This window comes from Nitrospira sp. T9 (assembly GCF_052156535.1).
GTDB lineage: Bacteria > Nitrospirota > Nitrospiria > Nitrospirales > UBA8639 > Nitrospira_E.
The window spans coordinates 173,015-230,685 of sequence record NZ_JBQKUP010000034.1; the positions used below are offsets into that span (position 1 = coordinate 173,015).

The 57,671-nt window shown below is 50.8% G+C and carries 47 protein-coding genes and 1 tRNA gene (2 of these 48 running past the window's edge); 40 read left to right on the forward strand and 8 right to left on the reverse strand.

Going from position 1 to position 57,671, the window contains the following annotated elements; all coding sequences use genetic code 11:
• The 3 genes in view from ACTRXD_RS09405 to ACTRXD_RS09415 are tightly spaced (at most 18 nt apart) and all read left to right on the forward strand, a layout consistent with a single transcriptional unit that may run on beyond the window.
• Positions 1-1,037, forward strand: partial view of a carbamoyltransferase family protein gene (locus ACTRXD_RS09405; protein WP_442431553.1) — the 3' portion only. Its footprint begins 832 nt before the window's first position; the window shows 1,037 of its 1,869 coding nt (coding positions 833-1,869); its start codon lies off the left edge, out of view; it ends in the stop codon at positions 1,035-1,037.
• 18 nt (positions 1,038-1,055) lie between these two features.
• The gene (locus ACTRXD_RS09410; RefSeq protein WP_442431554.1) at positions 1,056-1,460 is read left to right on the forward strand and encodes an SxtJ family membrane protein; all 405 of its coding nucleotides are present in this window, start codon (positions 1,056-1,058) and stop codon (positions 1,458-1,460) included.
• A gap of 14 nt (positions 1,461-1,474) precedes the next feature.
• Positions 1,475-1,627 (forward strand): DUF5989 family protein, encoded by a 153-nt coding sequence (locus ACTRXD_RS09415; RefSeq protein ID WP_312645580.1) that lies wholly within the window; start codon positions 1,475-1,477, stop codon positions 1,625-1,627.
• 135 nt (positions 1,628-1,762) lie between these two features.
• On the opposite strand, the gene ACTRXD_RS09420 is transcribed toward ACTRXD_RS09415, so the two are convergent.
• Positions 1,763-2,071 (reverse strand): hypothetical protein, encoded by a 309-nt coding sequence (locus tag ACTRXD_RS09420; protein ID WP_442431555.1) that lies wholly within the window; start codon positions 2,069-2,071, stop codon positions 1,763-1,765.
• Between the two features lie 1,161 nt (positions 2,072-3,232).
• Here ACTRXD_RS09420 and ACTRXD_RS09425 point away from each other — a divergent pair.
• The 10 genes from ACTRXD_RS09425 to ACTRXD_RS09470 all read left to right on the forward strand — a co-directional run bounded on the left by ACTRXD_RS09425 (position 3,233) and on the right by ACTRXD_RS09470 (position 15,629).
• Positions 3,233-4,207, forward strand: coding sequence for an AAA family ATPase (locus ACTRXD_RS09425; protein WP_442431556.1), 975 nt, complete (start codon positions 3,233-3,235; stop codon positions 4,205-4,207).
• Entirely contained in the window at positions 4,191-5,198 is a 1,008-nt protein-coding gene (locus ACTRXD_RS09430) for a DUF58 domain-containing protein (RefSeq protein WP_442431557.1), read from the forward strand. The genes ACTRXD_RS09425 and ACTRXD_RS09430 overlap by 17 nt, the downstream gene beginning before the upstream one ends.
• A 15-nt stretch (positions 5,199-5,213) precedes the next feature.
• On the forward strand, positions 5,214-5,711 hold the full coding sequence (locus tag ACTRXD_RS09435) for a DUF4381 domain-containing protein (protein ID WP_442431558.1): 498 nt from the start codon (positions 5,214-5,216) through the stop codon (positions 5,709-5,711).
• Positions 5,708-6,763 (forward strand): vWA domain-containing protein, encoded by a 1,056-nt coding sequence (locus ACTRXD_RS09440; protein ID WP_442431559.1) that lies wholly within the window; start codon positions 5,708-5,710, stop codon positions 6,761-6,763. The genes ACTRXD_RS09435 and ACTRXD_RS09440 overlap by 4 nt, the downstream gene beginning before the upstream one ends.
• A 7-nt stretch (positions 6,764-6,770) precedes the next feature.
• A complete protein-coding gene (locus tag ACTRXD_RS09445) occupies positions 6,771-8,666 on the forward strand; it encodes a VWA domain-containing protein (RefSeq protein WP_442431560.1) in 1,896 nt (631 codons plus the stop codon).
• Positions 8,663-10,459 carry a BatD family protein gene (locus ACTRXD_RS09450; protein WP_442431561.1) on the forward strand — a complete coding sequence of 599 codons (1,797 nt, stop codon included), beginning with the start codon at positions 8,663-8,665 and terminating at the stop codon, positions 10,457-10,459. The genes ACTRXD_RS09445 and ACTRXD_RS09450 overlap by 4 nt, the downstream gene beginning before the upstream one ends.
• Before the next feature lie 96 nt (positions 10,460-10,555).
• Positions 10,556-11,503, forward strand: a complete 948-nt coding sequence (locus tag ACTRXD_RS09455) for an ABC transporter ATP-binding protein (protein WP_442431734.1) — start codon at positions 10,556-10,558, stop codon at positions 11,501-11,503.
• 157 nt (positions 11,504-11,660) lie between these two features.
• On the forward strand, positions 11,661-12,398 hold the full coding sequence (locus ACTRXD_RS09460) for an ABC transporter permease subunit (RefSeq protein WP_442431562.1): 738 nt from the start codon (positions 11,661-11,663) through the stop codon (positions 12,396-12,398).
• A gap of 47 nt (positions 12,399-12,445) precedes the next feature.
• A complete protein-coding gene (locus ACTRXD_RS09465; RefSeq protein WP_442431563.1) occupies positions 12,446-14,380 on the forward strand; it encodes a Gldg family protein in 1,935 nt (644 codons plus the stop codon).
• Positions 14,381-14,438: 58 nt separating this feature from the next.
• Positions 14,439-15,629 carry a DUF4340 domain-containing protein gene (locus ACTRXD_RS09470; RefSeq protein WP_442431564.1) on the forward strand — a complete coding sequence of 397 codons (1,191 nt, stop codon included), beginning with the start codon at positions 14,439-14,441 and terminating at the stop codon, positions 15,627-15,629.
• A 59-nt stretch (positions 15,630-15,688) separates the two neighbouring features.
• On the opposite strand, the gene ACTRXD_RS09475 is transcribed toward ACTRXD_RS09470, so the two are convergent.
• Positions 15,689-16,324 (reverse strand): hypothetical protein, encoded by a 636-nt coding sequence (locus ACTRXD_RS09475; RefSeq protein WP_442431565.1) that lies wholly within the window; start codon positions 16,322-16,324, stop codon positions 15,689-15,691.
• A gap of 87 nt (positions 16,325-16,411) precedes the next feature.
• On the opposite strand from ACTRXD_RS09475, the gene ACTRXD_RS09480 reads away from it, so the two are divergent.
• The 24 genes from ACTRXD_RS09480 (at position 16,412) to ACTRXD_RS09595 (ending at position 44,560) form a co-directional block, all read left to right on the forward strand.
• Positions 16,412-16,488 (forward strand) — tRNA-Met (locus tag ACTRXD_RS09480).
• Positions 16,489-16,919: 431 nt separating this feature from the next.
• Positions 16,920-18,035, forward strand: a complete 1,116-nt coding sequence (locus ACTRXD_RS09485) for a glycosyltransferase (RefSeq protein WP_442431566.1) — start codon at positions 16,920-16,922, stop codon at positions 18,033-18,035.
• Positions 18,035-19,873 (forward strand): NAD(P)/FAD-dependent oxidoreductase, encoded by a 1,839-nt coding sequence (locus ACTRXD_RS09490; protein ID WP_442431567.1) that lies wholly within the window; start codon positions 18,035-18,037, stop codon positions 19,871-19,873. The genes ACTRXD_RS09485 and ACTRXD_RS09490 overlap by 1 nt, the downstream gene beginning before the upstream one ends.
• Before the next feature lie 34 nt (positions 19,874-19,907).
• Positions 19,908-20,216 carry a hypothetical protein gene (locus tag ACTRXD_RS09495; RefSeq protein ID WP_442431568.1) on the forward strand — a complete coding sequence of 103 codons (309 nt, stop codon included), beginning with the start codon at positions 19,908-19,910 and terminating at the stop codon, positions 20,214-20,216.
• 64 nt (positions 20,217-20,280) lie between these two features.
• A complete protein-coding gene (locus ACTRXD_RS09500) occupies positions 20,281-21,258 on the forward strand; it encodes an NAD-dependent epimerase/dehydratase family protein (protein WP_442431569.1) in 978 nt (325 codons plus the stop codon).
• 31 nt (positions 21,259-21,289) lie between these two features.
• Positions 21,290-22,504 carry a glycosyltransferase family 4 protein gene (locus tag ACTRXD_RS09505; RefSeq protein WP_442431570.1) on the forward strand — a complete coding sequence of 405 codons (1,215 nt, stop codon included), beginning with the start codon at positions 21,290-21,292 and terminating at the stop codon, positions 22,502-22,504.
• A gap of 28 nt (positions 22,505-22,532) precedes the next feature.
• Entirely contained in the window at positions 22,533-23,534 is a 1,002-nt protein-coding gene (locus ACTRXD_RS09510) for a glycosyltransferase family 2 protein (RefSeq protein ID WP_442431571.1), read from the forward strand.
• A 133-nt stretch (positions 23,535-23,667) separates the two neighbouring features.
• Entirely contained in the window at positions 23,668-24,561 is an 894-nt protein-coding gene (locus ACTRXD_RS09515; RefSeq protein WP_442431572.1) for a glycosyltransferase, read from the forward strand.
• A gap of 303 nt (positions 24,562-24,864) precedes the next feature.
• Positions 24,865-25,653, forward strand: coding sequence for a methyltransferase domain-containing protein (locus ACTRXD_RS09520; RefSeq protein WP_442431573.1), 789 nt, complete (start codon positions 24,865-24,867; stop codon positions 25,651-25,653).
• A 172-nt stretch (positions 25,654-25,825) separates the two neighbouring features.
• Complete coding sequence (locus tag ACTRXD_RS09525) at positions 25,826-27,118, forward strand: phenylacetate--CoA ligase family protein (RefSeq protein WP_442431574.1); 1,293 nt, start codon at positions 25,826-25,828, stop codon at positions 27,116-27,118.
• Positions 27,119-27,148: 30 nt separating this feature from the next.
• Complete coding sequence (locus ACTRXD_RS09530) at positions 27,149-28,459, forward strand: phenylacetate--CoA ligase family protein (protein WP_442431575.1); 1,311 nt, start codon at positions 27,149-27,151, stop codon at positions 28,457-28,459.
• Between the two features lie 103 nt (positions 28,460-28,562).
• Positions 28,563-29,726 (forward strand): hypothetical protein, encoded by a 1,164-nt coding sequence (locus tag ACTRXD_RS09535; RefSeq protein WP_442431576.1) that lies wholly within the window; start codon positions 28,563-28,565, stop codon positions 29,724-29,726.
• 240 nt (positions 29,727-29,966) lie between these two features.
• The gene (asnB, locus tag ACTRXD_RS09540; protein WP_442431577.1) at positions 29,967-31,856 is read left to right on the forward strand and encodes an asparagine synthase (glutamine-hydrolyzing); all 1,890 of its coding nucleotides are present in this window, start codon (positions 29,967-29,969) and stop codon (positions 31,854-31,856) included.
• On the forward strand, positions 31,853-32,596 hold the full coding sequence (locus tag ACTRXD_RS09545) for a hypothetical protein (protein WP_442431578.1): 744 nt from the start codon (positions 31,853-31,855) through the stop codon (positions 32,594-32,596). Before asnB ends, ACTRXD_RS09545 begins: the two co-directional genes overlap by 4 nt.
• Entirely contained in the window at positions 32,553-33,218 is a 666-nt protein-coding gene (locus ACTRXD_RS09550; protein WP_442431579.1) for a hypothetical protein, read from the forward strand. Before ACTRXD_RS09545 ends, ACTRXD_RS09550 begins: the two co-directional genes overlap by 44 nt.
• A gap of 587 nt (positions 33,219-33,805) precedes the next feature.
• Positions 33,806-35,017: a hypothetical protein gene (locus tag ACTRXD_RS09555; protein WP_442431580.1), complete on the forward strand. Its 1,212-nt coding sequence runs from the start codon at positions 33,806-33,808 to the stop codon at positions 35,015-35,017.
• Positions 35,018-35,108: 91 nt separating this feature from the next.
• Complete coding sequence (locus ACTRXD_RS09560; RefSeq protein WP_442431581.1) at positions 35,109-35,855, forward strand: class I SAM-dependent methyltransferase; 747 nt, start codon at positions 35,109-35,111, stop codon at positions 35,853-35,855.
• A gap of 279 nt (positions 35,856-36,134) precedes the next feature.
• Entirely contained in the window at positions 36,135-37,379 is a 1,245-nt protein-coding gene (locus ACTRXD_RS09565) for a Glu/Leu/Phe/Val family dehydrogenase (RefSeq protein WP_442431582.1), read from the forward strand.
• A gap of 214 nt (positions 37,380-37,593) precedes the next feature.
• Positions 37,594-38,607, forward strand: coding sequence for a glycosyltransferase (locus ACTRXD_RS09570; protein WP_442431583.1), 1,014 nt, complete (start codon positions 37,594-37,596; stop codon positions 38,605-38,607).
• 17 nt (positions 38,608-38,624) lie between these two features.
• A complete protein-coding gene (locus ACTRXD_RS09575; protein ID WP_442431584.1) occupies positions 38,625-39,689 on the forward strand; it encodes a Gfo/Idh/MocA family oxidoreductase in 1,065 nt (354 codons plus the stop codon).
• Between the two features lie 261 nt (positions 39,690-39,950).
• Positions 39,951-41,015: a glycosyltransferase gene (locus ACTRXD_RS09580; RefSeq protein WP_442431585.1), complete on the forward strand. Its 1,065-nt coding sequence runs from the start codon at positions 39,951-39,953 to the stop codon at positions 41,013-41,015.
• Positions 41,012-41,911, forward strand: coding sequence for a glycosyltransferase (locus tag ACTRXD_RS09585; protein WP_442431586.1), 900 nt, complete (start codon positions 41,012-41,014; stop codon positions 41,909-41,911). The genes ACTRXD_RS09580 and ACTRXD_RS09585 overlap by 4 nt, the downstream gene beginning before the upstream one ends.
• 181 nt (positions 41,912-42,092) lie before the next feature.
• Complete coding sequence (locus ACTRXD_RS09590; protein WP_442431587.1) at positions 42,093-43,088, forward strand: SGNH/GDSL hydrolase family protein; 996 nt, start codon at positions 42,093-42,095, stop codon at positions 43,086-43,088.
• Positions 43,089-43,093: 5 nt separating this feature from the next.
• Entirely contained in the window at positions 43,094-44,560 is a 1,467-nt protein-coding gene (locus ACTRXD_RS09595; RefSeq protein ID WP_442431588.1) for a lipopolysaccharide biosynthesis protein, read from the forward strand.
• A gap of 282 nt (positions 44,561-44,842) precedes the next feature.
• Here the strand turns inward: ACTRXD_RS09595 and ACTRXD_RS09600 are convergent, their stop codons facing one another.
• The 5 genes from ACTRXD_RS09600 to ACTRXD_RS09620 all read right to left on the reverse strand — a co-directional run bounded on the left by ACTRXD_RS09600 (position 44,843) and on the right by ACTRXD_RS09620 (position 51,689).
• Positions 44,843-45,955, reverse strand: coding sequence for a glycosyltransferase (locus ACTRXD_RS09600; RefSeq protein ID WP_442431589.1), 1,113 nt, complete (start codon positions 45,953-45,955; stop codon positions 44,843-44,845).
• A gap of 5 nt (positions 45,956-45,960) precedes the next feature.
• On the reverse strand, positions 45,961-46,929 hold the full coding sequence (locus ACTRXD_RS09605; protein ID WP_442431590.1) for a glycosyltransferase: 969 nt from the start codon (positions 46,927-46,929) through the stop codon (positions 45,961-45,963).
• A gap of 112 nt (positions 46,930-47,041) precedes the next feature.
• Positions 47,042-48,187, reverse strand: coding sequence for a glycosyltransferase family 4 protein (locus tag ACTRXD_RS09610; protein ID WP_442431591.1), 1,146 nt, complete (start codon positions 48,185-48,187; stop codon positions 47,042-47,044).
• 632 nt (positions 48,188-48,819) lie between these two features.
• On the reverse strand, positions 48,820-50,010 hold the full coding sequence (locus ACTRXD_RS09615) for a glycosyltransferase (protein WP_442431592.1): 1,191 nt from the start codon (positions 50,008-50,010) through the stop codon (positions 48,820-48,822).
• Between the two features lie 173 nt (positions 50,011-50,183).
• A complete protein-coding gene (locus tag ACTRXD_RS09620; RefSeq protein WP_442431593.1) occupies positions 50,184-51,689 on the reverse strand; it encodes an alkaline phosphatase family protein in 1,506 nt (501 codons plus the stop codon).
• Between the two features lie 1,300 nt (positions 51,690-52,989).
• Here ACTRXD_RS09620 and ACTRXD_RS09625 point away from each other — a divergent pair.
• From ACTRXD_RS09625 to ACTRXD_RS09635, 3 genes are all read left to right on the forward strand, one after another.
• On the forward strand, positions 52,990-53,718 hold the full coding sequence (locus ACTRXD_RS09625; protein WP_442431594.1) for an HAD family hydrolase: 729 nt from the start codon (positions 52,990-52,992) through the stop codon (positions 53,716-53,718).
• Positions 53,696-54,685 (forward strand): UbiA prenyltransferase family protein, encoded by a 990-nt coding sequence (locus ACTRXD_RS09630; RefSeq protein ID WP_442431595.1) that lies wholly within the window; start codon positions 53,696-53,698, stop codon positions 54,683-54,685. Before ACTRXD_RS09625 ends, ACTRXD_RS09630 begins: the two co-directional genes overlap by 23 nt.
• A gap of 557 nt (positions 54,686-55,242) precedes the next feature.
• Complete coding sequence (locus tag ACTRXD_RS09635; RefSeq protein WP_442431596.1) at positions 55,243-56,835, forward strand: hypothetical protein; 1,593 nt, start codon at positions 55,243-55,245, stop codon at positions 56,833-56,835.
• A 170-nt stretch (positions 56,836-57,005) separates the two neighbouring features.
• On the opposite strand, the gene ACTRXD_RS09640 is transcribed toward ACTRXD_RS09635, so the two are convergent.
• Positions 57,006-57,671: the 3' portion of a hypothetical protein gene (locus ACTRXD_RS09640; RefSeq protein WP_442431597.1), read on the reverse strand. It continues 291 nt past the right edge of the window; only the last 666 of its 957 coding nucleotides appear in the window; the start codon falls outside the window, past its right edge; its stop codon occupies positions 57,006-57,008.

Consider the following 57,671-nt stretch of genomic DNA (forward strand, 5'->3'; position numbering starts at 1 on the left):
CTCTCACCCAGCGGGAAATGGATCTGGCTCGGTCTGTGCAAGAAGTCACCGAGATGGTCATGCTTCGTCTGGCCAACAGCCTTCATCGAGAAACGGGCCTTTCCAATCTTTGCCTTTCCGGAGGAGTGGCCTTGAATTGCGTTGGAAACGGAAGAGTGCTGCGGGAAGGACCATTCAGCGGGCTGTGGATTCAGCCGGCGGCAGGCGATGCGGGCAGCGCGTTAGGTGCAGCGTTAAATGTGCATTTCAGCTATCTGAATCAGCCTCGGGTATGCCAGAGCTCTAATGATTCGATGCGAGGAAGTTATTTAGGGCCACGCTTTTCCAACGAGGACATTGAATCCCGGCTCCAACAGCTTGAGGCCAGCTATGAATACGTGGAAGATTCGGACCTGTATCGTCGAGTGGCGGAGTATTTGGCTGAGGGAAAGGTCATTGGATGGTTACAAGGGCACATGGAATTCGGTCCTCGGGCTTTAGGGGGACGAAGTATCTTGGGCGACCCTCGTAGCGAGAAAATGCAATCGGTCATGAATTTAAAAATTAAATATCGGGAATCCTTCCGTCCATTTGCGCCATCGGTTTTAAGGGAACGAGTGTCCGAGTATTTTGAGATGGATACCGATAGTCCTTACATGTTACTGGTGGCCCCGGTTGCCGAGAAGCGACGACGAGCGGTACAACCGGATCAACAAAAACTTTGGGGAATTGATCTACTCAATGTTCCCAAATCGGATATTCCCGCAGTGACCCATGTGGATTACTCCGCCAGAGTTCAGACGGTGTCACCTGATACCAATCCTCGCTACTATCAATTATTGCAAGAGTTTGAAAAGCAAACTGGATGTGCAGTGTTGATCAATACCTCGTTTAATGTTCGAGGCGAACCAATTGTCTGTACGCCTGAAGATGCCTACCGGTGTTTTATGCGGACGGAGATGGACGTCCTCGTCCTGGAAAATTGTCTTGTTTTGAAGGAACATCAAAAGCCGGTGCCGAAGGATGAAACGTGGATGAAAGAATTTGAATTGGATTAAGTGTGAAAGAGTGACGGCATGACCTCAACGATTCATCACCCAACTGCTAAGGATCTCCGCACGTTCGGCCTGTTAATGGGCGGAGTTTTTTTAATTGTAGCGGTATGGCCATTGGTCATTCATGGAGAAAGTATTCGATTGTGGGCGAGTTGTATCGCCGGGGCCTTTGGAGCGATGGGAATGGTTTTTCCAAAAGGGCTTAAGCCCTTGCATCGCGTATGGATGAAGATCGGCGAAAAATTAGGGTGGATTAATTCCCGGATTATCTTAAGCCTAATGTTTTTTGGGATGTTTACTCCCATGGCGTTTGTCATGGGATTATTAGGTAAACGACCATTGCAACTTGGCTATGACCCCAAGGCCAACAGCTATCGCGTGGTCAAAAAGGCTAGGTCCGCGGACCATGTGCTGAAACCTTTCTAAAGGAGATACAACAGATGACAGGTTTTCTTGGTGAATTGTGGGACTTTATGCGGGAACGAAAAAAGTTCTGGCTCGCCCCCATCATCATCATGCTCTTATTGCTCGGCGGTCTTATAATCTTGAGTGAGGGCTCAGCCGTTGCCCCCTTTATCTATACCTTGTTTTGAACCATGGGGAGGGTGGAGGCTACGGGGAAAATGAGTGGCAGGCTTGATAGGGAAAAAGGAGGGAGCTTTAAGCCCCCTCCTTTTCGGACCCCTTGGTGTTCCCGATTGTTCGGGGACGGCTTACGGACTTATCCCCTACTTGTTGGAATCACTGTTTGTGTTCATGGACTTTGATTCCCCAGGCGGCACAATATTTGGGCGTTCTTCTTTCCCAGGGTTCATGGCATGTGCGTCATGAAATCCAGATGCTTGTTGGAGTGATTCATCCCGGCTGGGTTGAGTTTGTCCCGGGTCATTAGCTACCGATTGCCCTGTCACGGGAGACTTCGCGTCTCCCATGGGATACCCTGGATGGTTTGGCAGCATGCCTGGATTTCCCAGAGCTATTGTACTTCCTAATAAGACACTCCCTATTACGTTAATCGCGCAAAGTTTACGGTTCATGATCATCCCCTCCTTTTTTTCGATACGATCGGGAATCAAGGGGTACTAGAACTAGAACCTAGTCCAGGAAAGTATGTTGGAAACCTCTTTGGTTGTCTTACACTTACCGTCCCTCCTGTTTTAATTGTGGGTTTTACCGACTTCCTTGTGAACAGGTATTTGGCCAAAGATGCGTTTCAGTCCGTCGCTTGTCTTTGCCATATTTTCATTTGGCTTGAAAGTATATGCAGGAACACTCCCTGAGACCAAAGATGAAACAGTCAACACTTTTTAACCTCTATTGAAGCCAGTAGGGATGCTTTTCCCTTCACACCCGCGCGTGACTTGATCTCCACTAAATATTCTTTAACTTAAGAAAGGGATAGGAGGATTTCTGGAGGGTGTACAATATTGCATAGGCCCACCCATTGATTGACGGGAAGATTAGGCTTATGCCTTTATGGTAAAACTGGAAAATGGCTTTGAGCAAGTGGCGCAAAATGGGGCAGATCTGTTGAGTGAGGCAGATAAAAAATATTCTGGTAGAGGCTGAATATTGCAATAGTTTTTGTAATGAAAACCCCAAGGATTATAAAACCAATATGAAATAAATGGGGATCATAAAAAGATCGAATGCATAGGAATAATAAATAAAATTGCCAGAGGAAAATATAAAACATCATCAATTTGTAAATGAAAAAAGTATGATGGTGGTCGGTAAGCTTTGGAGGGAAGTTTTTCTGGGATTTTGCTGGTGAATGAGCACTTCGTGGACGTGGGGAAGTTTCAAGCCATATGCAATCATTTGCGGGGCATTTTCCTCCTCAATAGGCTTTCATGACCTCAGGAATTCATGTTTTTTGGGAGAATTTAACGGCTCCCTCGCATATGATTGGACATGACCGCTGCAAAAATGAGGCTAAAGCACGCGTCATTCGTCCATATGAAACATTTGAAATAATGAGTCTTAACCCGGACCTATCATTGCACGCTGCACTCCGTCATGCGGGGCAGATACCATTTTTCCGCCAAACCCCTTGACTCTCACAAATGGTAAATTATTATAAAAAAGAGGCTCTTACCCCATGCAGAATGAGAAGTTGAGGTTTCCCCAATGCCATCGAAAAAGGGGAATCAGTAATATTTTGACTACAGGAACCCACCGGGTTCAAATCAAGACATATGTCTGGATCTGAACACGAGCAGATAGCAAGGCTTCGAGCCTTTCTGAATCAAAAGGTGATTGGACAAGAGGGTCTTACCCTCAGGCTGTTGATTGCCTTGATGGCTGATGGACACCTTCTTGTTGAAGGTGCGCCAGGTTTAGCCAAAACTACCGCTATTAAAGCCTTGGCCTCCGGGATTGAGGCTGATTTTCACCGGATTCAGTTTACCCCGGATTTACTCCCCGCTGATATAACTGGGACTGATATCTATCGTCCACACGACGGCTCCTTTCGCTTTCAACCAGGACCGATTTTTCACAATCTTGTCTTGGCCGATGAAATTAATCGGGCCCCCGCTAAGGTGCAGGCCGCCTTATTAGAGGCTATGGGAGAACATCAGGTGACGATCGGGCGAACCAGTTATCCTTTGCCGGAATTGTTTTTAGTCATGGCCACCCAAAACCCCATTGAGCAGGAAGGCACGTATCCGTTGCCTGAGGCGCAATTGGATCGTTTCCTACTCTATGTCCGGGTGCAATATCCCGATGTGGAAGGAGAAAGAAAAATTGTCGAACTTGTTCGTCGACAAGCCAGGGCGATTCCTGGTGAAATCGCGACAGCTCCCACGCCCGTTCCTCAAAAGGTGATTGTGGCGGCTCGACGACAAATGTGGGATATATATGTTGCGCCTACACTGGAAGAATATATCGTCCAATTAGTCATGGCCACACGTGAGCCTGGACCGTATAGCTCCACGCTGAAGAGATGGATCCGGTTTGGAGCCAGCCCCCGGGCAACCATTGGAATGGAGCGTTGTGCCAGAGCACATGCCTGGTTGGAAGGACGCGATTACGTTTCCCCGGAAGACATACAAGCCGTCGCCCATGATGTTTTGCGCCACCGGATCTTACTGACCTTTGAAGCGGAAGCGGAGGGGATCAGGACCGATCAGGTGATCTCAGAAATTTTGAATCATGTGGCCGTTCCGTAAACAGACAGCACCAACCGAAATCCGGCCGAACCGTCCTACAGGATCTCAGGGGGTAGAAGTTCGGCTTGCGGATCTCATTAATATGCGTCACCAGACAGGGGTATTGGGAATCAAGACCAGGAAGCGGGTTCATACCCTTTTGGCTGGAGGAGAGCGATCCCCGTTTAAAGGCAGAGGCATGGATTTTGAGGAATCCCGCCGGTATCAACCGGGCGATGATGTCCGACTCATGGATTGGCGGGTGATGGCCAGAACTCATGAACCCTACCTCAAGATCTTTCGGGAAGAACGGGAGCGACCCGTCTTCATCGTAGTGGATAATAGAAAGGGAATGCGATTCGGGACGAAGGTGGCCTTTAAGTCAGTCATTGCCGCCCATGCGGCGGCATTATTGGGATGGGCCTCGCAAGAACGAGGAGACCGGGTTGGGGGGGTGGTTTTTTCAGATGTGGACCATGTGGAACTTCGACCCAGGGGAGGAAGAGCCGGAGTGCTCCACCTTCTCAATATCCTGGCTCAAGATCGTTCCCACAGGTCACAGATGATTGAACGCCAGAGTCCCATTACCTCACCTCTTCAGTTGGCATTAAATCGAGTCCAGGCAACTGCGAAGCCCGGAAGCCTCATTTTTCTCTTGAGTGATTTTCGCAATTGGGACCAGCAGGCCAAACAGACCCTTATCCGATTGGGCGGACACCAGGATGTGGTCGCGATCTTCCTGTATGACCAATTGGAACAGAAGCCCCCACCTGCCGGCCAATATCCTGTGACGGACGGTACACGCATGGGAATTTTTAATACAGGATCTGCAAACACAATCCAATCCTATTCAGCGTACTTTAGGGAACGTTATGAAGATGTCCGGACTCTGTGCCTGACCCGTGGAATCGGATTCATTCCATTGGGAACCCACGACGATATTCTTTTCCAATTGCGGGGTGGGTTACAGGATCTCGGGCATCGACGAAGCGCACATCACAGTATGGCATGACGGGAATGGGCTAACATGCCGACATCAAGTTCTCCCTTACAAGAGCTTCGGGATGTGCATCTGCCAGACCCGGTTTCTCTGTGGCCTCCGGCTCCTGGTTGGTGGATCACTTTCGGGTTGGTCATGATGGGAGTCATGGTGTTCCTCTGGATTTTGAGGAATCGACGTCGGAAACAGTCCTGTCGACTTGCGATGAATGAACTGACTGCGATTAAACAGCATTATGATACCCATCGAGATGATCAATGGCTGGTTCAACGGCTTTCAGCCATGATCCGCCGCTATGCCATAGCTACTTTCCCTCGATCCGAGGTCGCAGGGTTAGTAGGAATCTCCTGGCTGAAGTTTTTAGACCGGTCGGGTCGAACCAACCAATTCACTGAAGGGGTTGGCCATCTGTTAAGTTCAGGGCCCTACCAGCAGCAGGCAACCGTATCGGCTGCTGAACTGGTGACCTTGGTCGAACACTGGATTCGGCAGGTGTCTCCACCCACAGGGAAAGACACGGCATGATCACGTTGGCCTGGCCGTGGGTGTTGGCACTTGTTCTGTGTCCCTGGCTGGTGCGTCGTTGGGCTACCCCTGTCTCCAATTCATCCGGCCGGGCTATGAAGTTGCCGCATTTTGAAGACATTATGGCCCTTCAGTCCAACCAGTTGATTGGGGCGACTCGTTCAAGGCACTCAACACTGTTTTGGGTTGGAATACTCATTTGGGCCGCTCTCCTCCTTGCGGCTGCCCGTCCACAGTGGAGTGGCGAACCAGTTGGATTACCAACCAGTGGACGTGATCTGATGCTGGCCGTCGATGTCTCCGGCAGCATGAAGATTCCGGATTTTTCAGTAAAAGGACAGGAAGTCAACCGTTTAGAGGTGGTGAAAACCGCAGCCGGGGAGTTCATCGCTGGTCGAACCGGCGATCGTATAGGGCTGATTATATTTGGTTCCCAAGCCTACGTGCAGACACCTTTGACATTTGATCGAGACACAGTCAAGACCATGTTGACGGAAACAGAAATTGGCTTGGCGGGACAGGAAACCGCCATTGGCGATGCGATCGGCCTTGCTGTGAAACGGCTCAGAGAACAACCCGCAGGAAGCCGGGTTTTAGTGCTATTAACTGATGGGGCCAATACGGCGGGAGAAGTCTCGCCCACACAAGCGGCGGCTTTGGCTGAGGAACAAGGTATTCGAATCTATGCTATCGGAGTTGGCGCGGATCGAATGGAGATTGAATCATTTTTCGGCACACAGACGGTGAATCCTTCCCGCGATTTGGATGAAGATACCCTTCGCCATCTTGCGCAACGTACGGGAGGGTTGTACCTGCGTGCCAAGGACACCGAGGGACTCATGAGGGTGTATAAAGAATTAGATCGTCTGGAGCCGGCGGCCACTGAATCGGAACTGTTTCGACCGACGATCGAATTATATATATGGCCATTAGGATTTGCGTTGGTCCTCTCCTGTTTAATGGCCATGTCTTTCATCTGGAAAAGGGAATGGGGTCTCCGATCGAGTTGGAAGTCGGAAGCGATCACTGCACAAGCAGGGGCCGGACGATAAGATGTCAATGTTTCATTTTCTACGACCGGAATGGCTATGGGGATTACTTCCCTTATTCGGACTCTTTCTACTAATAGCCAGGAAGGGGGCAACGGGTCAGATATGGGAGTCTGTATGTGATGCCCATCTCCTCCCGCATTTGTTGGTGGGAACCGAGGAAGCGACGCGGCGCCTACCTCTCGTGCTTCTCGGATCTGGTTGGATTGTGGCGGTCTGTGCACTGGCCGGGCCGGTCTGGTCTCAATTACCCCAGCCCGTGTTCCGAGCGGAATCGGCGTTGGTGATGGTCCTGGATTTATCCCGTTCAATGGATGTTCAGGATGTGGCTCCTTCACGGTTGACGCGAGCCAAACATAAGATTCTAGACATGCTTAAGGCGCGGAAAGAAGGACAAACCGCTCTTGTGGTCTATGCCGGTGAATCATTCGTCGTCTCGCCATTAACCAATGATGCCAACACCATCGTGACCCTTGTGCAATCTCTCGAGACGGAACTCATGCCGGTCCAGGGTAGTCGTACTGATCTCGCTTTGCAGAAGGCCCATGAACTCCTGCAGCAGGTCGGACAGGCAAGCGGAGATGTGCTATTGCTAACGGACGGCGAGGGAGATCCTGCCACATTGAAGGTGGTAGACAAGTTACGCAGTCTGGGGGTGCGTCTGTCTGTACTTGGTGTTGGGACCGTCGATGGGGCTCCTATTCCGGAGACAGGGGGATTCCTCAAAGATCAGGACGGAGCGGTGGTGATTCCCACGTTAGATATTCCTTCCCTTCAAGCCCTTGCTCAAGCGGGTGGTGGTTATTATGCCACGGTGACGGCTGACGACCAGGATATCAATCGGGTCTTTCCTTCCGTTGTGCCCAGGAGGGGGCTATCCTCTTCAACATCTGAACAGCGAACCACCGACCTGTGGCGAGAGGAAGGACCCTGGCTCGTCCTGCTACTTCTGGTTTTGGCGTTACCCGCATTTCGACCGGGATGGTTAGGAATCCTGCTGGCCTTCCTGCTTATTCCTCAGGTAAGCGAGGCCTTTTCCTGGGACAATCTCTGGGTTCGTCCCGATCAACAGGGTATTCAGGCATTAGAGCGTGACGCTCCGGAAGAAGCGGCAGCCTTGTTTCAAGACCCAGGCTGGCAGGGCATAGCCCATTATCGTGCAGGGAAATATCAGGAAGCAGAAGAAGCCTTTTCCATAGTGGACACACCGGAGGGTCATTACAATCGAGGCAATGCCTTGGCTAATCTCGGTCGCTATGAAGAAGCCCTGGCCTCATACCAAACAGCCCTCACTCAGCAGCCCGATCATGCGGACGCCCAACATAATCTAGAAATCATCAAACAACTCTTGGATAAATCATCATCTGCAGAACAGGCAGGAGGGTCACCCCAACAATCGGATGGCTCCTCCCCCAAACAGGGCAATAATGGGAATCAGACGGGAGGTGAAGAAGAAAATTCAGAGAATTCTTCAGACCCGACCCATACACAATCCGATTCGAAAACAGGTGACTCTCAAAAAGAGAACCCTGAAAAAGACGGGTCAGAGTCGGATTCTGCCCGGACCGCTAATCAGTCGAATGAAGATCAGAAATCTTCTGAAGAAAATATGGATGGAGAGGCGCAAGGGCCGGATCCTTTGAAAGCCGAACAATCAAAGAAGCCGCGGTCTGCACCAACTACAATGGAAGAAAAGTCGGAAGATCAGGCGGAACATTCAGGTGTATCTTCTACGGGGAGTGCGGCCCACTCACCGGAAATACAGAAGTCTGACCAGGTCCTCCAGCAATGGCTTCGCCGTATCCCTGATGATCCCGGAGGATTGTTACGCCGAAAGTTCCTTTTGGAGCATCAACGGCGTGTAGAGACTGGAGAGTCCACCATTTCTCAAGGAAAGCGCTGGTGAGAATTTCGGGATGGATAGGGGTGATGGTGGTCTGCCTTGTATTTGTGGGGCATGATCATCCTGTCTCGGCCCAATCAGTCAGGGCCTACGTGGATCGGAACCCGGTCATGGCAGATGAGACCTTTCAGCTCATCGTGGAGTCGGATCAGGCGTCCTCGGGTGAATCCCCCGAGTGGCATATCTTAGACGCAGACTTCGATGTATTGGGTACGACCCAAAGTCAACAAACTTCGATCATCAATATGCGAACCACTTCATTGGTCCGATGGATTGCGACGCTTGCGCCAAAGCGAACAGGAGCCGTGACCATTCCTCCTATCCATGTGGGCGCTCATCAGACCGGCCCCATTCAACTGGAGGTCAATGAGCCGGATCACACTAGAGAGCCTAATGAGAGCCAGGATATTTTTCTCGAAGCAGATGTGGACTCACAGGTTCCCTATCTACAGGGGCAAGTCCTTATGACGCTAAGGTTAGTCAGCGCCATTTCTGTGCAGGAAGGCCGTTTAGATGAACCCGAAATGGATTGGGGAATTGTTGAACGCGTGGGAAAGGACGTCTCGTACGAGTCGACCCGAAACGGGCGACGATATCATATCACCGAACGACGTTATGTCATCACACCACAACAAAGCGGGAGGCAGGTGATTCCTCCAATCCTTTTTTCCGGAACGGTTCAGGAAGGTCGAACCCGTGGAACGCTCTTTGAGGAATTATTTGGCAATCGGCCCGGAAGTCTGGGACGTGATCCTTTCAAAGCCTCACGCCCGATTCACAGGCGAAGTCCGAAAATTGCTATCAACGTTAAAGATTTTCCTTCAGATCTGAATGGGCGATTTTGGTTGCCGGCCAAAAATCTCACCCTCACGGAAGTATGGTCGGGTGATACCGAAAATCTTCAGATAGGGGATTCTCCAACTCGAACGATCGTGATGCGTGCGACAGGTCAGCGCGGAGAACAATTGCCTGAAGTGACTGTGCCCCCACAACCCATTGTGAAGATCTATCCCGACAAGGCGAAAACCCAGACAGATTTTGACGGGAAATGGATTGTGGGGTCCAGGGAGGAAAAATATGTGTTCGTGCCCACGCAGCCGGGTACAGTGACGTTGCCCGCGATTCATGTTCCCTGGTGGAACATTGAGACTGACCGGTGGGAAGAAGCCACTCTCCCTGCTAAGGTACTGACGGTTCTCGGCATGCCTCAACCTACGTCCTCAGGACAGATTCCCATGTCCGTTCCGGATCTGCCTGTTTCTTCAACAGCGAGTGATCGTCAGCAGATGGATGTCCAATTTGGCACCTCTGATAGTGCCAAGCCGTTACCATGGGCGTGGATTACAGGGGGGTGTTTCACGTTGTGGTTGGTGACCCTGGTGGCCTGGTGGAGGGAACGCCAAAAACGGAATGGACGAGGTCAAGATATGGCAAAAAGGAATGATGGGAAATTTGAATCGGAGCGAAATGCCATTCAAGGGGTGAGGGCTGCGTGTTTTGAACAGTCAGCGGAAAAAACGCGAGCCGCACTCTTACAATGGGCTTCCCTCAAGGAAAAAGGGCGTCCCTGTCAAAGCCTGAAATCAGTGGAACGTTTATTGAGTCAGCCGGTTCCTGATCCGGCAGAAATTTCTGCCGCCATTTGGAACCTTGATCGGACCTTGTACACGACCACGGCAGAAAAACAGAACTGGGACGGGCGGCAGTTTTGGGAGACAGTCAAGCCGGCCATAACAGCCAAGCCACCGAACTCTCACAAAGATGTCAAAGAGTTGCCCCCCTTGTATCTCCATTAAATTTAACGGGGGTTGAGTAAATCAGAACGCGAGGGCACACAGGTGTAACAGATCACTTCATGAAATTATTGAGATAAAGAGGGTAGCATGGAAATCATGGTTAAAATTGAAAACTTGCGAAAAACATTTGGGCCGATTATCGCAGTGGATGGTGTGTCGTTTACCGTAGGAAAAGGAGAGGTGCTCGGGTTCTTAGGGCCGAATGGAGCGGGTAAATCTACAACTATGAAAATGATCACAGGTTTTCTCACGCCGACCAGCGGCGCCGTACATATTTGCGGGCATAATATTGACGTTCAACCCATCGATGCCAAAAAGCGTATCGGCTATCTGCCAGAGGGGGCTCCGGCCTATCAGGATATGACTCCAGCCTCGTTTCTTACGTTTATTGGGGAAATGCGAGGATATCGTGGGGCGACGCTTAAGCGAACGGTTTCGGAAACGGTCGAGAAGGTGAATTTGCAATCGGTGTTGAATCAATCGATTGAAACCTTGTCGAAAGGGTTTAAGCGCCGTGTGGGACTGGCTCAGGCGATTCTTCATGACCCGGAAATTTTGATTTTAGATGAGCCGACCGATGGATTGGATCCCAATCAAAAGCATGAGGTTCGAACCCTGATTCGAGCCATGGCGAAGGAGAAGGCCATCATTCTCTCGACCCATATCTTGGAAGAAGTACATGCACTCTGTACGCGCGCAATGATCATTGCGAAGGGGAAAGTGGTGTTTGATGGCACACCAGCGGAATTGGAAGGAAAATCTCCTACGCACCATACGGTCCTTGGCACGATAGCCGGCGTGGATCCCATGGTCTTACATCATCACCTGATGACGGTGAAAGGGGTCAAAAAGATTGAAGAGTTGGGCCGGAACGGTGACTTGGTGCAATTTCGTATTTATCCGGATGACGGAGAGTGGATCCTCCCGGATATTGGACATTGCGCGCGGGAACAGGGCTGGGAAGTGAGGGAACTCTATCCCGACCGGGGGCAATTGGATGAGGTATTCCGTTTGTTGACGACTCCCAATCAGACGATTTCGTAATGGGGCCTGGTTTTAGCAGGATGCAATCTATAAGGCGGGTGGGATGCATCAGCTGACAATCCTCAAACCAAGAAGAACCCATCTTTATGTGACTCCGATGGACCAATGCCCTGAGAAGAGGTAGCTGAAAGACATTACCGAGAGTGAAGGAGGAATTGTGGGACGTATTCGAGTAATTTTTCAACGGGAATTGGCCGGGTATTTTGCCACGCCGATCGCGGCTGTGTTCATTGTCATATTTTTGTTACTCAGTGGAGCCTTCACGTTTTATCTGGGAAACTACTTTGCGCGCGGCCAGGCAGACCTGGTGCCGTTTTTTGATTTTCATCCGTGGCTCTATCTTGTGTTAATCCCTGCGTTGGCAATGCGCTTATGGGCGGAAGAACGTCGTTCCGGGACGATTGAACTGCTGCTGACCCTGCCAGTCACCATGTGGGAGGCGGTCGCAGGGAAATTTTTGGCCGCATGGTGTTTCACGGGAATCGCCTTGGCTCTGACCTTTCCCATGTGGCTCACGGTGAATGTATTGGGGGATCCTGATAATGGCGTCATCCTTGCCAGCTACCTCGGCAGTCTGCTGATGGCAGGGGGATTTTTAGCCATCGGCTCCTGCATCTCCGCTCTCACCAAAAATCAGGTGATCGCCTTTGTGATCAGTGTTGTCATTTCTTTGGGGTTCATCTTGAGTGGGTTCCCACTCGTGCTGGAACTTTTCAGCAGTTGGGCACCACAATTTCTGCTGAGTGCCATCAGCTCATTTAGCTTTTTGACGCATTTCCAATCGATCAGCAAAGGTGTCTTGGATTTGCGCGATATTCTCTTTTTTCTCTCGCTGATTGCCTTTTGGTTGTTTGCGACGGCCACGGTCATTGATATCAAAAAAGCCGAATCGTAAGGGGACGGTTTGAAGGATCCGGTGTGAAACTTTGCAAGTGAGGAGTGATGATGAATAAAAAAGTACTCACGGGAAGCGGTCTCATCATGGCAGCCGTTCTGTTCGGCGTCTTTAACATGGTGAGTAATGCCGCGTTCAGTACTGCACGATTCGATCTGACAGAACATGGCCTGTATACCTTGTCTGAAGGCAGCAAGAATGTTCTTGAGAGTTTGAAGGAACCCATTACACTGCGGTTTTATCTCTCCAAAGCCTTGGCCACCGGCTTGCCGGGCATTAAAAGTTACGCAACACGCGTTCAAGAGATGTTGGAAGAATATGCCCAAGTCGCGGGAGACCAACTGTACCTGGAAGTGATAGACCCTGAACCGTTTTCAGAAGAAGAAGACCGAGCCGTCGCGTTTGGTCTGCAGGGTATCCCGCTGGATGGTGGGAGCACCCAATTTTATTTTGGATTGGCCGGGACCAGTTCGACGGATGAGTTGGAAGTGATTCCTTTTTTTCAACCAGAGCGGGAAGAGTTTTTGGAGTATGACTTGACGAAGATGGTTCACACATTGGCCAATCCCAAGAAAAAAGTTCTTGGCCTGCTGAGTACCTTGCCCATTGATGGGAGTGGGGGCATGCCGTTTATGGCAGAGCAGGGAGGAAGCCAACCCTGGCTCATTCTCTCTCATATTGAACAAATGTTCGAAGTGAAAAAAATCGAAACAACGACGACGGCTATCCCTGAGGAGATTAGTGTCTTAATGATTGTGCATCCTAAGTCCCTGAGTGAGGCAACGCTCTATGCCATCGATCAATATGTTTTGAGAGGCGGGCATGCCATGATTTTTGTTGATCCTCTGGCCGAATCGGATAGTGGAGGAGGAAACCCCATGAACCCGATGGGAGGCGGCGGTCCCCGGAATTCGGATATGCCTACGTTATTTGCCCCCTGGGGTCTGGAGTTGGTGAAAGGGCAGGTGTTGGGAGATTTGCCGTTGGCCAAAAAGGTGCAAGTCCAACAACAAAACCGTCTACAGGTGGTAGATTATCCAGTCTGGGTTGATTTCCGACAGGAGCATTTCAGCGACAAGGATATTGTCACGGCTCAGGTGCCGTCGATCACGGTGGCATCAGCAGGCATCATCCGAAAGAAGGGGGAGACGGGGACCACGGTCGAGCCGCTCATCCAATCGGATGAAGCCGCCATGCAGATTGAGGCCTCACGCATATCAGTCATGCCTGATGTCAGCGGCTTACTCAATAGTTATCAGCCTGAAGGGGAAAAATTTATTGTGGCCGCCAGGGTAACAGGAACCGTGAAAACGGCTTTTCCTGATGGGAAACCGCAAGCGGCGGCGAATACGAGTGAGAATCCGGATATGGCTTCAGAAGCCGAGACCCAGACCCAAGATCACCTCACAGAATCGAAAGGTCCCATCAACGTGATTGTGGTGGCCGATACGGATATCTTGCAGGACCGGTTTTGGGTTCAAGTCCAAAACTTCTTTGGGCAACGGATAGGCATTCCCAATGCTGGCAATGGCACGTTTGTGACAAATGCCTTGGATAATCTGACGGGAAGCAATGATCTGATTAGTGTGAGAAGCCGGGCGGGATATTCCCGGCCATTCACGCTTTTGCGAATGTTGCAACAGGAAGCGGAGCAGCGCTTCCGGCAAAAGGAGCAAGTGCTCCAGGAACAGCTCAAGGCGACGGAACGTAAAATTCAGGAACTGCAGAGTCAAAAGCCTGAGGGCAATGCCATGATCCTGAGTGTGGAACAGCAGGAGGCCATGGGGCAATTTCGAAAGGAATTGCTCCAGGTTCGCAAGGAACTGCGGGGCGTACAGCATGAACTTGGCAAAAACATTGAGAGTGTGGAGCGTTGGGTGAAATTTATTAATATCGGGCTCGTGCCGTTGCTGATCGGTATTGTCGGGGTATGGATCAGTTCTTCAGGGATCAGAAAGAAGGGGTCCCCAAAAGCCAAGTAACCCAGGTATCGATCAACCAGAAACTCATTCGACTATTCAAGAATATTAAGGAAAGCGTATGAAAGCCAAAACTCTAGGAATTTTAGCCGCCATAACCATTGCTGGGATTGTTCTAGCCATTTTCATGAATCAAAAGCCAGCCTCTCAGTTTCCACAGAGTGGTGAGCTGTTGTTCCCGGATTTATTGCCGGTTGTCAATGACGTGAACGAAATAGTTGTGGAGACCAAGGATCAGACCGTGACGCTGGTGCGTGGGGAGAATATCTGGCAGGTTAAGGAGAAGGCAGGGTATCGCGCAGATGTGGAGAAGGTAAAACAGACTCTCATCGGGTTGGCGGAGTTGCGGATATTGGAACCCAAAACGAAAAATCCTGAGTTATACGATCGACTGGGGTTACGGGACAAAGAGGAAGAAGGTTCACTATCGACAACTGTGACACTAAAAACCCAGAATAATCCCGAGGCGGCCTTGGTGATTCTGGGGAATCAACGTCCTGCCAAGGGAAATCCACGGATGAGTGAAATCTATGCGCGAAAACCGGGAGATCCCCAAACCTGGTTAACAATAGGGAATTTGCCGTTGGAAAAAGTGGGGGGAGAGTGGCTCGATAAGGAAATAACGGCGCTGACGACTAAGCGCGTGCATCGGGTGACGGTCATGCATCACGGCGGGGAAACTCTTCTTGTCTCAAAAGATAAGCCTGAGGATCTGGATTTTCAACTGGATTCGATCCCTGCAGGTTCCAAAGTGGCTTCCCAGTTTAATGTGAATAACGTGGTGGGGACTCTCGTGCAGCTCTCATTAGAAGATGTGAAAGAAACGCAAGAGGTGAATTTTCAGGACCAATCTGGGGTGACGGCTGTTTTGGAAACCTTTGACGGGCTCAGGCTTTATGTTCAAACGGCCAAACAGGAAGATAAAGTTTTTGGAAAATTTTCTGCGGAATATGATCAAAAACTGGTTCAACCTGTGAATGCGACCACTTCCACAGAAAATGGGGAAACGGTTCCAGCGCAGGATTCTGCTCAAGACGAAAAGGCCCCTGAATCTCCAGAAACGAAGAAAACAGCAGATATACAAGTAGAGCCATCCTCCAAAGAAGACTCAATATTAAAAAAACCGGAAGAGGTTCAGCGAGAAGTTGAGGCGTTCAATCAGCGTGTGGGAGGCTGGGCATACGAATTGCCAGTGTTCCGGGTCGAGAACTTTTCAAAAGCCAAGAAAGATCTTCTTGAAACAATTCCCTAAGCTAAAGGCTTCGGTTCTGGATAGAGTCAAGAGGGTTGCCATTGTGTTTGGGAATTTTTCTAAGGGCTCGCCGACTTATCCGAATTTTTTAAGGGAGGAGTCAAGACGTCCAGTAATTCCTGATAAACCTGAGTCAGGCGGGAATCCTCAAGCCGGTAGGCAAACGACAACAGAATCAAGCCTCCTGCCAGCACTAATAAGCCCAATGCGGTCATCCCGACCACCCAAAAGACTCCCCCGACTGTGCTTATCCCTCCATCAAGAATAAACAGAACGACAAATGTGAGAGTGCCTCCAATGACAAAGAGTAACCATAGGAGGGTGAGAATTGCTGATGACCAGGGAATACGCTTGGACAAATGCAACAGGAGTTGGGTGCCATCTGAACTGACATCGATTGTCCCCTTTAATGGCCATGCGGAGCGAAACCGCAGGGAAAAGAGTTGATAGTATGGGCGGATCACGATGACCTGTCGGTCTGCGATCCAGCGGGCAATTCCGTGAGGCAAGGCAAGGGCGCCAGTTTGAAAGACAGTGGAAATCGAGGAAACAGATTGAGAGTCCAGGGCGTTCTTCCTGTGAGCCAAAGGACAGCCATATTGGCAGGCCCAACTTTTCAAGGTGGTAAATTGATACCAATCGCCAATGATAAGACCAAGAAACAGCAAGATGGCAATAATTCCGGCAAATGTCATAGGACGGTGAAGATACCATAGTGTCTTCTTCTGCTACACTCCTGTTTTTTCATTGACTTCTCAGCCGCCCCTCCTCTACTATCGACTCGCGGGGTGGAGCAGCCTGGTAGCTCGTTGGGCTCATAACCCAAAGGTCGAGGGTTCAAATCCCTCCCCCGCAACCACCTCGATTCCCCATCAAAGAACTCTCGTAGTTCCATTATGTTCTCCTACAGATTATCCTCTTTGAAACCAAAAAATGTGTTACCCATGAGTCGGAGGACCGTGACTTTTCTTGTCCGATAAATACCCATTTATAGAGGATAGTTGCTTATTTCTCTTGGGTTTACGTTCTGGCAACCGATAAAGATTTGGTGGGGGTGAAAAGCAACCCCATTGAGGACTGGTCGTTAGGTAGATGAATATTGGGTTCCCTCAATTGTTGACATCAATTTGCGCAGGGAAAAGAATTGACCATCAACGCCCCTTTCATTTTGGCTCGGTTAACCCTGCCATTCCTGAATCTTCAGGGTATTTGCCCCATTTTCGCACTTAAGTGTCTGTGAGGTGCTTTCCCGGAGACAGGTTCGTTTGTCAGGGCAAATAGGCTTAATGGATGAACGAAATTTTTCGAAATGACAAAGAGCAGAAAGTCAGTGATTCGTTGAGATCTTCCTCGGAAATAACTATTTCTATTGTTGTCCCTGTGTACAACGGGGGTGAGGCCTTTCGTCGATGCCTGATAAGCCTGGCTGCTTTACAGCCGCCTCCAATGGAAATAATCGTTGTTGCCGATGGTGAATCCGATGGATCCTGGCAAGTGGCGAAACAATTTGGTGCTCAGGTCATTCGACTTCCTATTACTTCAGGAGGACCGGCATACCCCCGAAACATTGGGGCACTTCAGGCCAAAGGCGAATACCTCTTCTTTGTCGATGCCGATGTGTGTGTGCATCCCGATACCCTGGGACGGGTGGCAGAAACGTTTCACAATAATCCCGACCTCACTGCGTTGATCGGGTCGTACGATGACACTCCTGGCGAACCAAATTTCTTGTCCCAATACAAAAATCTCTTTCACCACTACGTCCATCAAAAAGCCCAAAGGGAGGCTTCGACGTTTTGGGGTGCTTGCGGGGCCATCCGCCGTGATATTTTCCTGGAAATAGGCGGGTTTGATGAAACGTATCGTCGTCCTTCTATTGAAGACATTGAATTGGGCTATCGATTGAAAAAGACCGGTCACCAGATTCAGTTGTGTAAAGATATCCATGTGAAACATTTGAAACGATGGGATATCTGTTCCATGCTCAAAGCAGATTTTTTTTACCGCGCAATCCCTTGGACAGAATTAATTCTTCGGGATCGCAGGTTCACCAATGACTTAAATATCCGGCATTCCGAGCGCCTTTGTGTCGTGTTGACGTATGGGCTCGTGGGAGCCTTGCTGGGAGCGATCTGGTGGGGTCCATTGCTGGCGGTGGCGGCCTTGATCATGGTTTCGCTGGTGATCATTAATGCACCCCTCTATCGATTCTTTCAGAAAAAACGTGGGTACCGGTTTGCCCTGCAGAGTATTCCCTGGCATTGGCTGTATTATTTGTATAGTGGTTTGGCGTTTGCCATAGGCCTGGCACGCCATGTTTTGTATGGGGGAAACCGGAAGGAGTCGACAATGCCGGCTCTTGTCCCTGAATCCTTCGATATCAATAGAACGTCAGGGAGGCAGTAGTGGCATCTCATCCTGTAGTGGTAATTGGCGCCGGTCCTGCAGGCCTTACGGCGGCCTATGAACTTGGGAAAAACAGCTCTTCCTCTCTTATCCTTGAGGCCGGGAAACAGGTCGGAGGCATATCACAAACGGTCAACTATCGAGACTTTCGTTTTGATATCGGTGGACACCGATTTTTTTCGAAAATGCCGATGGTGACAGAGTTGTGGAATGAAATTCTCGGTGACAATTTTCTCCTTCGACCTCGTATAAGCCGAATCCATTACAACCAACATTTTTTCGACTATCCGCTTAAGGCCACTAATGCCTTGGCCGGACTGGGGGTCGTGGAGGCTCTTCTGGTCTGTTTCAGTTATGCCAAGGTGAAGGTGTTTCCTAATGGACAGGAGGAAAATTTTGAGCAATGGGTGATTAATCGTTTTGGATATCGCCTGTACCAGATATTCTTTAAAACCTACACGGAAAAAGTCTGGGGGATTTCCTGTACTGAGATATCAGCCGATTGGGCCGCGCAACGAATCAAAAATCTCTCGTTGAAAGAAGCGGTTCGAAATGCCCTATTTGGTCAAAGGGGTGGGAAGAAGGGTGAAATCGTGACCTCGCTCATTGAGCAGTTTCATTATCCTCGCTTAGGTCCGGGAATGATGTGGGAACGGTGCGAGGAATTGGTGGCTGGTTTTGGATCTCAGACATTAAAAGGCATGAAAGTCGAGCGTATCAGACATCGCCATGGGCGTGTAGATTGTGTTTCCGCACGAGCCTCATCAGGGGAGCATTTGGAATTTGAAGGCAGCGATTTTGTGTCCACCATGCCTTTGCGCGAGTTAATCGAGGCCATGGATCCTCAACCCCCCGAGAAGGTTGTAGAGGCCGCGCTTGGCCTGCGGTATCGGGATTATTTAACCGTGGTCCTGGTGGTTAACCGCGAAGACGTATTCCCTGATAACTGGATCTATATCCATTCACCTGAAGTTAAAATGGGACGAATACAGAATTATAAAAATTGGAGCCCGTATATGGTGCCGGATCCCTCACGAACTTCGCTGGGCCTTGAGTATTTCCTCTGGGACAAAGACGATGAGTGGACATGGTCGAACGAGCGGTTGATTGAATTCGGCACACGGGAATGCGCCCAACTCGGGCTCATTAATCCTCGCGAAGTTGAAGACGGGACCGTGGTTCGTATGGAAAAAGCCTATCCGGTATACGATCATCACTATCAGGATTACGTCCAGACGATTCGACAATATCTGGAAACATTTTCAAATCTTCAGACCATTGGACGAAATGGTCTGCATCGCTATAACAATCAGGATCATTCCATGGTGACGGGGGTGTATGCCGCGAGAAATATCATGGGTGAATCCCAGCATGATGTATGGGCGGTGAATACCGAAAAAGCCTACCATGAGGAAAACCGTACGACTCCCGGCAATGGCGGCGATCGAATGGTGCCTGTGCGGGTTCAAGTGAGCGGAGATGAACTCCCCAAAGAAAATGAGGAAGAGTTAATCGAGATCGTGTTTGCCAAGCTGGATCCCGTCGCAATGGGTGTGGCTGTCGGTACCATCAGTGGTCTCCTCATCTTGATTGGGACGGTGATTTTAGTCCTCAAAGGAGGACCGGTAGTGGGGCCCAACTTGTCTCTGCTTGGGAATTTCCTATTTGGTTTTCAAGTGACGTGGGGTGGTTCACTGATAGGTTTCCTAGAGGGAGGAGTCGGGGGATTTGCCATAGGATACTCAGGAGCCTCACTCCGAAACTGGAGCATGAAGGCCTATGCGAAATTTATCCGATGGCGGGAGGAAGTGAATCGTCGTCGCAATCTTCTAGATTAGCTATTACCAAGAGGCAGGGTCCTGGAGGGAAAATATGGGAACGGATTCCAAGGGTGATGAAGAACTTAGCCGGGTTGTGGCCAAAATTCAGGGAGGGGTGTTGGCAGTGGTTTGTGGCCTGATGGGTGGATTAGGCCTTTTTATTATGACGGTTTGGCTTCTTCTCGAAGGGGGGCCAAAGGTTGGCTCCCATCTTCAGTTACTTTCCAACTTTTTCATCGGGTATTCAGTCACGTGGAAAGGGAGTCTGGTAGGGCTTTTTTACGGGGCCCTGACCGGTGGGGTTCTAGGTTGGGCCGTTGGTTTCATTTATAACAAGGTAGTGGGGATCCGGGGAGGATAAGTCTGACTTCAATTAATAATGCCAGGGGTATGGTGGACATCCCACAAAGGTGCAGGAGAAATCAATGAAAGTTCTGATCACCGGAGCGGCGGGTTTTGTCGGAAGTTATCTCGCAGAGAGTTTGTTGAGAGATGGCCATGCCGTGCGGGGATTTGTTCGTCCAACCAAGGACACCTCTGTTTTGGAACGACTTGGAGTGGAAGTTGCGAGGGGTGACCTTGTCGATCCCACCTCGGTTGAACGGGCCCTGCAGGGATGTAATCAGGTCTACCATTTAGCCGCTCTGACTTCCAGACAAAAACCTTCCCGAAAAGAAGCGATGGAAGTGAATTGTGAGGGAACCAGGCACGTGGTGCGTGCAGCTTTGAAAGCCGGAGTCTCCAGAATGGTGTACTCGAGCACCGCAGGCGTGTATGGAATGATCTCCAAGGCTCCGGTGGATGAAGCGAGTCCGGTCAACCCGGACTCTCCCTATCAGGAAGCAAAGGTAGCAGGAGAGGCACTCGTCCTCACCGCCCATAGAGACCACCAGTTTCCCGTGGTTATTGCCCGATTTCCTGGACTGCTGGGGAGAGGGTCGATGAGCTGGGTTCCGTTATTTCAGGCGATCGGCACCGGCAAGTTTCGCATCATCGGATCCGGTCGCAATCATACCCATACGGGCCACGTTTTAGATATTGTGGATGGCCTCCGCCGTTGCGGCGAGGCACCCAATATTGAAGGACAATGCTATTTGCTGGCGGGAAAATCCGCAACCAGGATAGATGAATTTGTGGAATTAATTGCCAAAGAACTGAGGGTCTCTACTTCATCCATGCGACTTCCCGACTTCCCGTATCGGGTGTTCCATGGGTTGAGTTGTCTTTCATATCGATTGTTCGGGGGCACACTTCCGCGTGCCAATGATTATGAATTGTTTATCTCAGACAAGGTCCTGTCACTTGAAAAAGCTAAACGGGAATTGGGGTTTGAACCGAAAATCCCGATCGAACAGGGTATCCGTGAGACCCTACAGTGGTATCGGGAACAGGGCCTCATCTAAACACGCATCTAACAAGTGAGGTCGAGTTTGGATGCGTATTTTGTTGCTGAATGATTATGGGATACCCATGGGAGGGGCCGAGGTCCTTTCATTTGCCCTTCGCGACGAATTACGAAGGCGAGGGCATGATGCACGGTTGATGACAACAACGGCTGAAGAAGTGGGAGCGAAAGGCTGCGGGGAGGAATACGAAGCTGACTATCAATGTTTTGGGACCACCTCCCGATATCGCACTCTGCTTCAAACGGCCAATGTGTGGGCCTACCGAGCGCTCCGACAGGTGTTGCGAGAATTTCGGCCGGATGTCGTGCATGTCAGGATGTTTCTGACTCAACTGTCTCCATTGATTCTGCCGCTCCTGGAATTGGTACCAAGTCTCTGTCACGTCGTCTGGTACCGGCCGGTATGTCCGGTAGGAACCAAGACTTTGCCAAATGGGCAACCTTGTCGGGTGTCGTCGGGCGTCCCATGCTATCAGAACCAATGTTTGCCGTTGCGAGACTGGCTGCCCTTGATGATTCAGATGTGCCTTTGGCGGCGATGGAGAGGGGTGTTTGGACGCATCATTGCCAACAGTGAAACCACTAAGGCGGCCTTGGTGGCCGAGGGAATACAACCCGTCGAAGTTATTTGGAATGGTGTCCCGGTGCAAGGACCGAAGGCTGCCCTTGCCAGAGATCCCACAGTGGTCTACGCCGGTCGTCTGACCAGGGAAAAGGGGGTCGATATCCTTCTTCGTGCTTTTCAATCTGTACTCAACCAGATTCCCAATGCCAAACTCCTTATTGCAGGAAGCGGTAGGGAGGAGGAAGCTTTGACAACCCTCGTTCAAGGGCTTGGACTTGGAAATGCGGTATCCATGCCTGGTCATTTAACAAGGAACGAATTGGAAACACGTGCGAGAGAAGCCTGGGTGCAAGTGGTCCCATCCCGGTGGGCTGAGCCATTTGGGCTGGTAGCTGCTGAAGCCATGATGCGGGGAACGGCGGTGGTGGCAAGCGCCACCGGAGGACTGGCGGAGATTGTGGAGCAGGGATGCACGGGTTTTTTGATTCCCCCTGATAATTCAGAAGCCTTGGCCGAAAAATTATTGGTTCTGTTACAGAACCGAAGGCTGGCGGAAACGATGGGAGAGACAGCACAGCGCGTGGCGATGTCTCGATTTAGCTTAGCTCGTCAGGTTGATGAATTGGTCGGGATCTATGAACAATTGGTTGCCAGGCCTTCGAGGGTTATTCCTTTGTAAATCCCATGATTCACCGAATGGAGATGAAGTGACTCAGAAACAGTTAAATAAACCGGTTGTCTCAGTGATTGTGGAAGGCTACAACGAGACCCGTGATCTCGGCAAAGCCATTAACACCTTGGAGGCCTTACGGGAACAGGACTTTCCCATCGATCAGGTCGAGGTAATTCTTATGGGGAATCCCTCACAGGTGAAGGAATGGAAGGAACGGTACGTCTCTGGCACGCCCTTCTGGGGATTACAGGCAGTGGAGGCTGAAGGGTTAACCTATTTACAACTGAAGAATCGAGGCGCACAATTTGCCTCCTCGGACATTTTGGCTTTTACGGATTCAGACGTCTATCCTCACAGGAGTTGGCTCTCATCGCTTGTGGAGGGGATTCATGGCGGGGGTGATGTGTCGATTGGTTTGAGTGTGTTCAAAAGCATGGACAGCTGGAAATGGAATCGTGCTACTCGATTGGCAGCGGCCTCAATCACATGGGGGTGGGTTGTAGGAAAAGAAATCGATCCTTCTCGAAACCTTCCTAGGCCTGTGGGGTTCATGGATCACAATTTCGGAGTCCGCGCCGAGACATTCCACCAACATCAGTACAATTCCGAGTTCGGCAGACTCTGCGGCGCCCCGCTTCTTGCAAGGTCGTTTCTAGATACAGGGAAAAACCTTGTCCTTCAACCTGGACAACGTGTGACGCACTATTTTGCCTGGGGGTATTGGCTGAAGTGCCTTCATTTCCGTTACGGATACGAAGTCTACATGCTGCGACGTTTGGACAAAAAATACCCCAATCAATGGATCGCTAAAATGAGAATTCTCGAACCAGTGATGACGATGATGTGGCACATGGCGTTGGATTTCCCGCGATGGTTCAGAGTCAGTCGGTTGCTTGGTGTTCATCCCCTTCGACAGGTGCTTATCCTTCCGGTTCTGTTTGGAGCGTCCTGTCTCGCCCATACCGCTGAAATGTTGGGGATGTATTCGACCATGATCTCTCCCGAAGCAATGCGAAAATGGGCAGAGTCGGTGTAGACAGACAAAGAAAAGGATAAAAGTGAAAGACAGAAGAGGGAAACAACCAGTTCGTGCCTTTCATAAAAGACAGACATCTTTTGAGGTAAAGGCGGATGTGGCTCCTCGTCAAAAAAGAGTGTGATGCCGGCCGATGAACTCACCTCCCCCATTTTTTTCCATTGTCATCCCGACCTATAACCGACCCAAACAGCTTGCCTTGTGCCTACACTCCATAAACGGGCTCACGTATCCTCGTGAGCGCTTCGAGGTGATTGTTGTTGACGATGGAAGCCACACCTCATTGGATTCCATCGTGAAATCATTTTCAGGACCTTTGGCCATCAAACTCATTTCGCAACCTAATTCAGGTCCCGGCGTAGCCCGCAACCGGGGAGCCGCCGATGCCCAAGGCGATTTTCTGGCCTTCACAGATGATGATTGCTCACCATCCTCAAGCTGGCTACATGCTCTTGCCGATGCCTTTCGTGATACGCCGGATTGCGGGGTTGGGGGAAGGACCGTCAATAAACTCACCGACAATCTCTATTCGGCTACTAGTCAGCTACTTCTTGATTACTTGTATGAGTATTTCAATCAAGACTTGAAGGGGACAAAGTTTTTTGCTTCCAACAACCTGGCCTTTCCTCGAAAGAGGTTTTTGGAAAGCGGCGGCTTTGATGCCCAATACCGTCAGGCTGCCGCGGAAGATCGTGAGCTATGCGACCGATGGATCTCACAGGGTCGACGCTTGCGGTACCTACCAGAGGCCTTGGTGTCCCATGCTCATTCACTTGGCTTAGGTACCATTTGGCAACAGCATTTCAACTATGGACGAGGAGCGTTTTTCTTTCACCGAATGAGAGCCGCACGTGGTGGAGGGCCGGTCAGAGTCGAACCACTCTCGTTCTATCTGAACATGTTCAGGTATCCGTTCACATACATCTCCTTAAAGCGTGCCATGCCCATTTCCTTTCTGTTGTTGATTACACAAGTGGCAAATGCAAGCGGATATTTTTGGGAAATGGTCAGGAATCGAACGGGGTAGTAAATCATTTTGGTCCAAATTTATGAGAGGGAAAATGTAGAGATGACCATAGTGGGAAGTCAACAAGATGGAATTCAAGACGAGTGTCGCCCATGGCAATTTTTTGCTTTGGTCGTCGTGGATTCACGGCCAGTTTTACAACGGCCGCCTATTTGCCGGAGCCAGAGTTCGGCAGAAGCCCGATTGCATGCGGCATCCACGCAGCAATTTCGAATAGAGCGATTACCTCTCTGTTTAGAGCCTTAGTAGGCGGGCAGGATCTAAACGGTCAAGTCTCGCATTGTTTGGATGGGGGGTTAGATTGTGATTCCTGAGGAGACGAGCTACTGGGAGTCCATTGCGGACGAATGGAAAAAGACACGCCCGGATCGGCTCTGGAGAAAACATAGTGATGTGGTTAATCAATCCCTTCTCCTCCGTTGGCTTCCCGAACAGCCAGCCCCTCGGTTGCTAAAGACTGATACGTTTGACGAGGCGGTGGGAGAGGGCCTCGTTCAATTCCTGCAATCACGCGTTCACACCGTTGTTGGAATGGACCTGTCATTCCAGAACGTGCAATTGACCTGTCGTGGGGATGTGAGAATTCCTGGAACCTGTGCGGATGTCCGCAATCTCCCTTTTGGGAACGAGTTGTTCGATGTGGTGGTGTCGAATTCGACTCTGGACCATTTTCAAACCTCAGATGAGATCATCGTGAGTCTGCGGGAATTGCACCGGGTCCTTCGCAAGGACGGTCAGCTAATTTTGACATTGGATAATCCTGCCAATCCGATTATTGCGGCCCGTAACGTTCTTCCGTTCAAACTATTAAACCGGTTGGGTATCCTTCCTTACTATGTTGGTGCCACCTGCGGTCCCTGGCGGCTACAGAAATGGCTGCGGGAAATTGGCTTCGACGTGATGGATGTCACAGCGGTGCTCCATTGCCCCCGGATTTTTGCCGTGCTCGCTGCCAAAATCTTGTGCTCCTTCGCCAACAATTCAGTACAGCAACGGTTTTTGCGATGGATACAGGTATTCGAAAACATGTCGCGCTGGCCTACGCGGTATCTGACCGGGCATTTTATTGCTGTAAGAGCTGAAAAAAGATAGAGCCAGCACACGGTGGGCCTAGGAAAATGAAAGATTGTTTCAATAGGATGCTTGGAAGTTGCGAAGTCTGGGCGAATGTAGCTGGGCAGCCGGGTATGCTTATGGCCCACACATTTTGTTAAATCCAAAAGGATATCAGAAAAGACACGCAGCACTGGATGGAATGATGTTGTTGAACGGATGGAAAACTGTTCGATTGATTCGCCAAGCCCTGGCTTCCAGTCGCTGGAGGTTTGAGGATCTACGGCAACTACAAGAGGAGCAACTTCGGAACCTCCTCATGCATGCTTATCAAAACGTTCCGCTCTATCGAGGGCTTTACAAGGACGCAGGGTACCACCCTGATGAATTCCGTTCGTTGGATGATATAGACAAAATCCCTATCCTTCAAAAGGATCGTCTCAAGCAGGCAAGTCCGGAAGAAGTAGTTGTACAGGGGATTGATCCACACCGATGTGGAGTTGTTGAAACGAGCGGTTCGACAGGAACTCCGTTGCGTATTTTTCTTGGAGCCTTGGATCAGCAGTGGCAGCGTGTGGTTGCCTGGCGCATTCTTTTCGAACATGGTTTCCGCTGGACTGACCGAACGCTTGAAATTCGCATGACTTTTGGTCGGCAGTTTTTCGTCCAACGTCTTGGTATCGCTCCTAAAGAGTGGTGCTCGATTCTGGACACACCAGAGTTCTGGGCACAACGTATAGTTGAGACGCGGCCGGACGTGATCGTTGCCGGGGCGGGTACGCTGCATGCCTTGGCGGACACTGTCAAAACGCTGGGGCTCAATCTGCCCTCGCCCCGACTCATCGTCTCCGATAGTGAAACCCTCTCGCCGGCCACTCGCCAACTGGTTCGGGGTGCGCTCGGAAGGGATCCTGTCGATGTGTACGGGTTGGTTGAGCTTTCGAATTTCGCGTGGGAGTGCGAGCGTCGTTCTGGATTTCACGTAAGCGCTGATAGCCACATTGTGGAGGTTCCTGCGGATTCAGGGGAGCCTGGCCCAATAATTACCACAGCACTAGGCATGTGGACCATGCCGATGATTCGCTATGAAACAGGAGATCTGGCTGAGGTTGAGACCACACTATGTCCTTGTGGGCGCACTCTTCCTCTTCTCAGACAAATCTATGGACGCAGGGTAGATTCAGTCGCTTTGCAAGACGGAAGACGAATCTTCTGGCCATTTTTTCACGAGGTCCTGGGGCGCTATGACGAGTTACGCCAGTGGAGAATTTTGCAAGAGGAGATAAACGAAGTCCACCTCCAACTCGTTGTGACCAATTCCGCTCAAGGTCTTCTTCCGAGGATAAAATCGGATCTTCAAGCGGTCTTGCCCGGCGAAATCCATTTGCGCGTTGAGCAAGTCGAAGCGATCACATTAGCCCCGGGAGAGAAGACCAGGATGATCATCTCGAAGGTCGGGACTGCAATTGAGCCGCATCCTGTCTCCGGAAGAGAAGGGCTCTAGATGGAAATTCTGCGAACATGGAAGTGTCTGATGGATCTGAGGTCGAACGTCACACGCTCTCCCGCAAATCTCCGATCGTTGCAAGATCATTTGTTCCGCGACGCTATCATCCATGCCTACAGCAACGTCCCCTTTTACCGTCGTGTTTGGGACGAAGCGGGTGTAGATGTCCAAGCCATTCGAGGCATTCAAGATCTGGATCGAATTCCAATCATCACCGCTCCCCTGGTGCGAGAATCGGCAAAAGGAGGTGAGTTGCTGGCGCGGGGAGTGGACCCCTCATCCTGCACCTATCTTGAGACCAGCGGCTCATCAGGTGCAGCATTACGGATTTGGAAACGGCCGCTCGAGGAACGGGTGCGAAGAGCCGTGGGACTGCGGATATGGTTTGAACACGGATTTCGTTGGCGTCATAACACGGCGCAATTTCAGATAAAGCCGGGTCCCTCGCACGTACTGCAGCGCTTCGGTATTTCTCGGAAGACGTGGATCTCGACGGAACGATCCATCGAGGACCAGTTGGCGCAATTGTTGGAGACAAAGGCTGATGTGGTGGTTGGCACGGCGACAGCCCTTCGCCGCATTGCACGAGCGAGCGAAGCGGCTCAGGCCGCACTTAAACGGCCACGTGTGGTGTTTTGTGCAGGAGAGTTGGTGGATGCCGAAACCCGTCAATTGGTCACGCGAGTCTTCGGCCGTGAACCGGTCGGGCTGTATGGCCAGACCGAGGTCGGGTATATCGCCTGGCAATGCGAGCAGCGTGGGTCGTTCCATGTAAATGCGGATACACATTTTGTTGAAGTATTGCGGGGTGGGATACCGGCCCATCCGGGCGAATTAGGGACAATCGTGGTGACAGATTTGCGCGCCCGGACCATGCCACTCATACGGTACAACACGGCTGATCTGGCCATAGCTGGATCAGGTGGATGTTCCTGCGGTCGGCATCTGCCTTTGATGGGTTCAATTGAAGGGCGCGAACGAGCCTCAATTTTACTCGGAGAGGGGCGTCTCCTTACGACCCGAAAGATACTTGATCACCTCGCGGGAACGCTCCGCCTCGGAGAGTACCGCCTGTACCAGGAAAGCCTAAGGAAGTTTCGGCTCGAGCTCACCTGCCACGCCCTTGTCGGCCATCCAGGGATCGAGGACGTAGACCCCTGTTCGCATGTCCACCTGACTGTACGGGATCATCTCCGCAAGCTCCTTGGTGAGATTGATCTATCGATTAGGATTGTTCAGCCGTGGCCGGCAGATGGCACTGGCAAGACCCATGCAATCTTCTCGGGGGTCAATCTCAATGAGGGTTCTCTCAGGGACACCACGGGAACGGCGTCTTGAAGCGCGACATTACCATGGTTTTGGGGAAACCACGACAGAGGGTGGTTGAACCTTGCGAATGTGGTTGCGGCCAGTCGAAACAAAAACAGTGGGCACGGATAGGATGAATCATTTAAAAAACATCATGATAGAGTGGGTCATCTCCCGCCTTTCCGGCAAGGCACAAGCCTTGGTTCCGCGATATGGTTTTTACGCGTGGGCGTGTCTGGGATTACAAGGGATCCCGGTTGTGTTGCTGCGGGGGCCCACCCTTCCATCCGGGCAAATCGGGACACTATTGGTGGCGGGCCATGATCCCTGGGTTTCTTATTTGCCGAACAGGTTTTTCATTGGGGAGCCCCAACGTGAGCTGGTAGGAAAGGTGTCGTTACCGGACCTGCCGGCTCTGCTAGATCGCCGGCGTGAAGCAGCGGATCTGACTATCGTTCGTGCAGATCGATTGTCAGCGGAAACATTCTTCGGAAAAGACTATCTCGCGGTTCCTGAATGGATTGACATGCGGCTCGCCGTTCCTGGGGACCTCGATGAGTTGGTGCGTAGTAATCGAAGTATCCGCGAGGACATGCGTCTGGTTCGCAAATATCAGTTGCAGCCATTGGTCACTGAAGGGGAGGAACGATTTGACGAGTTCTATAATTCCATGTACGTCCCTTTCTCGAGAGACCGTCATGGAGCCATGGCCATCATCAAAGGCCGGCAGGAATTACGTCGGTTGATCCGAAAAGGGGGAATCCTCTGGGTTATGGGAGACAATCAGCCATTTGCCGGTGTTCTCTATGAGCGAAAACAGGACACATTAAACCTTTTGGCCATAGGCATGGCTTCGGGAGAACTCCCGCTGAAAAAAAGAGGAATTATGGCCGCGCTCTACTATTACAGCATCCAGCATGCCCGCCAGTTGGGGTTTGCTGAGGTAAATTTTAGAGCCGCTCGGTCTTCCCTGCATGACGGATTGCTTCGCTATAAACGCAAATGGGGAAATGCTGTATTTGATAATCCTAATTCGTATTTTGATCTGTTGATCCGTTGGAAGAGCGTCAACGGCGTAGTGAAGGATTTCTTCTCTCACACAGGTCTTATCTTTCGGGACGGAGGACGCTTGTCTGCAATCCATGCTGACGAATCACAGAGTCGCCGATCTCTCTGGATTGAAGGGCTGCATCGGCTCTACCTCCTGACTGAATCCGGTCGCCAACCGATGATAGATGAGGGAGTTCTTGTTAAGCGTAACCGGAGCAACGTTCAATTCTCATCGACCCTTTCATGATGCTTGAGGAGACATCAAGGGCCCTATCAACATTCCCCCACTTTGCGCCGATGATCCGTAAGAGTACCTGTTGTGGCGAGATACAAAGTTCGAAACATTCTCTGGCTAGTCGATTGTTTCTGACTATAGGAATGCGCTGTATTCAGTCGTTGATTTGAAAGCCATCAACGAGGACCCCGACCAAACATATTTTTACCGAGTGTTGGAAGAGATACGCGACACACAAGAGTAGGAGTACCTATGTGCGGATTGTGCGGCGTGGTGTATTCCGATCCTAAGAGGCCGGTCGATCGGGATATGCTGCATCATATGACTAACACGATGTCCCATCGTGGACCGGATGGGGATGGGTACTTTGTTGAACCGGGTATCGGTCTCGGCTTCCGTCGACTGAGCATCATTGACTTGGAAACCGGCGATCAGCCCATTTCCAACGAGGATCACTCCGTTACCGTTGTATGCAATGGTGAGATTTATAACTACAAGGAATTGCGTCAAGATCTCAAGGTTGCCGGTCATCGTTTCAGGACACATTCGGATGTCGAAGTCCTTGTCCATTTGTACGAGGATTATGGGGTGCGTTGTGTGGATTTTCTGAGAGGCATGTTCGGCTTCGCTATCTGGGATTCCCGGCATCGCCGTCTCATGTTGGCCAGAGATCGGTTCGGTATCAAACCCCTCAGCTATGCCATCAAACCCGGTGCTCTGTTTTTTGGATCGGAGTTGAAGTTCATCCTTGCAAGCGGGTGTATTGACCGTGAGGTTGATGTTGGTGCCATGAAGGAGTTATTTGCGGTCGGATTTGTTCAAGCGCCGAAGACCCTTTTGCGTTCAATCCGGCGGCTCCCACCCGCGCATTATCTTCTCCATGAAAACGGGAAGATCACGATTCAGCGTTATTGGGATCTCTCCTTTCCATCAATGGGAGAGGAAGGCTTTCGACGAAGCGCTCAGGAATGGACCGAGGCGGTGCGGGAAAAACTGGAAGAGTCCGTTCGCCTCCACCTCCGAAGCGATGTGCCATTAGGTTGTTATTTGAGCAGTGGAATCGATTCAAGCGCTATGGCGGGATTGATGAGCCGAGAAATCCCGGATCCTTTCCACACTTTTTCTGCGGCGTTTGAAGATCCGTTGTTTAATGAGATAGGTCCGAATAGGATTCTCACAGATTTCTCGGGCTACAACCTCCGCAATCACATCACCACCTGCAGCACCGCCCATTTTGACCTGTTGCCGGAAATGATTTGGCATCGTGAAGACCCCAATATCTCATCGGGAGGCATCCCCCATATGTTGCTCGCCAGGATGGCGGCGCAGCAGGTGAAAGTCGTCTTGACCGGGGAGGGCTCGGATGAAATATTCGGGGGCTACCCCTGGTACCGGGTTGAGCGGTTGCTTGAACCATTCATCAATCTTCCACTCAGTGTCCGTCAAGTCATCGCAAACATCCCGTTCCTGAGGAAAAAATATTCTCGATCTAGCCGGGCATTCGCCGCCCACGCCGCGATGGACCGGTCTCGATACACCCAGATCATCGATAATGCCTCCCACCGAAGTTACGATGATCTTTTTTCCGATCACCTTAGCAACATCCATAGTTCTTTCACCGATTCAGAACCGCCTTTCTCTCTTCCGAAGGATTTTGAAGGATGGAGTCGTTTTGCTCAATTACAGTATTTGGATATCAATGTACGTCTTTCGGACTTCATTACGAGAACCCTGGATGCCGCCTCCATGGCTTATGGCCTGGAGGCACGCGTGCCATTCCTCGATCATGAATTTGTCGAATTATGCAGCCAGATTCCATCCGACTTGAAAATGCGAGGGCTTCAGGAAAAGCATATTCTCCGACGGGCACTGGAGGGTGTCTTACCCGCGGAAATTCTGAATAGAAAGAAACGCGGGCTTTCCGCTCCATTCTGGCCATGGCAAGGTCGTTTGCCGGAATTTGTCGCAGACGCTCTGTCCGAAAAAAGGGTTCACACCAAAGGGTATTTCAATCCTCCTTATGTTCGACACATGCTTCAGCAACATCAAAACAGTAGGGCGAATTTTGGAAGAGATTTAATCGGTGTCCTTAATATTCAATTATGGGATGACCTATTTGTCCAAGGGTGCCGTCCGTCGTGAGTTGCACGGGTGTGTTGGCTCCCAATCCTGTGTCCACGCTCTATTCCATGCTTCGCCATCCGGATGTCGGACGGGAACAGCTTGTGGCCTTTCAAAACGAACGAGTTTGCCGGTTGGTCGCACATGCCTATCGCCATGTGCCCTATTACCGTGGGCTCTTTGATCGACATGGATTGAAACCCCAGGATATCCAAACGGTCGACGACCTGGGGGCCGTGCCCATCACCTCCAGGAGTGATTTGCAAGCCTTGCCGGTCGATGAAATCATTGCCCGGAATGTGGACCCGGGGTCTTTGATCACCCGCGCTTCCAGCGGGTCCTCCGGGCGACCATTTATTGTGCGCCGCACTTGGCTGGAGGAACGCCTTCATGGGGCCTTTCGATGGCGTGCGCTCCATGCGTTGGGCCTCCGTGCGAGCGACAAGATTTGTTATGTGATGGGGAACTGGAATATCCAACGACAGAACCAACTGGCCAAGCGTATCCTGGACACCCTTGGAATGGCCCGGCGAAAAGTCATTGATGCCCTGCAGCCACCCGAGGACATTGTCCAGGCTCTACAGAAGTTCAAACCTACGGTCGTGGGGGGGGTATCCCGGCGTGTTGGCCAGGATCGCGCAGACTGTGAATCGCGACGCACTACGGTCCCTTCGACTCAACTTTGTGAATCCCGGTGGAGAAGTCCTGACGCCACTCATGCGCCAACAGATTCAGGACGGGTTTTCCGCGCCAGTCTTTGAAACGTATGGAAGTATCGAATTTTATCTTCTGGCCTGGGAATGCCCAACAACCGGGGAGTATCACTCATGTGACGATGGCTTAATTATCGAAGTGCTGCGGGATGGGGCCCCGGCGGGTGAAGGAGAAAGAGGAGAGCTTGTTGGAACCGACTTGCATTCGTTTGCGATGCCGTTGATCCGATACCAGCTTGGCGATGTCGTCACAAAGGGAAGCCAAACCTGTCGATGCGGACAACCGTTTTCGACGATTCGATCGATCCAGGGACGTATGATCGATTACTTCGTGCTTCCCGGCAACAGGGTTGTCCATCCTTATGAGTTGGGGGTCAGAAAGATCTCCTGGATTCGAGAGTTTCAGGTGACCCAGGAACGATTGGAATTCATCGTGATGAAAGTCGTCCCGTTTCACGCGCCCTCCACCCAGGAGATGGCAGCGTTGGTTCAACCGGTGATGGCGTTGCTGGGATCGGACGTGCAGTTCCAGGTCGTGTTGGTGGACACAATCCCGAGAGAGGCAAACGGGAAATTTCGAGTATATCGTTCCCATATTCGATCGGCGTATGACGCATTTGCGTGGCCGGATCAAAAAATGGTTCCTCCTGTAGCCAATGACGACTGCTAATTTTCATGGCGATAGTGCAGTGGATATGGAAAACCAGGTGACTTTTGCCTGCAACCTATCATGAAATTTTCAAGAAACGCGGACCTCTCAATCATCAAGCGATGCCGATGTCTCGACAGGCACGTATTGAAGAGCCTGGGCATGATGTCCGCATAGGCCGACATGAAGGACGGAGGGGTTGTCTGCGAGGCCTTCTCGGGTGATGATTACGTGAGGATCTATTTCAATCGAGCGGCGACTCTCATTCATATCGAAACGTCCGAGGTGTTTACTGATCTCTGTGAACGGTTTCAGTCTTGCTGCGTTGTACCATATCGATGAGAACGAAGGGTTCATTTTGGAGCCGTATCGAGCGTCAGGAAGCGGAGACATCTGAAACGATTGACGAAAGGATGAGTTGCTCCGGTCATCCACCCATTACCAATAACCGAGATGCCCTACATGTTTTATGGTTGAAAATCCAAATAAATGCAGCGGGCATCATTTTTGGTTTATAGAACAGGAACGAAATATTGGCCGGTAACGTCGCCCTTATTTTCCTGAGGTCGGTCATCTGAGTAAAGAGTCTCTGGGAGTTGGAAATGGGCATGACTAACCAAAATTTCCCCCGCTTCAACGGCTGGGCATGGTGGCTCTATGAGCATGCTCCAGCCGGCTTGGACGATGCAGCTAAGAGATGTGCCCCATGGGTCTTGCCATGGGTTGCGCTTCGCATACCTGTCGCAATTCTGAGAGGGCCAACCAGACATTCCGAGCGATCGGGAACCATCGTAGTGGCCGGGCTTCAACCTTGGGCCGATTACCTGCCGCGTCGCTTCTTTGCATGTGCGCCTCGGCGAGAGGTCGTTGGAGCCGTGCCTATATGGGCCCTTCCTTCGTTCCTAAGACGTATGGCTGTCGATGCAGACATTATTGTCGCGCGCGTCGATCGTGTCTCTGCCCGCCTTTTTTTTGAAGACGGTTTCCTTGTGGTTCCCGAAAGCATCGGCTGCCGACTTTTGCTGCCGGTCGATTTTGACAAGCTTGCACATGCCAGCCGTAGCGTAAAGGAAGATTTGGGTACGCTCCGGCGTGAGGGTTTCACGATGGAGATCTCACATGGGGAGGCCGACTGCGAGGCGTTTTACTCATCAATGTATCTTCCCTTCGTCCAGAAGCGGCACGGAGAGTTTGCCGTGATCCATAACGTGCATCAGCTCCGTCGAAAGTTTCGTCGTGGGGGGCTCATCTGGCTGCGGCGGGGCGACCATCGCATTGCCGCTGCGCTGTTTGAGCAGGAGGGTAACGTCTTCCGTGGAGTGGCATTGGGCACAGCTGGGGGAGACCTCACGCTGATGAAGCAGGATGCCCTTGCGGCACTCTACATTTTCGAAATCCAGTGCGCCCAAGATGGTGGATGTGCAAGCATTGACTTCGGTGGCACCCCGCCGATTCTCAATGACGGACTTCTTCGTTTCAAGAAGAAGTGGGGAGTCCAGCTCATGGATGAACCTCAGACTCCCTATGACTACCTGGTCCGGTGGGAGCGACCGAATGAGCAGGTCCTCGACTTCCTGGCCGACGTGCCGTTGATCTTCAGAAACCACGGTCACCTGGCTGGGCTGACCGCCATCAGGCTCGATGGCGAAGCCCACGCGGAACAAGCGTCTATGATGCATCGCTCGTTGTGGATGGCAGGGCTGCAGCGACTCTTTGTGGCGACGCCAACCGGAGATGGTTCACAGGAGATGGATGCGCTTTCTGGACAGGATAGAGGCGGGATACCTTATGTTGGTGGGACGGAATTCTGCGATTTTTAACGGATTCTTCCGACGTTAGGCGGGAATCAGCCGCCATCGCCAAAAGCGCATGGGAATCCCGAGGCGGGCAAAAAAAATACGAGGTGATTGCATGTTTTCGGAATATCGCGCAATTTTCAAAAAACGAGGCCATCTATATCATCAAGCAATGACCCTGTACCCGAGCGCTCGCGCAGAAGAATTCCTTCATATCGTTCGTATTGCCGACATGAAAGACGGAGATATCGTTTGTGATATTCCTTCCGGCGGAGGGTACTTAAGGCACTTCGTGGATCGGACTACGACTCTTTGCCATATCGAAACATCAGAGGTGTTTGCCGATCTCTGCAGAGCGAATGGCGTGCCCCACGTGTTGCTTTCAACTCTGGAGGATATTCCTGTCAAGATAGGGGCGGTGGATAAAATTATCAGCCTCGCGGCCTTGCACCATGTCGATGAAAAGAAACGGTTCTTCTCAGAGGCTTCTCGAATGTTAAGAAAGGGAGGGACGCTTACAATTGCCGACGTGCAAGCGGGGTCGGCCATTTCCGAATTTTTGGACGGTTTTGTCAACGAACACAATACAATGGGACACAAAGGGACTTATATCTCCGCCGAAACTCAAGGTGAGATCGAACGATGGGGATTTACTATGAGGGAGTCTTCGTTGATCCCCTTTCACTGGGAGTTTGATTCTCCCCAGGCCATGGGACGATTTTCTCAACTGTTGTTCGGAATCGATAAAGCAGACTCTGTCCAGGTAGTAGAGGGTATCCGAAAGCACCTGGCCTATGATCTCGATAGCCACGCGTGTCGAATGAACTGGGAGCTGTTATTCCTCAATGCAAAAAAGCTCTAGACCACAATTATGTCCCGCGATATTGGGTACCTGGTACACAGGCAATAGCTCGGTTAGTAGGTGCTGCAAACGAGTGATAAATTCCTCTTAAAGCAAATTTTGATCTATGATGATTCTTCAGAACATGAAGTTTGGAACTTACCTCATAAGCAGCGGGCAAGAAACGCCCAAACGGTTCTCGCGTAAGCAAGGTTTCAGCACCTATCAAGATATCCCGCATGACATCTCACCGGCCACTTCATGGTTGTTCGAGTATTGAAGTCTTGAAAGGGATTGCCGATGGCATCTTTACTCAGGGGAATTGACTGCGTCGATGTGCATCGAGAGTTGAGGGATGACAACCAACTCGTCTGCACGGTCGCTCGAGGTTCCGAAGTCATGGGATACGTCGTCGTTGATTCGACCGTATGTAGCATCTCGCGAGGGGGGCTTCGCATGTCTACCAATGTGAGCGAAGCAGAAGTGCGTGATCTGGCCCGTACGATGACGCTCAAGTGCGGCTTCTTAAGGCAACCGCAAGGCGGCGCGAAGGCAGGCGTGCGTTTCAACCCTGAGGCCCCGCTCGCAGAACGCCGGCAACGCTTGGAAGCGTTTGGGCGAGCGATTGCTCCGCTTCTAATTAACCGCATCTTTATCCCCGGCCCTGATATGGGTACGAATGACACAGATATCCGCGCGATGCTCAATGCGGTTGGAGTGAAGCTCAAGTGGCGGGAATTGCGCGATACGCAATCGGGACAGTACACCGCCGCGACCGTGTTCATCAGTGCCAAACGGGGGATGGAGCATTTAGGCTTGACGCTCCCTCGCTGTACGGTAGCCATTGAAGGCTTCGGCAAGGTGGGGAGTGCCTTGGCCGGCCTGTTGGACCAAGCCAACGCCAAGGTAGTGGCAATCTCCACCGAGAGGGGAGCGATTACGAACCCGCATGGACTGAATGTGAAACAGCTCAACCAGCTCGCCGACCGGCACGGTAGCCGTGTGGTGGATTTTTATGCAGATGCCGAACGCATTCCCTGTGCTGAATTGTTTGAATTGCCCGTGGATCTGCTCTGCCCTTGTGCGACCCATCTCAGCCTGCATGCTGACAACGCTCCTCGTGTGCTTGCGCGTCTCATCTGTCCCGGGGCCAACAACCCAGTGACGGCCGAAGCCGAGAAAATTCTATTTGAACGAGGACTGGTGTACCTTCCCGATTTCGTCGCCAACTGTGGCGGGATACTCGGTAGTACGATGGCCTTCGCGTCGATGAAAAGGGAGAAGATCCTCTCGGCCATGGAACGTTATCTCGGCGATCGAGTCGCCTGGTTGCTGAAGGAGGCGACGCTCCGGCAGGTACCACCACGGGAGATTGCCGAACCGTTCGCGCGACAACGCTTTGAGGAGATTCAGCGAACCGCTGCCCACCCGTCGCTAAGCAATAAGCTCGTTGCCGCCGGGGTAGAACTCCATGCTCGGGGTTGGGTCCCTGGCTCGCTTGTGGGGGTCTTGGCGCAACCGTACTTTGCAAAGAGGTTGGCTTGAATGGCGTGTGAATGAGACAGTGTCCCAGGGGGATACGGTTCTTTGTCGGTGGTCTGCGATATTTACCGCCTCTCTGCGCCGTGCCCGGTACGGCAGCATTTTTTAACAAACTCATTATTGGTAATACTCGTGTAGAAAGGCGAAAGAGATCACTCGGGCTCAGAGCGGTTGCGTGTGGCATTCCTTATGAAGGTTCATAAAAGAAAAAGCAAAGGTGAGTAAAGTGGAAGATCAACAGGTTCATGCACGTGATAGGGACCAGGGCAAGACCCCGCTCCTTTCCGTGATTCTGGCAACTCCAGCGGGGTACGGCACCATCCGAAAAACCGTTTCGCACCTTCGGTCTCAAACCGCCCGCTCGTCATTGGAATTAGTAGTCGTGGCGCCTTCGAAAGAACTATTGGACTTGGAGGTGGATCAATTGGACGAGTTTGCCTGTTATCAGGTGGTCGAGATCCAGAAATTTCAGTCCATTGGCCAGGCAAACGCCGCGGGTATTCGTCAGGCTGCAGCCCCGATTGTGGCATTGGCTGAGGACCATTGTTTCCCTGATCCGCAATGGGCGGAGAACCTCATTGCCGCGCATAAAGGTCCCTGGGCTGCAGTGGGCCCTGGCGTCAGAAATGCCAATCCCAATACTGCCGTGAGTTGGGCGGATCTGTTCATTGGCTACGGTCCCTGGCTGACACCTGCTCCTTCCAGGGAGGCTGAGTTTTTGCCAGGGCACAATACCAGTTACAAACGAGAGATTTTGCTCGGCTATGGAGATCAACTGGATGCCATGATGGAAGCGGAAACGGTCCTCCACTGGGATCTTCGTGAAAGGGGGCATCGATTGCATATGGAGTCGACCGCGAGCGTTGCCCATACAAATTTTTCTCTATGGTCCTCCTGGGTGCCAGCCCAGTTCTATAACGGCCGTCTCTTCGCCGGAGCCAGAGCCCGGCAAAAGCCTCTGTCATGGCGCATCATGTTTGCTCTGGGGGGGCCTCTTATTCCAATTGTCCGGCTGTGGCGAATTTGGGTGGGACTCTCTTCTCAGGACTTAAAGATTCGATTTCTGTCCTGTCTTCCTGCCTTGATAATTGGGTTGGTGATTGATGGAATGGGCCAAATGATTGGCTATGCGTTAGGGACAGGGAATGCCCTGGACAAGGTAGCCAGGTTTGAGGTTGATCGGTTCAAACACATTCGAGAGCAGGATCGTTTGGAAATTCTGGGGTTTTAAAACGGTGTGGAGGATTTATGAAATCCGATGAAAATCGGCCCGTCAGAATAGGAATGGTCGGTTGTGGGCGGGCCACGAGGGTGCTTCACCTGCCGGCATTACAATTTGTGCCTGGTGCAAAGGTGGTGGCTTTGGCCGATCCCAATCCAGAGGCACTTCACCGCGCCTCCCACCAACTCGCGGTAGAACAGTGCGTTCCTGACTTTCGAGCCTTGCTTGAGAACCCGACAATTGAGGCGATCGCCATTTGTGCCCCGGTGCAGTTCCATGTTGAGATCGCTCTAGCAGCATTGGATGCTGGCAAGCACCTCTTTATCGAAAAGCCTCTAAGCTTGACCCTTGAGGAATGTGATCGACTCATCGATCGGGCTGCCGGGTTACCTCTTCAAATCATGTTGGGCTTTAACACCCGTTGGCATCGGTTAACCCGACAGGCCAGGACTTTGTTTCAGCACGGTGCTGTTGGGCCCCTTGAAGTCGTTCGAAGCAATCTGTTGACGAATTACAATAAAGATCTCCCCGAGTGGAGAAAAAGACGAATCTCAGGCGGGGGGGTTCTGCTTGAGATGGCGATGCACCATTTCGATCTCTGGAAGTATGTATTAGATGAGGAGGTGGAGGAAATCAGTGCACACAGTCGGTCGGGAACCTGGGAGGATGAATCGGCGACGGTTACCGCTCGCTTGGGTTGCGGCGCGCTTGCTTCGGCGACATTCTCCGAATGTGCAACTCAAACGAACAGTATGGAGATTTATGGACGAGATGGATCGCTAGAGATTGACTTTTATCGCTTTGATGGGTTGCAAACTTCCACCACATCCGAAAATTCGGGAAATATCCAAGCACGAATCAGGGGTTTGAGGAAATTTGTCAACGAATTTCCCGAGGCGATCGCCACGAATCGGCAGGGCGGAGAATGGCGCCGGTCTTACATAGAAGAATGGCGACATTTTATCGGCTCGGTCCGTGCGGGTGGTCGGATTGAATGCGGTTTAGAAGATGGACGACGTGCCTTGGCTGTTGCTTTGGCCGCGATGGAGTCCGCAGCCACGGGAAAAGCGGTGACGGTTGCCAAGCGATAGCGAGGGATTAAAGTTCGAAGACCTGGTCAATTTAACAAGGTGGTTCATTGTCTACTGCAAGTATATTAATGAATTTTATGGTGCCTTGTTTCAAAGAAATCCTGGCGTTTGCCCTTAAATCAGATCACGCATTCTGCCAGCCCATTCATTTCGAAATTCTGACAACATCCGAGAACACGTCCTAGACCCACACTACATGCGTGAGGAGTGTTTTCTCATGATCCTTAGGTTTTTTTAGAAGAGATGTTTCAATGAACATCCATGCCACCTGCTGATCTTCAACTCGTGCCATACCGTTGCGAACTGAGAATTATCCAGATGATTGCTTCGAAACAACCGGTCGACAAGAAGCTGGCAATCACGTTCTGCTATCGAGGCTTTGCTGCGAAATTCGGGACTCCCCCACGTGTAGTGGTTTCCATCCTCGAAAAGTCCGGACATCACGTAAGGCAGATCAAAGATGGGCCGTTGGACCTTGCAGCGGATAGTGTGGTTTGGATCTGGGGAAATACGAATTGGTATCCTGGACTCTTTGCGCAACTCACTACCATGAATCGAGCGCAAAGGCCTCTGGTCATAATTTGGCACACTGAACCTCTCCCGCCTCCTAGCGCGGCTGGCTTGCCATGGCCGGGATTGAACTGGTGGGAAACGGCAAAGTTCATCCTTCGTAGTTCCGAAGCCACGGATGTTTACACGAACTATCTTGTGTTGCGTCGTTGGGTGAGGAATGGGCTTCCGGATATCCTCGTGGCTGCTACATTAGGACGCAGGGAGTTTCTATTTGAGCGAGGCGTTGTGGCCGATTGGATTCCACTGGGATACGAGCCTTCATGTGGACAGGACTTGGATCTGCCCAGGGATATCGACGTGCTGTTTCTTGGAGCCCAGGATGTCCCCCGCCGGAATCGACTCTTGCACCGCCTGCGGAAGAACGGAGTTCGGATACATGCAGTAGGAAGTTATGCCAATCAAGGTTGCTGGGGGAAAGATAGGACTGAATTGCTGAATCGAACGAAAATCCTTCTCAACCTGTCCAGAACACCTGGAGAGTTTCCCGACCTCCGCTTGATCCTGGGGATGGCAAATAAGGTGCTGGTCGTATCCGAACCGATCTATCGCCCAGATCCTTTTGTGCCTGGACAGCATTTTATCAGTGCCACGATAGAGGAGATGCCTGAAAAGATTCGATACTATCTGACGCATGATGAGGTGCGGGCTTCAATCAGCGAACGGGCTCATAAACTGATCACTCAGGAGGTGACAATGGAACGATCGGTAAGCCAGATCGTTGACCTCATTTCCAATGCCACCACGCACTCATGAAGACGTCTGCCCCTATATTTTCGATCGTGATTCCGACTTACAATAGACCGAAACAACTTGCTGCCTGCTTGCAGGCCTGCACCCGGCTCGACTATCCGCACGACCGGTTCGAGATCATCATCGTGGATGATGGAAGCCCGGTGCCCGTTGAAGTGCTAAGGGATGGCGGGTCCAATCTGCCGAGTATTATCTGTCTGCGTCAAATCAATACCGGTCCGGCTTCAGCTCGCAATATGGGGGCGCAGCATGCACGGGGAGACATTCTGGCTTTTACGGACGATGACTGTGTACCAAACCAACAGTGGTTAAGGGAACTTGCTCAATCATTCAACGATGTTCCAACAGGGCTTGTCGGCGGGCGGACCGTTAATGGGCTGTTCGATAATATTTATTCGACCGTGAGCCAAATGATCGTCGATGAGGCCTATGCATTTTTTCTCAGCTGTGATAGTGATCTCCGGTTTTTCGCGTCGAACAATATGGCGGTTGCTACAAGACATTTTCACAAAATCGGAGGGTTTGATTCATCCTTCCGTACTTCTGAAGATCGGGAATTTTGTGACCGGTGGATACGGCAAGGACACACCCTTGTGTATACTACCAAGGCCATTGTCCATCATTATCACCAACTCACCTTGACGGCATTCTGTCGGCAACACTTTTCCTATGGGCGTGGTGCCTATCAGTTTCATCGCACGCGAGCACGATGTGCTCTTAGTCTTTTGAAGCCTGATCCACGGTTCTATGCTTCGGTATTCCGCCGCGCGCTTTCAGGAAAGAAGCCACTCCGCATGACCGGCTTGGTGATCCTGTGGCAGATGGCGAATCTTGCAGGATTTTTATGGCAAGCCGCTCATCACGCACCGGTATCTACCAAAAGTGCCTCTAGGGAGTAAGACCAGGCCATTGAAAACCAATCACGTGGCGGCGATCCGTCGTCATAATCCAGGAACGACAAGCAGCAGATGTTAAAAAGCTACCCTATTGGCCAACTATGCATTGCGGGGAATTCATAGGCTACATGATCGAGCCAGGCAAAAATCCGCACCCGTTGAACAGGTTAAGAAGGAAGCATCGATGCGAAAAGGATTGAAAAGGGCTCTGTTGTACGCTGGTTACCTGCTCATTGTGACCGTATCCCTCCTGGAAATCGGGGTCAGGGTCTGGGGTTATTCGGAGCATCATATTCATGATCCGATCTATATCTCATTTGAACCGAGCCAAGACATTCCCTATATACATAAACCTAACCTTATGCAGGCCAGAGCCCGGGGTCTTGTTTTCATTAACACGGATAGCCTGGGATTACGTTCGAAAGTATCCGGAATGATCTATGCTACCAAGCAACCACAGGAATATCGTATTGCAATCGTGGGTGATTCCGTCACGTTTGGGGAGGGTGTTCCCACTGAGGAAACGTTCACCGAAGTTCTGGAACATGCGCTGAATCAACACCAGGATCTCTTGACCGTGAAGGTGTTTAATTTTGGTGTATCGGCGTATAGCGTCAAAGAGATGGCCGCCATGCTACAACATCGTATGGTAGATATTCGGCCGGATCTGGTTGTGATGGCTATTATTCCGCCTGATCTGAATCTCGACCGGACCCCCACCATTGACTCAACTGGTTATCTGGTTGGTCAAAAAATTGCCAGTCTTCTTGATTCTCCGGTTGGAGAGGCTTTAAGAGGCATCCGCCTTCTGTATGTGCTCCGGGATGTAGGGTCACGGTGGGTTTCTCCACCTCAATACCCTCACCCACTGCTTTCACGCGGCGAGATTCCCGATTCCTACCGTTACATTCAACAATTCAATGAGACAGCAAATCAATATGGATTTTCCCCTTTGATTGCGCTCCTTCCACGAATGGAGGAAAATGCCTGGGGTCTTCTTCCTGACAGACTGAGACAAGACGGTATCAGGCATCTTGATTTGTCGTACCTGGGTAAAGAATTTACTACGGAAGAGTATATGGCAAGTCGGTTTGACCGGCATCCCTCCCCTGCGGTTCATCGTCGAATCGGGGAAGAATTAGCCCTATATGTGGAACATCAACCAGAGTTTCCCCAGTGAGTCCCTTGTCGTCCCAACCTGGCCGTCATCTTGTTGATGGGACCGTCCGAGTCTTTCTCGCCGGGCTCCTGTTTCCCATTACGGGCCTCATTACCGCAGGGTTTCTTACTCGACGCCTTGGAACGGATGGCTATGGCTTATTGGTCCTCTCTGCAACGTTGTTTGGATGGGTGGAGCTCGGGATCAACTCATTTTTTGCTCGTCCGGCGATTAAGTTTATTGGGGAAGCGAAAAACTGGCTGCCAGTTGGTAGCACCCTCATACGGTTACAATTTGTAGCAGGGGTTGGTGGAGGGGTGTTACTAGGACTGCTCTCATTTCCTCTTGCCTGGCTCCTCGACGAACCGTTGCTTGCGCCCTATCTCGCCCTTTATTCCCTCCACATCCCAATCAGTAGCCTGACTCAAGCCCACCAGAGCATCCTCGTGGGAATTGGTAGTTTCCGGCAGAAAGCCGTGACTAATGCCTACCGTTGGATTGCCAGGCTGCTGTTGATTCTGTTCCTGGTTGAAATGGGCCTGTCTGTTTCTGGCGCTATACTGGGAAGTCTTGGGGCAGCCCTGGTCGAACTCGCTATCACCCGTCGATATGTCAGGCCTCCCTTCTTTGGCAAAATTGTCATTCCCATACGCCCATTTTATGACTTCGGTATCCTCCTGTGTGTCTCATCCATATTGTTCCTTATTTTTTCCAGCATGGGCTTGGTTATGCTGAAAATCCTTGGCGGAACCCTGGAGCAGGCAGGAGTCTATGGTGCGGCCCAGAATTTGTCGATCATTCCCGGTCTGTTTGGGGCATCTTTTTCCCCGCTGTTGCTCTCGACGGTGAGCCGTCTACTTTTTGAGGGAAAAACTGATCAGGCAAAAAGCATGGGATTTGGTGCAATGAGAATGGTTGTGGGGTTATTCCCGTTTGGAGCTCTCGTTGCGGGCGCTGCTCCTGAGATTGTTACATTAGTATTTGGCCAGTCTTTCGAGCTTGCTGGTCCAATACTGGGGGTGTTGATTATGGGAGCCATCGCATTTGTGATGGTCTCAGTAGCCGTGGTCATTGCGACGGCTTCAGGTGCTCCACTATTCACCTTGTATTTAAGTATCCCGCTGGTCCTGCTGGTGGTGATCGGGAACTTGGTGATGATCCCAAGATTCGATGCCCTGGGCGCTGCCATGGTGACAGCACTGTGTCAGGGAATTGGTGCCTTGGCTTCCGTGTTTGCGATCTACCGGCTTTGGGCAATTTTCCCGCCAATTGGTACGTTGTGGCGTAGCGCCGTCATCAGCGTACTAGCCTATACCCTGGCAGTGATGTGGCCAACCGCGGGACTTTTGCTCGTGATAAAGATTGGGGTAATCGGAGTGGTGATTATTCTGGCTTATCTGATCTTGCGGGAATTCAGTTACGACGAAATTGCACTCACCCGTTCATTTTTAAGACGAAGAACCGTACCTATCGAACAACAGAAGGAAACGTGAGTTCAGTTCAAAGGGTAATCGAGGTAGGGTGAATCACGTCTCTTCTAGGGAAACATTAAATGGGTTCAGTGGCAGAGGATGCCACTTTTCTGCTCTTCAAGCTTTTAGCTGTCTTGTTGGTTCCAGCTGCATGGGCTAAGCAGGGGAAGGAGGTCTGCAATAATCTTACAAGGGTTTGATTGTAATCTTAAGTGAAAAGATCGGTCAGGGTGTCTTGGTTGCTTTGAGGTTCTCCCCTGTGTGTGCGGGTACCTTCGAAAAGGTTCCAATTTTAAAGGTTCTTCACCTCGGGTTGCCTCGGATTACCTCCGTGAGGAAATTTTCCAGCTTTTCCCTATGGCGGTCGGGAGAAAATTGTCGGCTTAATTCCTCAGATGGGACTTCGGCGGCGAGCAGATCAGCCTGGGACGAACTTAAGAAGGCAACCCATTCATCAGCACTATCCATGATCGTCAGGCCAGGTCCGGATGGGCATTCGAGGCCGCGTACCGCCAGGGTGGTCGCGAGAACTGGCATTCGATTGTACAGACTCTCCGCAAGTTTGATGTTCACACCGGCACCTTCGTGAATGGGACAAATCATGATATCAACCTGTTCCCATACCTCCCTTAAATTTTGGACAAAGCCATGGGAAATAATTCTGCCATGAGTGGGTATCTGGTCACTCTGTCGCCCAAAAACGTGAACCGTGATTGGGCGGCACACCTTGGGAAGTATCTTATCCATGAGCCACTTCCAACTTTGGCGATTGGGCCACCATGCGAAATCGGCAAGAAATCCAAGCCGTAGATGGCCGTTGGGCTTCGGCTGGCGGACTATAGGAGGATCGGTAAACATCGGCGGAACATGAAGAGCGCGCAGTCCTGGGACCTGGTTACAACCCCAAGCCATTTCAGCTGCCGAAAGAAATATAACCCCTCGGGAGCGACGAAACCCCTCGATCTCATAACGACGTTGCTTGATAATTTCTCGTTTGAGGACATGTGAAAGGAATGGGTAGTTGGCCAGTTTTTGAGTCAGCACCTGGTGCTCGAGATTATGCGCGATGAGCACTGTGGGGATTTCCGGCGGTAATTCCTTGACGGCCCATAACATGTCACCGCCGTTGATCAATGCCGCATCGAAATGCTGGGATCGCGCGATTTTGCGAATTCTCAGCTTAAACTCGGGTTGACGTGTAAATAATGTCAATGCTGGAAGCTCAGAAATGTAGGACCGGGCCAACGACATTATTTGGCGGGACCGATACCATGGGCCTGGGGGCGGGTGAAGAGGAGCTGCCAAATTGACCACGTGGCTACTCCCCAGGGCGGCAAGGAGTCCGCGAGTGTAGGTTCCTGCACCACCCGGGTGCGAAGCCGGATCAACCAGCGAGGCAATGAAAAGCTTGGCCATAATGGTCAGCGATATTTCGTTTTGTCTACTCGCTGGTGCCTGAATGCTAACAGCATGCCATTGATTTCGAGGAAATGTATCCAAAGCGTGAGTGCCACTGCGACTGGATAGTCGGTCAGCCGCAGACCATATTGTTGGCCGACTCGAAAACACGTCCCCAAGCTCTCAAGAACTCTACCTATGTAAAATAAAGGAATGGAAGCCTGTCCGAGCCGTAGGAGCCAGCTGAATCGTAATCCAGGATCAAGCTGACGGATTCGGATAGTGGCCCAGCCGATATGGCACCGAATATCGCGTTCCATGGACCAGCCCTCGAAGTCGTGTATCACAGTCATAGCTGGCTGAAAGAGAAAACGGCCTCCGTCCCGCATGATGGCAGCAGATTGTAGTTGCGCTGCATAAGGGCCTTCATTTTCCGGGAGCGGGAACCGTTCGTAAACCTTTCTGAGAAAACCGGAGTTGTTATTGGAAATGAACCGGGTTGGGCCTTCTTTTCCCGGGTCGAGAAAGCCGCGGGATAGGACAGAGAGGCATCGTTCGGTGGCGGTTTTGCCTTCATACATGGTGCGTCCGCTCACTGCAACATATTGAGGGTGGGACCGAAATGTGGTGATCAGTGACTTGAGCCAGCCAGGAACCGGAATGCAGTCTGCATCCAAGAGAGCGATAATTTTACCCTGAGCAGCATGAGCGCCAGCGTTCTTCTGCTCGTAGGTAGCATCTTTGGGCACTCCGATCACCTTTAAGCCAGGTAACTCGGCCAGCAAGTCGGCTGGAAGCTTTCGTGCACGCTCTTCCGTTTCGACGAGGAGAAACTCGACGGGTTCGTCCACTTCCTGTGCGGCGAGTGCTTGAAGACAACTGCGGAGATCCGCAAGTTCTGCATGTCGATCTGTATCATGGTCGGCCACAATCAGCACACTCACCACAGGCTCGGAATTGTGGCCAGTTCCAGAGCGTTCATTATCAAGCATGGGTATACCTCCAGTTGCTTTGTTATACATAAGATCGATTTGAATGCTTTACCTCCCTAAATCCTACCCCACGACCAGACAATTATTACTTAATGGAATTTTTTTCGCAATTTTACCTAAGAGTTTCGGTTAAACGCATATAAAGACGAGCGTGTCGGCGGGCGCTTTCCTCTTGGGTATATCGCTTGAGCACTGTAGCTCTAGCCTCCTTCACCTTGACCAATGTTGGGGCCGGATTACCGATCATATCGATGGCAGCTTCTGCCAAGGCGTCAGGATCGGATGGGTCGACCAATGTACCGTATTTTCCGTTGTCGAGAATTTTTGGGAGTGCACCGCTGCGACTTCCCAATAAGGGTACCCCGGCCGCAATCGACTCTAACACCACTAAACCAAACGCCTCATTGTAAGAAGGGATCACCAACAGGTCCATATGGGACATGATCTCGCAAATCTGAGTCTGGTGACCAGAGAATTCGACGTGGTCGGAGAGCCCCAGTGCCACGACTTGATTTCTGATTTCCTTTTCCAAGCTGCCGGCACCGACGATCTGAAGGCGAGCGCCGGGTATCACATCGACGATACTCCGCATGGCAGCGATTGCCACCTTATGCCCTTTTTCGTATTCGAGCCGTCCGACAATGCCTAGTAATGGATGGGCGGGATCGGTTAGGGCTCGGATTTCCGGCAAACTGGTGCGGCCCGCCAGGAAGCGGTTTAGATCGAAAAATTGGTCAATGATTTCGGCACGACCCCATTCGTAGGGCCGCAGCTGCTCCTTCATCAAATGTTCAGCAATACAGACGTAGGCTTTGGTGCTCGTTGCCAACCAGTAGTGCACAGCACCCATAAGCGGCCGCAGAAACCATCGGGGTTTTGGTTCATCAAAATTAACCGTCATGATAATGACGGGCACGCCCGCCAATTTGGCTGCCATGCGAGCCCAGACGTTGCAAAAACCTGATTGTGTTTGAATAACGTCCGGTTGAATTCTGCGGAAGGTCTGATAGAAAGCTTTGATAACCTTGAGAATGCCGATTGGTTCCGTGAGGCGGGGAATGCCAAGTCCGAGCTCATGGATGGTGCAACCGGTTGCTTGTACCGCAACGCCGATTGTGGAGGTGGTAGGCATCAAAGTCACCATCTCGAAACTGAAGCGTTCGGGATCAAGTTCCTCGGCAAGGCCCAACGGAGAGTGTTCCCCACCGGCATCGCGGTAAAAACCAAGATAGGCATATAATACTTTAATTTTTTTCATTCAAGCCGAAACTACCGGGATGTTTTGGTCTCAATTCCTAAAATATAAGAGCATCATAAGGGTAAAAATCCAGGTGAATAAATAAGATATAGTTTTTTATCGAAAAAGGGAAAGGAAGATCAATGAGGGAAGTGGGAGGGACTAATCTCTGAGCCGATAGATCAGAATCACCTATGAGTATGGATCTGTATCAAAAGGTAGCGTGATCATTTAGAAATCAACTCATGCTCCATATTTTTAAAAGAACTCTTCAAAAGAAACCAGGATTGGGGTCGATCTCGTTCCATAAGCATTTCCCAGACCTTCCTCCCTGAGGAGTGTGTTGTGCACCTCCGGCATGAGCCTCTTTACGCCCAGGGCTGAGTTGCGGGTCTCGTCCATTACTCTCTTTCCCCCAGCAATAGAGATGACATACGTAAACATAGAACTTTCGTGAAACCCTGGTTGGTCTGATTCCAGTAGTTCTCCATCCCACTCAGGTCCGTGTGCCCCGCTAAATAACTCTTCGAATAACTGACTTGAAAAGGCAAGAGGCCAGCACGTCCAATGCCTTGTATCTGGATAATGGATTACTGCAGAAAATGGTGACAGGTGCCATCATTTCCCTTGGTAGGTAAAAATGGCCTAACACTTTAGCCAGAAAATGAATAATTACTAGAGTTTTCTTTAATTTTCCCCTCAAAATTTTCAGCTAAACGCAGATACAGCCGAGCGTAGCGCCTGGCGCTTTCCTCTTTGGTAAATCGCTTGAGCACAGTCGCTCGAGCTTCCTTCAACCTACCCAATGCTGGGGCCGGGTTAGCGATAATCTTGAGGGCCGCTTCTGATAATGCGTCAGGATCGGCGGGGGTCACCAACTCACCGTATTTCCCGTTGTCAAGAATTCGGGGGAATGCCCCGCTGCGGCTCCCCAATAACGGTACCCCGGCGGCAATCGACTCTAACACCACTTTACCGAATGCTTCGTTGTATGAAGGGATCAATAACAGGTCCAAAGTGGACATGATCTCACAAATCTGAGTCTGGTGACCGGTAAACTCGACGTGTTCCGAGAGCCGCAGTGCCACAACTTGATCCCTGAGTTCTTGTTCCAAGCTGCCCACACCGATGATCTTGAGTTGAGCGCCGGGTATCGCATCGACGATTTTCCGCATGGCCGTGATCGCCACCCTATGCCCCTTATCGTATTCGAGCCTTGCGACAATGCCGAGAACTGGATGCGCGGGATCGGTTAGCGCCCGGATTTCCGGCAAATCGGTGCGGCCCGCAAGAAAACGATGCAGGTCGAAAAAGCCATCAATGACTTCAGCACGATCCCATTCGTAGGGCTGTAACTGTTCCTTCACCAAATGCTCAGCGACACAGACGTAGGCGGTGGTGCTCCTCGACAACCAGTGATGCATGGCCCGCATAACCGGCCGAAGAAACCATCGTGGTTTTGGCTCCCCACCAAAATTCAAAGTCGCGATGATGACGGGAACATGCGCCAATTTGGCCGCCAAACGGGCCCACACGTTGCAAAACCCTGATTGTGTCTGAACAATGTCGGGTCTGATTCGGCGAAAGGTCTGATAAAGGGCTTTGATAACCTTGATGATGCCGACCGGTTCTGTGAGGCGAGGAATCCCCAGCCCGAGCTCGTGGATGGTGCAACCGGTGGCCTGCACCGCAGCGCCGATTGTGGAGGTGGTCGGCATCAGGGTCACCATCTCGAAACTGAAGCGCTTCCGATCAAGGCCCTCAGCAAGGCCCAGAGGAGTATGTTCCGCTCCGGCATCCCGGTAAAATCCAAGATAGACAAACAATATTTTTATTTTTTTCATAAAAACAGGACAGGATACCTCTCAGCTTCCTGAGGAAAGGAATGCGGAAATGTGAGGGGATAATACAAATGAAAGATGCCCACTAGCTTACTGGGTGGAGATTCACTCTAGGAAACTGTTTTTACTTTGGGTTGAGCTGGTTGATTCGGTTGGATTTCCATCACTACGTGTTTTCATCGGTATGCGAGAAGTGACTGGCCGGGAAGGTCCTTGTGGGGCACGCCCGCTGCTGCACAGACCGTCGCACTCAGATCAACCAGATGTGGATTTCGGCCATTGATCGCGTGATACGTTCCCGATCTTGGGACGATGATCGCGCCGGCGCCTGGTATGTGATTTCCCGACCGTCCTGACCCCGCACCTCCGCGCAAAACTGTGCCGTATATTGGGGAGGCCACGCCGCGCAGGTTCGTAGATTGTTCACTAGTCCATCGGATAACCAGGTCGGGAAGCCTGTCTAGTTTCTGCCCGGAAGGTAAATGGTCTCCGGGTCGTTCAATGCCCGCGATGCACTCTTTCCCGTTGATGTCGCTAAAGGTTCGGAGGCCCTCGACGATCTCATCGCAAAGCACTTTTGCTTCGGATTCGGTGACAATCCCATTCCGCTCACGCCCGCGGATGTTGAGCCGAACCAATCCAGGGCCGTCTGAAGGTAGCGAAAAGGCCCGTACCGCTTTCCAGTCTTTCCCGATCGTCCCCAGTCGAGCTGTGAGTTGGAGCGAAAGTGAATCCGGTAATGCATCTGCGACTTTAGAACGAAACGAGGTGGGTACAATCGCACGCAGCTTCGTCAAAATGTCATTTCCTGATGACGTGCGGACCGGGGAGGGAGGGGTCAGAATCCGTTCCAACATCTCGGGGAGAAGATCGGACCGACATGTCTCCGGACCCATTCCCTTAGCCCAGAACACGAGGAGATCTGCATTGTCTGGCAGAATTTTTATTATTCGACCGAGTGCTGCGTCGGCTGCCAGATATACGTCAATTAAGGAGCCCTCCAGCAGAGCGGTTCCTGTTGGTGATTGCCCGATGACGTCGACGGACGCTGGATCCCAAAGCTGATGACCCGCAAGGTGGATCGCAGCCATGTGCAACCAGAGGACATCGGGAGCCCTCTCTTCCATCAATCGTTCAACCCCGCTGGCTAGGCGGCTAGGCGCCTGAAGAAGAATTTTCCGCAGGTGGAGGAGGTGGTGCTGCGATGGTTGACCAAAGGTCTCCTCACCTCTAGGAGTCTTGCCAAGATTTTTTAAGAGTTCCTTGCCCAAGCTCGGTGGACGTGACCACTGAGCCAAGTGGACGCGTGAACGAAACTGACATCCACTCACCACGATACCGTTGGCCAGATCTTGCATGGGATGTTCGGGTGGATCGATGGCAAGGACTCGTTTGCCTGCCCGGTCCAGGCGTCGGAACAGAGTCTCATCTGATAGGAGTTCGTGAGACAGTCGAAGCCTTTGCTCGGGAGCAGACCAGGTAAACAAGGAGTAAATTCCGTGCTCCGACAGATGCTGACCAGTATAGAGGGTGGCATACACCGCTCCATCAAGAAATGGGGTCTCGAGGCTGACGACCTCGCCTTCTCGTTGAAGAGCCGCGAGATGCGGCATTCGGTTGTCAGCGATTAACTGCTGGATGAGGGGCAGCGATGGGGCTTCCAAAGAGATGGCCGCAATCATGTTTTGCTCCCTATGACAGAGCAGATTAGATCGATGAAACCGAGGTCCTGGCACCTGTGGGTACTATCTCGAAAGAGAACAGGGGAGAGTATGTCCAGGGAATTCGGCGCCTCAAAAATCATTGATTGTTGGGAGATGACCTTTGTGGGATTTAGCCGCTTTTACTTTCCTTCAAATTTTGAAGATGCCAGGTTTGAAGCAGTAAAATCAATCTATGGTGTTATCGATTGACCCTCGCAATAGACCAATTGAATCCCGAGTATTCTCTGTACGGTTAACCTGGTTTGCCCGTGTGGCCAAAAAATCTAGGCCATGCTAAGAGGATCTTCAATGAACACTTGCCCAAGATTATTATATTAACGGTGTTGACGGCCATGTATTTGGAGTGTTATTTGCCTTTTTTCAGAAGCAAGTGTCAGTATAGCGGGGATAGAGCTAATGTATGATATTTAGCCAGACGAACATCTCCGAATTCCCCATTCCTTCAAAATAATGGTTTTGAGTTGTACTCTGGAAAATTCATCATTGCTATGTATGATTGACCCGTTGACACATTCATGCTTAATGACACCTAATCGAGTAGCTCAGTCAGCCCCGTTAGAGTAAGGGACCATAACCTAGCTTCCTCTTTCTAAGAATGATCGCTTGCTGCATGGATTATGATGAATCATTTATAAATTATCCGACTAGCCCTCGTTATTCCCCCCAAAAAAAATGCAAAAGATTATAGTTTTCATATGCCTTTCGGCTTCATTATAGGAGGAGAGAAAAAAGGCAAAAACCCTGACAACCATCTAAAACCCTATAGGGATCCAATAGAGATCAATCGTCTTACCCCACCGGCAGTTGCTCAAAAGCGGTCTCCCTTTAATAGTGGACGATGGCTTTGTAGGACAAAATTGTCCCAACTATCACCATCACCGTTTTCCCCACCGTCGCCAGAAAACAGCGTGTTTCACAGGAAGAGTTAACCGAGGAAATGAGGCCTCGCTTAAAGTTCTCAACCTTGGCTTAATGTGACCTACGCGTAATCTGAACGGCCTCTATCGTATGGGTTACGGTCCCCCCAGTGGTTCGTTTTTTTACATACAGTAATTCTTGATTCCGATTATGTTCCATACGGAACATTTCTTGCACCTATGGCTCTGGGAATTCTTGATGTCACAAGAATAGTTTTTTTTAACAATCGTCACGTAACTTGATTGATATAAGTATTTACCCACTATATTTCGTTTTTACGAGCTTTTGAGAGTCAATTTTTCAATAACCATTTTTCTGATTATGGGGAGTAGACTGTTTCGTGAAGCTGGTTCACCCGATTCGTGCTGTTTTGCTCGATATTGACGGAACCCTCTATCACCAGCAGTCTCTACGGGGTCTGATGGCCTTTGAGTTATCTGCCGTTCCGTTTGCATTAGGTTCTATTCGTAAGGCTCTGCGTGTCTGGCGAATTTTGAAATGTTTTCGGCAAGGACGTGAAGCGTTACGAACCCTGGAAGATCCGAATACCCCCTTGGTGAATTTGCAATATTCCCTTGTTGCCGAACGAGTCGGTTTGACCCCCAGTGAGGTGGAAATAGTGGTAAGGGAATGGATGTTCCGTCGCCCCTTGAAATATCTCAGGATTTGTCGGCGTCGTGCCATGAAAGAATTTTTTCAATTAGCGGCTGATAGGGGCCTGCGTACGGGAGTCTTTTCTGATTACCCTGTAAGAGAAAAATTGCAAAGGCTAGGGATTCATGCTCCTTTAACGGTGGAACTATGCGCCACGGATCCTGAAATTAACGCGTTTAAACCTAACCCCAAAGGGTTTCTCTATGCCTGTCACCTCTGGAATCTTGATCCCCCGGAGGTGTTGTATGTCGGTGATCGGTATGACGTCGATGCCTATGGTGCCAAAGCTGCAGGAATGCCTTACGTCATATTTTCCCGCAGAGCGTCTCGCGAGTTGGACGCGAGTGCAAAAACAGAATATCGTTCGATTACTAATTTTAGAGGTCTTTGCGATGTTATCCGCTCAACCATGTAACTTTTTTCGGGTGCTCTGGCCTTATGTCCAGATCGCCAGGATCGACCATTGGTTTAAAAATGTCTTTATGATTCTGGGCATTGTGCTGGCCCTGTTTTATGAGCTGGAACTCTTTGCCTGGAAAAGTATTTTCCCTTTGCTCCTGGCTATCGCCGCTACCTGTTTGATTGCCTCAAGCAATTATGTAGTGAACGAAGTTCTCGATGCGCCTTATGACCGTCTCCATCCAGTGAAAAAGGATCGGCCCGTTCCTTCCGGGAAGGTCAAAACCAGTTGGGCCTGGATGGAATGGTTCTTATTGGGGGCTTCTGGGGTCGTTCTTGCTTTTTCCCTCAATGCGTATTTTGGAACTACAGCCCTGTTATTTTTGGTGAGCGGCCTAATTTACAATATTCCCCCGATGCGGACCAAAGATCTACCTTATTTAGATGTGCTTACTGAATCATTGAATAATCCGATTCGGTTATTGCTCGGCTGGTTTGCGCTTGTAACTCATAGCATCCCTCCCCTTTCGCTTGTGTTGGCATACTGGATGGTTGGCGCATTTTTCATGGCCACCAAACGATTTGCCGAGTATCGGCGTATTGATGATCCGATACGTGCACGGGGCTATCGAAAGTCGTTCGGGTATTACACCGAAAATCGTCTATTGCTGAGTATGTTCTTTTATGCGATGGCTTGTTCCTTTGTATCTGGAATATTTCTTGTCCGATATCATATGGAGTTGATACTTTTTGTCCCTATTGGGGCAGGATTTTTGACGTATTATCTTAAGGTTGGCATGCTGAAGGATAGCCCTGTTCAAAATCCAGAAAAATTATACAAGGAAGGTGGGTTCGTTCTGTATGTTGGATTGAGCACTTTGCTCTTTCTCCTGCTTATGTTTTCTGAGATCCCGTTTTTGTATGAGTTATTTAATGTTAATCCGGCCATCATTCCACCTCTTTGGACTATTGGTGAAAAGTAAGTGCCGTCATCTGACCAGCCAAATGATTCCAGGGTACCCGAAGCTTAGGTTTGTGTGTGTATTCTCGTTAGGCGTTGGACAAGGCAACCACCAAACATTCCTTCAGTCTTATGCAGGATTTCCGAAGAAATAAACAAAATTTTGTGACCCGCGTGACCATGCCTTGCGTTGGGGGACCTTGAAGTCGTTAAAGCGTGAAATGCCTCCCTGAGAAAAGTATGCTGGCATGCACGGGATGATATTTTCACTATGTGGAATCTTGCCGACCGCTGGGACGACTCTGCCCCCAATACCTGACGAAAATGTGAAGGGTTTTGGAATGTTGAGATTCAAGCATGAGGAAATTAGGACCTTAGAACATTAGGACTTTTCGGGATGGATCTCCGGCGTTGGGAAGCAGCCGGATTTCTGGTTATGAATGAGTGTGAGAGGAAAATAAATATGACGAGATTACAAAATGCGAAATTACGAACCCTATTTGAAGTAAAAATTGGAGGAAGGGCCCGTTTAGGAGCCGTTTGTTTTCCAGGGAACCTTACTGGAAATGGTTATGTCTAATGGGTGAGATGAGGCGGCAAGACATCTCCAGGGCTAGTTTCGGCTTCTTTATTCTTCAGATTGGGTTGCTGATTTGGGCTGGCTGGGTCAATCAGGATTGGATCAGTACCGATGGGATTTCCTATATCAGAATTGCCCAATATTATGCATCCGGGCAGCTCGATTTAGCGGTTTCCGGTTATTGGGGGCCCATGTTGAGTTGGATCATGGTCCCGTTGCTTGGTTTTGTGGAAGAACCGTTATCCGCGGCGCAGATGGCCATGGGACTATCGGCGATTGTGTACCTTGTGGGCTGTATGGCGATCTTCCGGATTTTGGGGATCGGGTTCTCCGCGGCCCTTGTGGCTCTCGGGATCGTTGCCTTTTTTAGTGTCCACTGGGCGGTTCAAGGGATCACTCCTGACCTTTTGATGAGTGGAATTCTTTGCCTAGCCATAAGCCGAACTTTGCATCCTGATTGGTGCGGTAAGCCCTCCGTCCAATTTTCTGCCGGGCTATTATTCGGAGCTGCCTATTTAGCGAAAGCGCCTGGGTTGCCATTTGCATTTATTCTGATTGTGGCGGCAGGGGTGTTATGGACCGTTTGTCAGCAGACCAGCCCGATACGTGCTCTACGTAGCGCCGCGATTACCTTTCTCGGGTTAATGCTTATTGCCGGGCCTTGGATTTTGGTACTGTCCCTCAAATATGAAAGACCAACGTTTTCGACAAGTGCAGGAATTAGTCATGCCGTCATGGGGCCGCCTGGTGTTGGGCGGGGACATCCCACTTTTTCTGACTTTCTTATTCCGGAACAGGGCCGACTTTCGTCCTGGGAGGATCCAATCTCGAAAAAGTACTCACACTGGTCCCCGCTTGAAAGTACAGAAAATTTTCGTCATCAATTGCGCCTTGTTTACAATAATGTGAAAAAAACTATACGTCTGCTGAAGGACTTTGACTGGCTTGGTATCGGGCTGGTCTCGGTCATATTCGGATTCTTGTTTCATGCCCCATGGAGACAGAATATCCGGTCTGATCGCTGGCGATGGGCAGCAATATTCATTGGGTGTCTTGTGGTGATCTATTTGCCGGGTTATGGAGGAGAAAGGCGATATTATTTTTCTGTCTACCCGTTTCTTCTTGGCGGGAGTTTAGGCTTTGTGGGGTATCTGGCCAAGAGTCGGTCCTGTCAGGAGAAAATTCTTCATATTATGGCATTGTCCCTTGTTTCCTTATCTTTTCTCTTTCTCCTCGCTAACCAACCCTTCTTCCCGGAGAGACCCAGTTACCAGGCGGCGAAAATCCTGAAGGAAAAATTGAACGCCCTTCATATCAGTGGCCCAATTGCTTCGACAAGCGAGTTGGAAAATATTGATTCCTATACCGCCTTCCTGATGCAAGTGCCCTGGCATGGTAGGTCGAAAAGGTCTCAAACAGTCGAAGAGGTGGAATCGTCCCTTGCCAAAATCATCATCGTTGACCGAGGGACTTTGGCGGATGAAAATCTTCATAATGATACGAGTTTCACCAGCCTGGATGGAAACATGTTCGATTCCCTCCGGAGGGATTTCGATCCTGGAGTAAGAGTCTACATCAATACAAAAATATAATTTTGCCAATTGACCAGTTGAGGTTTTGCGGCTCGTTTAGCAATGTTGGCGTTTCAGGATCTTCGGAAAATGGGACAACCACCATTGGTCCTTCCAATGAGAGAGCGAGTTTTTCTGCTAATTTTTTGGAATTCTGCATCCCATCTTCATGTGTAGATCGAGGAGCCTGATTAGTCTTGTGACTCTAATCTGGATGGTGGGTACATAATGACGGACAGGGCGTTGTGATCGCTAAGGATGCCTTTGAATGGAAGGGATTGTGAGTGGTCTGTGCGGATCCCTCTGACGGCAATCAAATCCGGCCCGCTTTGGTGCACAAGGGTTAGCGCATTCGACTTAAGAAATTCTTTCAAAATTTCTGCATCGCGTTCCTCTTGGTCTGGTCGAAGATTCGCATCCATACCGACTAGCAACGGTGCATCAGGAGAAATGAAATGCCTAATGCCTGCAGAAAGCTGTCTAAACTGTAGAGCTCTGGCCTTAATGCTGGCTTCTCCACGACCGGCGTCCATATGACTATTCAGTACCCAAAATGTTGGGAATTGAACAAGCTGAAAACCCTTCGAAAAGAAATCATCGGCTTTATTCAGGTCGGTATTCCAACCTGCAAAGGCCTCATAGGGTTCTGAATGGACAGACTGAGGTTGTTCACGAGCGAGCATCAGGAGTCCGGGGCTCAAACATATGTGGCATATGGCTCGAAGAGGCCACCAGTCACCACCACCGCCTTCGGTGAACAATGGGTGATTTGACCAGGAATGTTTGGTGTATTGGGCGAGTTGTGCCGGCCGGACAAAGGCTTCTTGAAACAGTACAAGATCGAACTTGGAGGCTAG

What these genes read in the sequence shown, in the direction of transcription:
- ACTRXD_RS09410 (WP_442431554.1), top strand. Translation starts at nt 1,056, where the DNA reads ATGACCTCAACGATTCATCACCCAACTGCTAAGGATCTCCGCACGTTC.
- ACTRXD_RS09415 (WP_312645580.1), top strand. Translation starts at nt 1,475, where the DNA reads ATGACAGGTTTTCTTGGTGAATTGTGGGACTTTATGCGGGAACGAAAA.
- ACTRXD_RS09420 (WP_442431555.1), bottom strand. Translation starts at nt 2,071, where the DNA reads ATGAACCGTAAACTTTGCGCGATTAACGTAATAGGGAGTGTCTTATTA.
- ACTRXD_RS09425 (WP_442431556.1), top strand. Translation starts at nt 3,233, where the DNA reads ATGTCTGGATCTGAACACGAGCAGATAGCAAGGCTTCGAGCCTTTCTG.
- ACTRXD_RS09430 (WP_442431557.1), top strand. Translation starts at nt 4,191, where the DNA reads ATGTGGCCGTTCCGTAAACAGACAGCACCAACCGAAATCCGGCCGAAC.
- ACTRXD_RS09435 (WP_442431558.1), top strand. Translation starts at nt 5,214, where the DNA reads ATGCCGACATCAAGTTCTCCCTTACAAGAGCTTCGGGATGTGCATCTG.
- ACTRXD_RS09440 (WP_442431559.1), top strand. Translation starts at nt 5,708, where the DNA reads ATGATCACGTTGGCCTGGCCGTGGGTGTTGGCACTTGTTCTGTGTCCC.
- ACTRXD_RS09445 (WP_442431560.1), top strand. Translation starts at nt 6,771, where the DNA reads ATGTTTCATTTTCTACGACCGGAATGGCTATGGGGATTACTTCCCTTA.
- ACTRXD_RS09455 (WP_442431734.1), top strand. Translation starts at nt 10,556, where the DNA reads ATGGTTAAAATTGAAAACTTGCGAAAAACATTTGGGCCGATTATCGCA.
- ACTRXD_RS09465 (WP_442431563.1), top strand. Translation starts at nt 12,446, where the DNA reads ATGATGAATAAAAAAGTACTCACGGGAAGCGGTCTCATCATGGCAGCC.
- ACTRXD_RS09470 (WP_442431564.1), top strand. Translation starts at nt 14,439, where the DNA reads ATGAAAGCCAAAACTCTAGGAATTTTAGCCGCCATAACCATTGCTGGG.
- ACTRXD_RS09475 (WP_442431565.1), bottom strand. Translation starts at nt 16,324, where the DNA reads ATGACATTTGCCGGAATTATTGCCATCTTGCTGTTTCTTGGTCTTATC.
- ACTRXD_RS09485 (WP_442431566.1), top strand. Translation starts at nt 16,920, where the DNA reads ATGAACGAAATTTTTCGAAATGACAAAGAGCAGAAAGTCAGTGATTCG.
- ACTRXD_RS09495 (WP_442431568.1), top strand. Translation starts at nt 19,908, where the DNA reads ATGGGAACGGATTCCAAGGGTGATGAAGAACTTAGCCGGGTTGTGGCC.
- ACTRXD_RS09500 (WP_442431569.1), top strand. Translation starts at nt 20,281, where the DNA reads ATGAAAGTTCTGATCACCGGAGCGGCGGGTTTTGTCGGAAGTTATCTC.
- ACTRXD_RS09505 (WP_442431570.1), top strand. Translation starts at nt 21,290, where the DNA reads ATGCGTATTTTGTTGCTGAATGATTATGGGATACCCATGGGAGGGGCC.
- ACTRXD_RS09515 (WP_442431572.1), top strand. Translation starts at nt 23,668, where the DNA reads ATGAACTCACCTCCCCCATTTTTTTCCATTGTCATCCCGACCTATAAC.
- ACTRXD_RS09530 (WP_442431575.1), top strand. Translation starts at nt 27,149, where the DNA reads ATGGATCTGAGGTCGAACGTCACACGCTCTCCCGCAAATCTCCGATCG.
- ACTRXD_RS09535 (WP_442431576.1), top strand. Translation starts at nt 28,563, where the DNA reads ATGAATCATTTAAAAAACATCATGATAGAGTGGGTCATCTCCCGCCTT.
- asnB (WP_442431577.1), top strand. Translation starts at nt 29,967, where the DNA reads ATGTGCGGATTGTGCGGCGTGGTGTATTCCGATCCTAAGAGGCCGGTC.
- ACTRXD_RS09550 (WP_442431579.1), top strand. Translation starts at nt 32,553, where the DNA reads ATGCGCCAACAGATTCAGGACGGGTTTTCCGCGCCAGTCTTTGAAACG.
- ACTRXD_RS09555 (WP_442431580.1), top strand. Translation starts at nt 33,806, where the DNA reads ATGACTAACCAAAATTTCCCCCGCTTCAACGGCTGGGCATGGTGGCTC.
- ACTRXD_RS09560 (WP_442431581.1), top strand. Translation starts at nt 35,109, where the DNA reads ATGTTTTCGGAATATCGCGCAATTTTCAAAAAACGAGGCCATCTATAT.
- ACTRXD_RS09565 (WP_442431582.1), top strand. Translation starts at nt 36,135, where the DNA reads ATGGCATCTTTACTCAGGGGAATTGACTGCGTCGATGTGCATCGAGAG.
- ACTRXD_RS09575 (WP_442431584.1), top strand. Translation starts at nt 38,625, where the DNA reads ATGAAATCCGATGAAAATCGGCCCGTCAGAATAGGAATGGTCGGTTGT.
- ACTRXD_RS09580 (WP_442431585.1), top strand. Translation starts at nt 39,951, where the DNA reads ATGCCACCTGCTGATCTTCAACTCGTGCCATACCGTTGCGAACTGAGA.
- ACTRXD_RS09585 (WP_442431586.1), top strand. Translation starts at nt 41,012, where the DNA reads ATGAAGACGTCTGCCCCTATATTTTCGATCGTGATTCCGACTTACAAT.
- ACTRXD_RS09590 (WP_442431587.1), top strand. Translation starts at nt 42,093, where the DNA reads ATGCGAAAAGGATTGAAAAGGGCTCTGTTGTACGCTGGTTACCTGCTC.
- ACTRXD_RS09600 (WP_442431589.1), bottom strand. Translation starts at nt 45,955, where the DNA reads ATGGCCAAGCTTTTCATTGCCTCGCTGGTTGATCCGGCTTCGCACCCG.
- ACTRXD_RS09605 (WP_442431590.1), bottom strand. Translation starts at nt 46,929, where the DNA reads ATGCTTGATAATGAACGCTCTGGAACTGGCCACAATTCCGAGCCTGTG.
- ACTRXD_RS09610 (WP_442431591.1), bottom strand. Translation starts at nt 48,187, where the DNA reads ATGAAAAAAATTAAAGTATTATATGCCTATCTTGGTTTTTACCGCGAT.
- ACTRXD_RS09615 (WP_442431592.1), bottom strand. Translation starts at nt 50,010, where the DNA reads ATGAAAAAAATAAAAATATTGTTTGTCTATCTTGGATTTTACCGGGAT.
- ACTRXD_RS09620 (WP_442431593.1), bottom strand. Translation starts at nt 51,689, where the DNA reads ATGATTGCGGCCATCTCTTTGGAAGCCCCATCGCTGCCCCTCATCCAG.
- ACTRXD_RS09630 (WP_442431595.1), top strand. Translation starts at nt 53,696, where the DNA reads ATGTTATCCGCTCAACCATGTAACTTTTTTCGGGTGCTCTGGCCTTAT.
- ACTRXD_RS09635 (WP_442431596.1), top strand. Translation starts at nt 55,243, where the DNA reads ATGGGTGAGATGAGGCGGCAAGACATCTCCAGGGCTAGTTTCGGCTTC.